The following is a 57671-nucleotide window of genomic DNA, read 5'->3' as shown; positions in this document are numbered from 1 at the left end:
CCTTCCTGGAGGCATTGACCCGGCACAAGGTGCGCATCACCTCCAAGACTTCGAACGCCAACACCATCACGCATTACGTGGACGCTTCGCTGAAGTCCATCAAGCGTGTGGAGCACGATCTGAAGGAGCGCTATCCTTCAGCGGAAATCACCGTGCGCTCCCTGTCGATTGCCTCGGTCATCGGGCGCAATCTCAATGGCCTGCGTGTCCTGTCGCGGGGCCTTGACGCCCTGGAGGCCGCAGGTGTCGACGTCATTGCCGCGCATCAGAACACGCGCAGTGTGGACGTACAGTTCCTGGTTCAGCGCCAGGATCTCAGCAAGGCGATCAAGGGTCTCCACGAGACTTTTTTTACCGGTAGGGTCGAGCCCCTCTGCCAGCAAGCAGCCTGACTCGACCCCGCTACACCGACTGCAAGATCAGCGCCGGTTCCGACAGGAACCGGCGCTTTTTCTTGGAAGATATCCCTGTTCAGCGCCGATCGCTGATTTCATCCAGGGGATAGACCGGACGGCGCACCTTCGAGAAGTTCAGCTGGCTGTAGTCCGAGGTGCACACCCCGATGCCGGCGCACTCGATGATATCCCGAGCAATGTGCTTCAGGCCGGCACGCCAGTGAATACGACTCTTCAGCATGACATAACGCTTTTGCAAGGGGTCGATCCCCAGGCTCAGCAGGACATTGATGTCGTGCGGCTCCACATGGCGCGAGATGACCACGATATCCACCTTGCCGGTATCCAGCACCACGGCCGTGCCCATATCCATGGCCACACCGGCGTACATCGGCCCCTTGTTGCGATAGCGCCCTTCGGAAATGGTCTTCACACGACCGGTTACCTCCAAAGGCTTGTTCTCCGCGGGAATGGCCGGCATGTCCAGCTTGCCGCCGATCTTCAGCGTGACCGTCTCACCAATGCCCGCGGCCACCGCTTGCTGCACGGCCTGGGGATCAAAGATACCGAAGACGGCGACATCCTCCAGCTCCTGTCTCAGGATCTCTGCCAGCACGGCCGTCGTGTCCATGGTCCCGCCGGAGGCCGCATTGTCGTAATGGTCCAGCAGAATCACGGGCCCCTTTTCCATGTCCTTGGGAATGGCCTTGGCCCGGGCCACGGAGTCCGCAAGAGGTTCGGGGTGATAGACGAAGGCTTCACGCGCTTTCCAGGCCATGTCCAGCAACTCGTCCCGCATCTGCTCGGCCAGGCTGGGATCGTTGTCGGTCACCACCACGGCCGAAAGGCCCGCCTCGCGGATGTCGGCATGGGGAAAACCGACGAACAGGCTGGCCGAGAGCACCTCGGGGCGCTGTTCCATCTCGATGCAGCGCGCCTGGATCTCCTTGTTGGGATGGTCATCGGTTCCCTGGCGCATCACATGCGGCAGCATGGGATTGTTGGCCCAGGCTTGCGTTGGCTTGACCGAGCCCTTGATCTGACCGATCAGTGCGCGCCCGGCCCGGCGTCCCGTCTCGTACATGTCGATGTGCGGATAGGTCTGATATCCGGCCACCACATTGGAATTGCTGACGATCTCGTCATAGAGGTTGGCATGCATGTCCAGGCCCACGGCAATGGGAGTGTCGGGGGCCAGTTCCCGGACCCGTCGAACCAGAGCGCCCTCGCCGTCCTCCAGACTCTCGGTCACCATGGCGCCATGCAGGTCCAGCAGAATTCCGTCCCAGCCGCCCTTCTCGACCGCTTCGCAGATGGCATCGGTCATGATGCGGTAGGCTTCGTCCTCCACGGGTCCACTGGGCCAGGCCTCGGCGGCAATCGCCACTTCGATCTCGGCCCCGGCCTGCTCGGCCTCGTCCATGTAGCCGCAGAGCACGGTCCCGGTGTTGCGATAGGCAGCGACGGCGTCCGCACCGCGCAGCGGCGTGTTTCCGCGCCGCGCAAAGCGCTCCAGAGGGGTCGGCACCGGGGAAAAGGTGTTGGTCTCGTGCTTCATCATGGCAAGAAGCAGGCGCATGGCATTTCCTCTTCAGTCTTCTCTCGTTGTGGTTTCTGGCTGTACTTGGCCGAACGGCCGGATGGGAGCTCCCTGGCGGGAGTTCTTGCTTGCAGCGAATCCTGCTCAGACCGACAGGAAAGGTCAACGCAGGAATCCCACACCGCTTTTCCCGACCCAGAGCGATAGACTCAGCCAGGGCGACGGAGTCAGAAGGCGTATTGCAACTGGAAGAAAACCTGGGTTCCCCGATCCTCGATCTCCCGGCTCGACCAGGTAGGCTGCGCAAGCGTAATGCTTGCCAGGTCACGGAAGGCAAGGCCCAAACCGACAGAGCCGAGGTGTGCGGCGCGGAATTCCGTACCAAGCGGATCGTTGTGCAGATAGCCTTGGTCCACGAAGGCAAAGCTGGACAGCCCTTTCACCTCGTCGAGCAGGCTATCCAGGCTGTAGCGCAGGGTCAGAGCACCGGCAAAACCGCTGTCACCCACCACGGAAGTCCGTGAATAGGCCCGTGCAAAGCTGTTGTCGCCCAATGTCAGGCGCATGGTCTGTGGTAGGCGTGTAAAGGCCAATTGACCCGTCGCCGAGGCGGCCAGGCTCCAATCTTCATCAAGGTTCTGATGCCAATGCCCCTCCACTGCCATCAGGCTGAAATCCGGTCGCCCGCCATATCTGGCGACGTCGAAAGCATCCACATCACTGGAGCCCAGGCTTTCCAGGCCTTGTGAAAGGGACACGCGACCCAGGAAAGCCGAGGACTCGAAGTTCTGATCATAGCTGGCACTCAGGGTTGCCCAGCGTTGCCTGTCTGTAATGATGCGTGTCGAACCAGCCCAGATTCGATCGTCCTGTGTCGAGATATCCAGCCGCCCAAGGAGGTTGTAGTCGATGCGGCGCAGGAAAGGATACTCCAACCAGAACGAACTCAAGGTGGTCTTCGCCTCGATATCGAGCTCGGCTGCCTCGCCGCCGGGTCGTGACTCAACATAGCCAAGCGAGTAACCAAAGCGCAGGCCTTCCGTTCCAAGCGGCGCGGATTGCTGCCACTGCCCCATGAAAAATTCCCTGGGTTTGAAGGGGTTGGTCACAACAGTCAGGGCATTACTCTCGAACAGCTGGAAAATATCTCCAACCTCTACATGGCCGATGGCCTGATAGGGGCCGATATCGTCTGATCCGGTATTGTCGAACACCACGCGGCCACCGGGACCCTCGGGATCAACCTGCAGGGTCAATCGGCCGGCCTGAACGTTATCGGGGATCTTTTCCAGCAGAGCATCAATGGAGAACCCTTCAAGGTCTTCGATCAGAAGCAGGTTCCGCTCAAGTCTTGAGACCCTCAAGGGCACCTGTCCCGCAATCCGATCCAGATAGGGCTGCAAACGGCTGGCGACATCCGGGATATCGCTGTTGATACGGATTTCCTCGATATAGGCGTCAAAAACCTGGATATGCAGCACCCCTGCCTCGACATCCCACTCGGTCACCAAGGCGCGCGCGAAGTAATCCCGTTCGTAGTAGTAACGCTCAACCGCAACGACCAGGTCCTCGATCTGGCCTCGGCCGACAGCTTGTCCCTTCAGGTCTTGCCAAAGCGGCCCCAATTCAGGATAGGGGATAACCTTCGTTCCACTGAACGCAATGCGCCTGAGAAGGTAAGGCTTCTCGGGCAAATCAACCAGGGCACGGCGCTCCAGAGGCACGGCCAGGTCCAGGCTGGGTTGCACTTCGAGCGGCTGGCGAAAACGTTCGATCACTCTGTTCTGGTCCACGACCAGATTCTCAATCTCCCGGGACTGACCCCAGGCAGTCTCGGCCGAAAGGAAAACAAGGAGAAGGGCTACAGCAAGCACAGCCCGAACGGGCAGGAAGGAAGGGATTTGAGAGGTCATGAGCCTGGATCGTTCTTGTTCTTGCCTGGGACTCTCTGGCTGTTCGACTTCTTAGCGCGTGAAGTGGCCCAGGCCGTTCTGGTCCAGAAATTCGACGGTCACCGCGCCAGCTTGTCCATTCTGGAAATCCGAGAAGGAAACGCGTGAGACAGAGCCATCGGGCGCGTTTTCACCCAAGGGCCTGTAGATGAAACTGTCCCCGTCCCAGGACTCGAGTCGGTTTTCCTCACGATCCGGGCCCAGAAACAGATAGAGATCCCCTGCTCTCTCGACCACGCTGGCCTCTCCGAAATAGGCGCTGTGATAGCGCCCGGCATAGCTGGAATACGCCCGGGGCGCTGCGGCATCAACAGGCCTGGACCGTCCAACAAGGCTGCCAACCGGTGCCACAATAGGCTCCATCAGGGGTTGGTAGGCTGAAAACCAGTCGCGTGTGATGGACCCGAACTGAGCCAGGTCCATGAAGGATGCGGAAATGGCCTCCCCGGCACCGGTGGGGGCAGCATTGGTAAGTATCGTAATTCCAAGTCCCAGTGACGGGATCATGACATAGTTGCTGCCGACCCCCAGAGCGAAGGCCCCGGAGTGGCTGAGCGACACCCGTCCCGATGCCTCCGTTCCGACACCGAAGCCGAAGCCATAGGTACCGGCCCGTGCATCCATCGCATGAGGATGCGCGGATATGACCTGAGCCGAGGTTGCCGGCAACAGCGCTTCCTGCGTGACGACCTGGCGGTCCTCGAAGCGGCCACCTTGAAGGATCAATGCCATCCACTTCGCCATGTCGCGCACACTGGAACTTACGCCCCCGGCCGGCGTCTGCGCATCGGGCTGTCGCTGATAGCGCGGCTGGTAATTCCCCTTGATGGAAACGTGCCCGTGGGCACGGTTCGATCGCGACTGGTAATCCGAATAGCGTGAACTGGTCATATCCATGCCCAACGGGCGATAGAGCGAGGCCTCGCAAAGACTGGCCCAGTCCTGCCCCGCCGCCTCCGCAACCGCCTCGGCGGCCGCTGTCAGACCGAAATTGGTGTAGGCATAATGCGCACGGAAGGAATGAAGCGGCAGGTAACGCAAGCGCTCTAGAATTGTGCGCCGGTCGTAGCCCAGGTCCTCCAGGTCATCCCCGCCATGATCCGGCAAGCCCGAGCGATGTGCATAGAGGTCACCAAGAGTCACATGCTCAGTTACCCAGGGGTCGGCAAGCTCGAACCACGGCAGCAGCGTCCTGACAGGCATGTCCCACGTCACTAGGCCTGCATCGACCTGGCTGGCAACCACGGTGGCTCCAAGCGACTTGGAACAGGAGGCAATCTGGAACACGGTATCTGCATCGACGCCCTCACCGGCTCCGATGCGGCGCAAACCATAACCTTCCGCGAATACCGTCTCTCCCCCTCGCACAACGGACACCGCCAAGCCGGGTATTTCCGAGCGCTGCAGGATATCGCGACAGATGCCGTCCAGCTGGCTCAACGCCTCATCAACCAGAGATGGAGCACTCAGGACACCGACCGTCTGTGGCGGTGACTGCGTCGCCTCCTGCAGGATTTCAGGCGCCTCCTGCTGGCCCGCTGAAGCTGTGCCTGCAGAAATGGCCGAAACGGCCGTTGCCGCTCCAACCCCCTGCAACAAGCTTCGTCTCGATATGGATGAATAGCCTTGCCCGTCACCGGTGGTGCCTGGATACCTCTGCATGTTCCCCCTACATCCCCCTGCTGCTTGAGTCTGTCTGGGCAGGGCGAATCTTGAGGGCACCGGCACCGTACAGTCCCATGTACTAGCGACACAGCGGCCTCCCCCAGCCGCCGCTCCTGTTTTGCTTCAGTTATACTCCCTTTGCGTCAGGCGGCAATTGAATACTGCCGATCAACATCATGGGGGAAATGCGATGCTCAACGCTTCCGGCGCAGCAGCAGCATAAGGAAAGGCGCACCAACCAGGGCCGATACCAGGCCAGCCGGCAACTGGTAGGGAAAGACCAGGTTGCGTCCGATCCAGTCGGCCAGCACCATCACCGCAGCGCCTGCCAGCAAGGCGCCCGGCAACTGGCTGCGTGCCCGCAGGAGCCCGAGTTCGCGCGCAATATGGGGGGCCATCAGCCCGACGAAGGACAGCGGACCGACGATCATGGTTCCAGCCGCCGTCAGCAATACCGCCTGGGTGAACAGCAGGATACGGGCCCGCCGGACAGCAATGCCGACAGCCTGCGCCGCCGCCCGCCCCAGGGGCAGGACATCCAGCCAGCGCAGCCCCAGACAACACAGCCCCAGCAACAGCAAGGCAGCTGCCAGGGCCGGTAATGCGGTTTCCAGGATCACGCCATAGGTGCTGCCGGCAATCCAGTTCAGCAGCTGAAAGGCGCGCGGATCTCCCGTGGCCGACAGCAGGGCCACCACCGCATCCAGCAGGGCATTGAGGGCAATACCGGCCAGGATGACGCGCTCGGGCGCAAAACCGCTGCGCCAACCGAGCATCAGGATAAGCAGGAGGACCGCCAGTGCTCCCAGAGCCGCGCTACCCATCTGCATGGGCAGCGCGGGGCTTGCAACCAGGAAAATCAGCGCCGCCATGCCCATCGTGGCGCCGGCGCTCACCCCCAGCACCTCGGGGCTGGCCATTTCATTGGCGGTCAGGCGCTGCAGGATCAAACCGGCCCCCGCCAGCATCAGGCCGGCCGCCAAGGCCGCCAGCATGCGTGGCAAGCGCCAGGGCAGGATGTCCCCGAACAATGCACCTGGCAGCACCCCCCAGCTTCCATCCGGCAGGCGGCCGGCAACCACGGCCAGCAGGCACAAAACGATCAGGAGGGCCAGGAGTACAAGGAGAACGAAGGTGGTCCTGGCTTGCCTCGGTGCAATCGCCCTGGGGGACAGGGAAGGCGGCCGGTCCTGGCCGCACAGGCGCGGCAGCAGCAGAAGCAGCAATGGTGTGCCGAACAGCGCGGTCACTGCGCCGGTGGGCAGGAAATCCGCAAGGCTTCCTGCTGCAACCTGAACCGCCTGATCGGTGAGCCACAGCAAGGCCGCCCCCAGCAAGGCAGCCCAGACCAGTCGCTGCCGGAAGCGCCGAGCACCGCACAGGCGGGCAACCGTAGGCGCCAGCAGGCCAATGAATCCGATCACGCCAACCAGCGAGGTCACGACAGCGGTCAGGCAGAGAGCGACAGCCGCCCCACCCCAGCGAATGGTGGCCGTGCGCAGCCCCAGGGCGCGTGCCTGGTCGTCGGGAAGGCTCAGGAGTTCCAGCGGGCGCACCAGCAGGGCAACGACGACGCCCAGGACCAGCAGGCGCGGCAGCATGGTCAGCGGCACGGACCAGTCCTGCTGCTGCAGCGAGCCACCGCCCCAGATGAACAGGCTTTCCAGGTAGCGATCGTTCAGCAGGACCAGCAGAGCGGACAGCGCACCGCAGTAGAGGCTGACGACCAACCCGGCCAGGACCAGGGTGACCGGCGAGAAATCCCGTCTTGCCCCCAGGGCCAGCACGACGAGGCCGGCGGCAAGACTGCCGGCCAGAGCAACGATGTCGTGGCCCAGGACGAAAAGGCCCGGGGCATAGAGCGTGGCGAGCGAGAGCGAGAGCTTGGCGCCGGCAGAGAGCCCCAGAGTGGTGGGTGACGCCAGGGGGTTTCGCAGCACCTGCTGCAGGATGACCCCCGCAACGCCCAGCGCGGCTCCGGCCAGCAATGAGGTAACCAGACGCGGCAAGGACGAATAGAGCAGAACCAGGCGCTGTGCATCGAACCCCTCGACAGTTTCGCGAAGCGCCAGTAGCTCCGGCCCCAGGGACCAGAGCGTCATACCGCCAGCGGGCAGGACCGCCAGCATCAGGACGAAAAGCAGGGAACGGCCGCTTTCCTCAGCCTTCATGCCCGTCCTCTCCGAGATGCGCCGAGAGGATACGGGCGAACCGCAAGGCCGAAGGCAGCATGCCGAACATCAGAACGGCCGGCAGCACGGAGAAACGCCCGGCCTTCACCGCAGGCAGGCGGGTCCACAGAGGACTTTCCTCCAGCGTCGGCCGAACCTCGCCGGGAAGCGGTTCGAATGTGAAGATTCGCGTTTCCGGCCCCGCGGCCTCGGCCAACTGCTCGATCCCCACGGTTTGGAAGCCCCAGGCGTTGGTCGAGCCCTGCCAGGCATTGGCAAGGCCGATCTGCGTCATGATGTCATCGAAAAGACTGCCCTTGCCATAGACCCGCACGTGACGCGCATCCATGAAACGCAGCAACAGCAGAGGCCCCGATGGCCGATTCCGGTCCTGTGTAGCAAGCCGTGCAAAAAAGCTGTCCGTACTGTCGAGAAGCTGTGCGGCGGCCTCCCGGCATTCCAGTTTCCGCCCCAGATCCCGGGTGGCTTCCCGCGCCTTGCGATAGGGCTGCTTGTCCTGGTCGTAGATGCTGTAGGTCAGCACGGGCGCCACTTCTTCCAGACGTCCGCGCAAACCCTGAACATAGGGCGTGGTCAGGATCAGATCGGGGGCCAGCGCGGTCAATCGCTCCATGTTGATCTCGCGATCGGTGCCCAGATCGACGACGCCTTGCGGCAGGGGTGGTTCCACGACCCATTCAGACCAGCTATCCGCTGCCGCCACGGCAATCGGCGGCTGTCCCAGCGACAGCAGGGTGTTGGCCAGCCCGTAGTCCAGCGAGGCAACGCGCCTGGCATCGCCGGAGGCCGCAAGGCAATGTCCCGGCAGCAGACAGCCAGCAGCCAGGCCTGTCAGGAAGCTTCGACGACTTGCGGGCATGGCATTCCTAACCGGCACTGGCCACCGGCGTCCCCAGCACGGGGTGCTCCATGACGGTCATTTCCACACCGTAGATTTCCGCGAGGCACGCCGGCGTCATCACGTGGCGAGGTGGGCCGGAAATCACCAGCTCTCCCCCCTTCAGGGCATGCAGCTCGTCACAGAAGCGGGCCGCCAGGTTCACGTCATGCAGGACCAGGACCACCGTCATGCCGCGGTCGTGTGCAAGCCGCCGCACCAGCGAGAGAACCTCCAACTGGTGCGCCACGTCGAGCGCCGAGATCGGTTCGTCCAGCAGCAGGCAGCGGGTGTCCTGGGCCAGTGTCATGGCGATCCAGGCGCGCTGGCGCTCGCCCCCGGACAGGCTGTCGACCTGGCGCCCGGCCAGGGCCTCCAGCCCGCATTGCTCCAGCGCGGCCTCGACCTTCGCGGCATCTTCCCGCCCGAAGCGCCCCAGGGCGCCATGCCAGGGATAGCGCCCGAAACCCACAAGCTCGCGTACCGTCAGGCCAAGCGTGCCCGGCATGTCTTGTGGCAGGTAGGCCACTTGCCGTGCAAAGGCCCGCTCGCTCCAGCTCCCGACGGGCTGGCCCTCGAACAGGACCTTGCCCGCCGTCGGCGACAACTGACGGGCCATCAGCTTCACCAGCGTCGACTTGCCCGAGCCGTTGTGGCCGATCAGGCCGGTCACGGCACCCGGTTTCACAGTCATCGTCAGGTTCTTCAGGATGGAGACTCGATCCACCCCGTAACCCAACGCCTCGACACTGAAACCGGGGGCGCTCGGGACCGTGACCTTTGCTTGCCCGCTGCTCATGGCTGCCGATCAGAAACGATAACGCAGGCTGGCGATGAACTTGCGGCCTTCATCGCGGTAACAGTAACCCGCGTTGCAGACCTCCTTCTCCTGATTGAGCAGGTTATAACCGTTCACCTGGAAGCGCGCGCCAGCGAGCTTCGGGTCGAAATTCCCAAGATCATAGTGGAGTGAGGCATCGGCAAAAAAGCGCGCATCGTTGGTGATGGTGTTCTGGTCGTTGCCATAACTTTGCCCGGAATAGCGCAGGCCAGCACCGGCTCCCAGTCCGGCCAGACTGCCTTCCTGGAACGTGTAGTCCGCATAAACGGAAAAGGTATGCTTCGGAATACCGTTGAGAGTGTTTCCTTCCGTCCCCTGTGCTCCTTTCTCGATCTCGACATCGGTATAGGCGTAAGAGGCCGTAAGATTGAGACCATTGTCGAGGCTGGCCACACCTTCGATCTCGAAGCCGCGTGAGCGCAGATCGAGCTGGACCTGCTGGTTAACGCCCGAGGAAGCGTCGAACACCACGCCATCCTTCTGATGAATATCGAAGAGCGAGGTGGTGATCAGGGCGTTGTAGCCGGGAATCTCGTACTTGACCCCGACCTCCTTCTGATCCGCGATCGTCGGTTTTGCCGGCGACCCGCTCATCAGGGTGCCAATATTCGGAGTGAAGGACGTCGTATAGCTAATATAAGGCACTATCCCGAGATCGGTCCGGTAAGAGAGTGCAGCACGCCAGGAAAACTCTTCGTCCTCCTGCTCGACCGTACTGCGCCCACTGCCGGAAGGCGTAGTCGTTTCCGCGGATAGCCAGTCATATCGCCCCCCGAGATTCAGGATGAAGTTTTCATACTCCAGGCGATGCGAGCCATAGATACCGAACTGGCGCTGGTCCTGCTTTTCAGTGAATGACAGCTCAGGTGGCGGCCCCTGACCCGGCAAGGCACCAAAACCTTGTTCCTGCTCGTAGTCGACCCAGCTGTAGTTGAAGCCCGCAACCGAGGTATGGAACAGCGAACCTGTCTCATAGTCGGCTTGCACGAAGTTATCGGTTACGAAAGTGGAGAGGTCTTCCGCATTCCGGCCCGCTGCCCGGGAAACCGGATCAGAGTTTGGGTCCGTCACGTAGGCGTATTCGAGATTGTTATCGAGTCCGGCATAGCGAGAAGATGAGTGGAAAGTGAAGTTCTTGTTGAAGCTATGCTCCAGCTCATAGCCCACACGATACTGACGCTGCGTAAAATCGTTGTAATCCGGGTCCCCGGAATAGATGTCCGTAACCCCGTCCTGGTCGTTGTAGTAGGCTGCGGTGCCGCCAACCTTCGAGTCCATGTACTCACCGAGCACGGTTAATGTGGTGTCTTCATCCGGCTTCCAGCTAAAGGAAGGAGCAATATAAACCCGATTGTCGGGAAAGCCGTCTATCTCAGTTCCGCTGTCCCGGACCACACCTGTCAGGCGGTATAGAAAGGTGCCTTTTTCTGTTACTGGTCCTGAGAGATCAAAGTTTGCCTGTTTTCGGTGGTAACTTCCTCCCTGGAGCTCAATCTCGCGGAATGGGTGCTCTGTCGGCTTCTTGGTCACGAGATTGACCAGCCCGCCCGCGGTGGAGGCCCCATAAAGCGACGAGGAAGGGCCCTTCAGGATCTCGATTGCTTCGAGACCATAGGGCTCCGACCTGAACAACCCAGTAGGGCTGGAGAAGCGCCGTAAACCGTCCTGGAACACGCCGTTGTAAGTCGCCGAAAACCCACGCACGAAAAAGGCATCAAAGCGAGGATCCAGGCCGTAGGCCCCGGTGCGCACGCCCGGCGTATAGGCCAATGCGTCCTCCAGGGAGGCCGGATTACGGTCATCCAGCTGGCTCTCGGTGATTACGGAGACCGATTGGGGCACCTCGACGAAGGGGGTTTCAGATTTGGATCCGAGCCGACCCGATACAGGCACATAGCCGTCCTGGACCAGTCCCTGGTCACTTTCCGCTTCGACCTCGATGGCATCGAGCGTAATTTCGTCCTGTTCCTGGGCCAAGGCCGACCCGCTGGCCATCACGGCCAATGGCAGGATGGACCAGAAAATGAGCTGTCTTCCATATATTTTATGATCTGTCATATGAACTCTCGCCTGTGCTGACTGCCCCCGCGAAGCATTCAGGCCAGTGGGGCCCCTCGCGACGGTAACGACTTGATTGAAAGGCTTGAGCGCGAATGCTAGTAACTCTTATTAGCAACGAATAAGTCCCCTGGCTGCGAAGAGTTCACATTGTCGCCCCTCCCGAATATAAGACTCATAATCATTCGCACTTACAATCGTCAAGCATCCAGTTGCAGAGATTTGCACGGAGTCCTGAGGACATGGCGCATCTGAACGAAGCGCTTGATTGGCTAAATCAATGCTTCCCCCAGTTTCCCAGCTCCTGCGGAACTTTGCCTGACGGCGCCCTCAATCTCGTGGAGCTCTGCCATCAGGTTGATTCCCCACTGACAGAACTTCTGTCATGGCAGGCCGAACGCGTGCCCGGCATGGACCTGCGGACCCAGGCTGCTTTCTTGATCGCCAACCTCAGCTATCGCCTGTCCTTGCTCGTGGGCAGCCTTGTTTTAAGGGCGGGCATAGTGCCCTGCCTCTCTTCCAATCGGATCGGCCTGGCACTGTCGTCAACTCCAGCCCTTCAGGATGATCCTGCGGGTAGGTCCAGGCTGCATCTCCATCTCTGCACTGAAGAGGCTTTCGAGTCCCCTGCTTCATCCGAAGAACAGACACCCGAGTTGCTGTCCGTTCAACTTGAAGACAGCTTTGAACCGCTGGTCGAACGCCTGGCGGAAGACACACGCCTGGCCCGCGCGGCGCAGTGGCGCCTGATCGCAGACTCCTTGGCCATGGCTTTCCTATCTGTCGGGCAAGCCCTGGGTGACGAAACGCGCGCGAAAACGCAGGCGCTCGCCATCTTGAAGCGGCAGGGTTCCCGCCTCAACAACAAGCAGTTGGCCTTCGCCACACTGACACTGCCGGACGGCGAAAACGGCAACAACCAGGTGAAGTCTTTCGTCAGCCGTGGCGGCTGCTGTCGCTACTACACCGCTCCCAATGGCCAGATCTGTCCCACCTGCGTTCTGGAACCCTTGGAAATGCAGCGTACACGCATCCGTGACCTGCTGCTTGAGACGGCTACTGAAAGCTGAGTTTCCGTACAGGGGGCTGCGGAACGATCTTGCCCGGATCACGAAGCAGAAAAGGAAAGGCTGGCGAGGGCCTGTTTTCAGTTATTGCCCCGGCAGCCCCTGCGCATCTCCATCTCAGCTGCGCATTCTTTTTCCGTCCGGATCATGCGGAGACGGAGCGATCACGCGCGCCGATCTTTCTTCACCGACGATATGCGTTGTCAGCTCCGTGCCGACTTCCGCCGCCTTGCGATCGACCAGCGCCATAGCCAGGCTCTTGCCGACCGTGTGGCCATAGCCGCCGGAGGTGACAAAACCGACCCGGGTATCACCCTGCCAGACCGGCTCGAAGCCTGAGGCATCGGCATCCTTGGCGTCGACCTCGAGTGTCACGAGCACCTCCTGTGCTCCGCCGGAATCGCGTTCCTTCAGGGCAGATTCCCGACCGATGAAGTCGCCCTTGTCGAAGGCGATCCAGCGGTCCATCCCCGTCATACCTGCGGTGTAGCCTTGGGTGAATTCGCAGGACCAGATGCCGAAGCTCTTTTCCAGGCGCAGGGCGTTGAGTGCCTGGAAGCCGTACTCGATCAGTCCCAGTCCCTCTCCGGCGGCCTTCAGGGTCTCACGCAAGGCAACGTGCTCGGTGGCATCACAATGCAGTTCGTAGCCGAGCTCGCCCGTCACCGAGAGCCGCGCCGCCGCCACGCGGTTGAGGCCGATGTCCAGGGTTCTGCAGGACATGAAAGGAAAGCCCTCGTTGCTGACATCCTCGTGTGTCACGCGCTGCAGGAGTGCCCGGGCGTTGGGGCCGGATATGGAGAAGCCGACCACGCCGTCAGAGATATCGCGAACATTCACACCGTCTTCCAGGTGATCCTCGAACCAGCGCATCTGCCATTCACGCAGGTAATAGGAGGCCAGAATCCACCAGCGCCCGTCGCCACGGTTGAAGACCGTGAGGTCGCCCTTGAGCCGCCCGTCGTGCCCCAGCATCGGGGCCAGCCGGGCGCGCCCCGGAGCCGGCAGGCGGCTTGCGAGCATCCTGTTCAGCCAATCCTCAGCCCGCGGGCCGGTCACCTCATAGCGCGCGAAGGCCGAGATATCGATCAGGCCGACACCGGCGCGCACCCCGCGGCATTCCTTCTCGATGATGTCGAAGGCATTGGAACGGCGCAGGGTGGGCGTCTCCTCGAAATCCTGCTCGGCGAAATAGATCGGCGCCTCCAGGCCCCAGACACAGCCCCAGCGCGCACCGTCCGCCGTCATGGCATCATAGGCCGGCGACTTGCGCAGCGGCCTGCCGGCCGGCAGCTGCTCGTTGGGATAGGTCATCACGAAGCGGCGGGAATAGAACTGGCCCGTGGTCTGGCGGATGTACTCCTTGTTGGAAGCGAATTCGCCATAGCGCGCGATGTCCATGCCGAAGATGTCGCTCTCCGGCTCGCCCTGGATCATCCACTCCGCCAGCGACTTGCCGACACCACCGCCCTGCAGGAAGCCGGCCATGACGCCACAGGCCAGCCAGTAGTTGGGCACGCCGCGCACGGGCCCGACCAGGGGATTGCCATCCGGCGAGAAGGTGAAGGCGCCGTTCACCCAGCGTTTGATGCCCGTCGTCTCCAGGCAGGGATAGCGCTGGAAGCCCAGGGACAGCTCTTCGGAGATGCGGTCGATGTCTTCCTGGATCAGTTCGATACCGTAATCCCAGGGCGCGCCATCCATGTTCCAGTGCTTGTAGTTGAGCTCATAGATGCCCAGCAGCATGCCCTTCTGCTCCTGGCGCATGTAGGTAAAGCCCTCCAGGTCGACGATCAGGGGCAGTTCTCCATCAAGGGCTTCCACCTCGGGAATGGTGTCGGTGACCAGGTAGTGGTGCTCCAGGGGTGTGACCGGCAGCTCCAGGCCCACCATTCGGCCCAACTGCTTGGCCCAGAGCCCGCCGGCATTGACCACATGCTCAGCCTGGATGGTGCCCTTCTCGGTGACCACGTCCCAGCTGAGGTCGGGACGCTGGTTCAGTTCCAGCACGCGGTTGTGCTCGATCACCTCGGCGCCGCGCTGACGCGCGGCCTTGGCATAGGCATGCACAACCCCCGAGGGATCGATGTAGCCTTCGCGCTCGGCCAGCAGGCCACCCAGAATGCCCTCGGTCGAGATGACCGGACAGGCCTTCTTGATCTCATCGGGCCCCACCAGGTGAACATCCTCGATGCCCATGGTCTGGAAGGTGCGATAGGCGGACTGCAGCCATTCCCAGCGCGCCGGCGCCGAAGCCACGGATATGCCCCCTGTCATGTGCATACCGATGTCCAAGCCGGACTCCTCGCCCACTTCGCTCAGAAGATCGATGGTATAGGACTGGAGCGCCGCAATATTGGGATCGGCATTCAGGGCGTGGAATCCGCCAGCGGCGTGCCAACTGGATCCCGCCGTCAACACCTCGCGTTCGATCAGGGCGACGTCTGTCCATCCGAATTTCGAAAGATGATAGAGTACAGATGCACCGACAACACCGCCGCCAACAACAACTACCCGATATTGCGTTTTCATCCCTGTCCCTCTCCAATAGAACGAAGCCTCGTCAGAAGCCTAAGGAGATGCGATGCCGGCGTCTAGACATAAGTGTCCAGAGACCACCTTGCGCATGACCGCCTTTGCCTTGGAAGGTTGCGCACCATGAGAATGGAATCCGACAGGGACTCGCTGCGAACCACGAAGCGGTACTGGCTGAAGGCAGCGGTCGAAATCCTGGTTGCCGAGGGAATCGAGCGCGTCAAGGTTCAGGTGATTGCTCGCAATCTGGGGGTTTCCCGGTCCAGCTTCTACTGGTTCTTCAAGAGCCGCCAGGATCTGCTCGACCAGCTTCTGTCGCACTGGCAGGATGTGAACACACGCTCGCTGCTCGAGCGGGCCGAAAGGCCGGCTGACACGGCCTGCCGCAGCGTACTGAACGTCTTCGAGTGCTGGGTCAACGAAGAGCTCTTCGATCCGCGCCTGGACATAGCCGTGCGCGACTGGGCACGCCGCTCAAGCACGGTCCGCCAGGTGATCGACGAGGGCGATGCCAAGCGCATGACGGCACTAACCAGTATGTTCAAGCGCCATGGCTATCCGGAGGAGGAAGCCTTCATCCGCGCCCGTGTCCTCTATTTCATGCAGATCGGTTACTACTCACTCGAGATTGACGAACCGATGGAGACGCGGCTGTCCTATCTGGCCAGTTACTTGCACTGCTTTACCGGACTCGAACCTACGCAGCAGGAAATCAACGACTTCCACGCCTTTCTGAAGAATGGAGCCAGCGTGCCGGCTCAGTAGAATCCGAAAAGCCTGGGGAAGAACAGGGACAGCGTGGGCCAGAAGGTTGTCACCAGCATGACCGGCAGGGCCACGACGCCCAGCAACATAAGGACCGGTCCGATGGCCTTGTGTATCTGTACCTTGCTGATCCGACAGGACATATAAAGAATTGGTGCGACTGGCGGTGTATTTGCCCCGATCACGACTGAGGTCCCGACAATGGCCGCATAGTGCAATGGTTCGACCCCGACAGAGGTCACCACAGGCATGAACAGCGGCGCGATAACGACTGTGACGGAGACGTCATCCATCAGGGCGCCAGCAATCACCAGTACCGCATTCACAAGCAGCAGGGTCCAGATGGGGTCGACCGCAATGGTCGTGATGGCCTCGGTCAGATCCTGGGGCACGCGCTCGAAAGCCAGGATGCGGCTGATCATGAAGGAAAAAAGCAGGATCAGGATGATCGTGCCTGTTGTTTCCGTCGCTGAAATCACGCTTCGGCCAAGGTTTCTCCAGGTCAGATCCCGATAGATGAAAGCCCCGACGATTAGGGCGGCAACAGCCGCCACGGCTGCAGCTTCCGTCGGCGTGAAAACACCGCCATAGATACCGCCCAGGATGATGACAGGCAGCATCAAGGCCGGCAACGCGCTCAGAACCGCTTTCCTATGTTGTCCCTGCTGAACCTCTTCTGCGCTTTCCTCGGTGAACAATCGGCCGGCAGCAAAGCGGTTGAAAAGGGTAAGTCCGGCGATGAGCAGCAGCGCTGGCCCGATGGTGGCGGCAAAACAGGCCGCAACGGATTGCCGTGTAACGACCGCAAAAAGGATCATCGTGATAGACGGTGGGATGAGAATCCCCAGCAACGACGATACACCAAGCAGAGAAGCCGTATATCCACGCGGATAACCTCGCTTCTCCAGCGGATCGACCATGATCGTCCCGATCGAGGCAACAGCGGCCGTCGCCGTTCCGGCAATGGCACCGAATATGCCCGAACTCAGGACCAGGGACGTCCCGAAACCGCCGCGGCGCTTGCCAACGATGACCTCGATGAAATTGACGATGCGCGCCGCCAATCCACCGGATTGCATCAGATAGCCTGTCAGCACGAAAAGCGGCAGAGCCAGCAAAACAATGGAATTGAGCGAGCGGAAGCCTTGCAGCAGAAGGGTGCTGAGGTTGGCGTCGTAGATATAAACCAGATAAGCCAGCGTACCCGCAAAGGACCAGGCCACGGGAACCCCGATGCTCATCATGACAATGAGCAGACCGATCGCCAGAAATCCTTCCATTCAGGCCTCCGGCGCCCTTGCTTGCAGCACTCCACGAACTCCATGCAGAAGATCGCGTAACGCGTAGGCAAAACAGCCGACGGCTGCGATCACGATGGAGAGTTGCGGTATCCACAGAGGCAACCTGAGGGCAGGTGTGGTCTGCGGACGCTGCAATCCCCAGGCAAGCATCTCGTAGCCCCAATAGACAAACAGGGCGCAGATGATGGTCGTGATAAAGGCAATTACTGTCTTGTGGACAGCCTTCGCCATCCTGCCGGTAAGACGGGACGGCAGGAAATCCACAGTGAGATGTTCCCTGCGCCGGGACGCAATAAGCGCGCCCGTCATGTAAAGAAACATGGCCGCCAGCAGGCTCAGATCATGGGCAGCAGAAAAGTTCCAGCCCAGGACGTACCGTGTCAGGACCAGCAGAAACAGCAGGCCCGTGACCATGAAGCTGCAAAGAATCGCCACGGCGTTCAGAGCCGTGGCGATTCCTCTGTCCAGTCGTTCAAGCACTGCTGCGCACAACTCCTGGATCAAAGCTCGGAAGCATTCTCACGAACGGTATCCATGATGTCGCTTCCAATCTCCTCCTCCATCTGCGGCCAGACCGCGGCGCGAACCGTCTCCGCCAGAGCCTTGATTTCTTGGTCCTCCGGCTCGATGTAGGTCATGCCGGCTTCCTCGGCCTTCTCGACATAGGACTGATCGATTTCCTGGGCCGCTTCGAACTGATCCTCCATCACCGTGACGGCTGCATCCTGAACGACCTTCTGTTGTGCGTCACTCAGGCCGTCCCAACTCTGCAGATTCATCGAGATGATACCCGTATTGAAAGCCTGTTTGGTGCGAACATAATAGTCTAGCGTGTCGCGGAAATACTCGTAATCCCAATAGATAACATTGGCCGCATCGCCATCGACGACACCGGTCTCAATGGCCGTGAAGACTTCGCTCCAGTCGATTGTTGCAGTCTCATAGCCCATGGCCTGCACCGTTTCGGCCATCGGGAAGATTGGCGGCACCCGAACCTTCAGGTCCCCAGCCTCTTCGACGGAGGTGGCGTATTCGCCCTTGGTAGCAATACCGTTGAAGCCCTCGGGCCAGGCACCGAAGAACTTGAGGCCGATGTCCTGATAGATTCCATCCATCATGCCGTTGATCCAGCCACCGGGCCTGTAGGCTTCCTTCGCCTCCTCCCAGGTGAAGACCATGTAAGGCGCATAGACGATGGCAATACGCTGATCATAGGACGTCATGGGCCAGTTGATCATCATGTCGACGTCACCGGCCACGAAGAGGTCAAAAACCTCCTGCTGCCCGCCGAGTTCGTTCTGATAGAAGATGTCGACCTCGAGTTCGCCGTTCGTGCCCTCCTCGATCAGGCTGGCCCACTGTTCCATGGATTTGGCCGTTGGTGATCCCTCGGCACCGGAATCGGTTGCCAGGCGAAGTGTTTCGGCACTTGCGGCACTCATGCTGAACGCTAGGGCCGTTCCAGCCGCCAGCGCAAATGCGGATATACTCTTGATCATGATTTCATGCCTCCCCTTTGATAGCCTCACAGCCTGCAAGCAGGCCGGAAATTTGATCTGGACATTAGTGTCCAGGGTATTGTCTATGTCAATGCTTAGCAAATGAAACGACAGCAGGGAAAGATTCTTGGCCAGCAAATACTCTGCGTTCCAGTTGTTCAAGGAGGGCCTGAAAGGGCATACGGGCTGGGAGCCGGCCTGGCAGGACAAGAGCCCCAGCCCCTCCTATGATGCCCTTGTCATAGGCGGTGGCGGCCACGGACTGGCAACGGCCTACTACCTTGCCCGAAACCACGGTCTCAAGCGCGTCGGCCTGCTTGAAAAGGGTTGGATCGGTGGCGGCAATACCGGTCGCAACACGACGGTGATCCGCTCCAACTACTTCTACCCTGAAAGTGTCGCGCTTTATGACTTCGCGCTGAAGCTCTATGAAGGGCTGTCACGTGAACTGAATTACAACATCATGTTCTCGCAGCGGGGCATTGCTGTGGTGGCCCATTCCGAACTGGAAATGGAAATGGCCGCACGGATCACCAATGCCATGCAGATCAACGGCACAGACGCGGAACTGTTGAATCGCGAGCAGGTTCTGGAACGCGTCCCCCTGCTTAACCAGAACGACGACGCCCGCTTCCCCATCTTTGGTGGCATATGGCAAGGCAGAGCCGGTGTGGCCCGCCATGACGCCGTTGCCTGGGGCTATGCCCGGGCGGCCGATAAGCTGGGCGTCGACATTATCCAGAACTGCGAGGTGACGGGCTTTCTGATCGAAAACGGTCGCTGCGCCGGCGTGAAAACGACGCGCGGCGAAATCCGAGCGGGCACTACCGGCATGGCCGTGGCTGGTAATTCCAGCGTTTTGTCCGCAATGGCGGGCTTTGAACTGCCTGTCCGCTCCTTCGCCCTGCAGGCGATGGTCACCGAACCGGTCAAGCCCTGCCTCGACACGGTGCTGCTCTACATGGGCACCGGCACTTACCTCAGCCAGTCGGACAAGGGCGAACTGGTGATCGGAGGTGGTCTCGACCGCATCCCTTCCTATGGTCAGCGTGGCAACCCGCCGCTTCAGGAAGAGATTCTTTCGGGTCTGCTCGAGATGTTCCCGGCCTTCGGCCAACTGAAACTGCTACGGCAGTGGGCCGGAATCGTGGACGTGGTGCCAGATTCTTCTCCGGTAATCGGCCCTACCCCCCTGCCCGGCCTTTACATCAACGGCGGCTGGGGAACTGGTGGATTCAAGGCGATTCCGGCTGGCGGTTGGCTTCTGGCCCACCTTATGGCCAACGAGGAACACCACGAAATCAGCCGTCCCTTCGACATGGATCGCTTCGCGCGCGGGCGGCTGATCGACGAGGCGGCCGGCGCCGCCATCGCGCACTAGGAGGCAATGATGCAGCGTTTTTCCTGCCCCTTCTGCGGGCCGCGCGACGAAACGGAATTCTTCTACGGTGGCGAGGCCGGCAACGAGCGCCCGGAACCGGCGGAGAACATATCCGCCGATCGCTGGGCCCAGTACCTCCACATGGAGAAGAATGAAAATGGACGCGCCCGGGAAATCTGGGTGCACCTGACATGCGGTGAGTTTTTCGTCATGGAGCGCGATACGGTGACACACGAGATCTACAAGACCGAAGCCTTCCACGGGGAGCAGAAATGACGGCCAGGCGCTTGGACAGCACCTCGGAACACTCCTCAGCCGAGCCCCTTACCTTTACCTTCGATGGACGGTCCCTCAGGGGCCGCGCCGGGGACACTGTCGCCTCTGCCCTGCTGGCCAATGGTGTCCGAATCCTGGGCCGCAGCTTCAAATACCACAGGCCCCGTGGCCTCTGGGGCGCCGGCGCCGAGGAACCCAATGCCATCGTCGACATCACCTGCAATGGTAAACGATTCCCCAACAGTCGAGCCACCACGGTCGCTCTGCAGGACGGCATGGAAGTGCAATCGGTCAACGCTTCGCCGGATGCCGAAAGAGACCGAAACGGACTGCTGGACCACTTCTCGAGATTCCTGCCGGCCGGTTTCTACTACAAGACCTTCCTGTGGCCGGACTGGCATCTCTTTGAGCCTCGCATCCGTGCAATGGCAGGTCTGGGCCATCTGGATCCCGCGACACAGCCCCCGGCCGACTGCCCTCAGCGTTCGGTCCACTGCGACCTGCTTGTCATTGGGTCCGGACCGGCTGGTCTGGCTGCTGCACGCGCGGCAGCGCAGGATGGGCGTGAGGTCCTGCTGGTGGACGAGCAGGATCACCCGGGCGGCAGCCTTCTGCATCGTGGCGGTGAGATCGAGGGACAGCCCGCAGAGAACTGGCTTTCAGAAAGCCTGGATCTGCTGGATACGCACGGAGCCACATGCCTTGTGTCGACCACGGCCTATGGTGTTTACGATCACAACCTCGTCTGTCTGTGGGAAAGACGCCGCGCACAGCCTGACAGACTTTGGCGTGTTCGCCCGCAGCAGGTTGTCATTGCAACCGGCGCCATCGAACGCCCGCTTGTCTTCGACAGCAATGATCGCCCCGGCATCATGTCTGCAGATGCAGCCCTGCATTATCTCAGGCGCCATGACATTCTGGTCGGTCAGAAGATTGTGATCGCAACGAACAACGACACCGCTTATCCCGTTGCGTCCGCGCTCGCGGAAGCTGGCGCGGAAGTGACCCTGGCCGACCTGCGGGCGGATACTAAGGCAACCATACCCGATAACGTCGAAGTCCGAATTCAAACATCTGTGCAGGCTGCCGAGGGCAAGACAAGCATCGAAAGCGTCGTCCTGGATGGCCAGCGTCATGAGGCCGACTGCCTGCTGGTCTCCGGCGGCTTCACACCAAGTGTTCACCTTTATTGCCAGGCCAAGGGACGCCTGCGCTATCAGGAGGACATTCTGTCCTTCGTGCCCGACGCACAGGTGGCTGGCATGACCGTGGCCGGTGCCGCCAACGGAGTCTTCGACCTGGCGAGCGTCCTTGAACAGGGGCACGCAGCCGGCTCGGCGAAAGGGAATGCACCGCGGGCAAGCGAAAGCCTCTCCACCTATGCTATTCAGCCCGCTTGGCCAAATCCCGACGCACAGGGTCGCCAATGGATCGACTTCCAGAACGATGTGACCGTAAAGGACGTAGCCCTGGCCGCCCGCGAGAACTATCGATCCGTCGAGCACCTGAAGCGCTACACCACACTCGGCATGGCCACCGACCAGGGCAAGACCTCGAACATGAACGGGCTCGCCACCATGGCGGCCATAACGGGTCGGACGATTCCTGAAGTGGGCACCACAACCTATCGTCCACCCTATGTGCCGGTTCCCCTGCCCGTTATTGCCGGCCGCAGGCGCGGCGAACTCTTCTCACCCATGCGACGCCTGGTTCTGGAAAACGAGCACAGAGCCGCTGATGCCGCCTTTCGCGAATATGGCCCCTGGCTGAGACCGGCCTTCTATGGCAAGGGCGCACCGGAAGATGAAATCCAGCGCGAAGCCCGCCAGGCGCGACAGACAGTGGGTCTGTTCGATGGGTCACCACTTGGAAAGATTGAAGTCATGGGGCCGGATGCCGCAGCCCTGATGGATTTCAACTCCTACAATACGCTTTCCACCCTGAAACCCGGTCGCGTGCGCTATGGCTTCATGCTGAACGAAGACGGTGTGGTCTATGACGACAGTGTCGTGCTGAGGCTGTCCGAGGATCATTTCATCGTGTCCTGTTCCTCGGGTCACGTCCCTGGGGTTGTCATGCGTCTGGAGGAATGGCGCCAGGACCGTTTCGATCCAGCAAGGGTCGTGATCCACAACGCAACCCCACAGTGGGCCACCCTGACCGCCACAGGGCCGCGGGCAAGGGACCTGATTGAAAGACTGGAGCTTGGATTGGATCTTTCGGACGAGGCCTTGCCGCACATGTCCTTTGCAAGCGCAGAGTTCGAGGGAACTGCTGTCCGGGTTGCTCGGGTCAGCTTTACAGGTGATCGCTCTTATGAAGTCTCCATTCCCGCTTCCCGCGCACAAGCACTCTGGGCACGGATGCGCAAGGAAGGGGACAGTCTGGACGCCACGCTTCTTGGCACCGAAGGCCTGATGATCCTGCGTGCCGAGAAGGGCTTCATTGTCGCTGGCAAGGACACAGACGGATACACCCTGCCGATGGACCTGGGCATGAGCGGACCTCGGAACAAGCGGGCCAGCGAATACGTCGGCAAGCGCTCGCTCTTCACACAAGAAGCCGAACGAAGTGATCGGCCTGCCCTTGTCGGATTAAGTATTGAAGGGGACTCCCCTTTGGCAACCGGTGCCCACACCGTGGAAGACGGGCAAAAGGGACTGCGTTCCCTGGGCTTCGTGACATCCAGTTACTGGAGCCCAACGCTGGATCGTCCCATTGCCTTGGCTCTGGTTGAATCCGGCCGCCAGCGGCTTGGTGAGGAAATCGAGATCTATCACCTGGGCCAGCGTCGTCGCGCAACAGTCACATCCCCCTGTGCCTTCGATCCTGAAGGAGACCGTCTCCATGCGTGATTTTGCGGCAAAATGGACAGCCTTCCCCGATTGGCAAGATGCCCGGATTGCGCGCGAGGGTTGGCAAGCCCATGTCGTAACCGGTCTTTCCCAGGTGATGGTCAGTGGGCACTTGGAGAAGGCCTGGAAAGCCTTGCCTGATAGCGGCAATGAAGTGGGGCTTTGGCAAGTGGCGTCGACAGACAGCAGCTATCGCGTTCGCATTGCCCGGGACCGGGCCCTTCTGGTTTCGCCTGATCCCATTGATTTCGAAGCAGGCTGGCAACCTGAAGGTTGGGCGGCCACACCAGCGCACGACGCACTCTTGGTCATCGAAATCCAGGGCATGCCAGCGGAAGAAATCGTGATGGAGGCAACCTCCGTGAATTTGGATGAAGGCAGTCCCTCCGCCTCGGTACGATTTGCCGGCCTCAACGGCGTCCTGCTCTACCGTACTGCCCCAAACTGCGCGCGCTTGCATGTAGAGGCGTCCTACGGTCCCTATCTCTGGCGTTGGCTGGAGTCACGAAAGGCCTGATCCCAGCGCAGTTCTCTCCGAACGCCGGAATTGGACCATTCTCAACCGAACAATCCGCTGTGCTGGCGCGGCTGGGAACGCAGGTACTGGTTCGGCGCCTTGACGGTCGCACCAAAATGCGCGGCGGCGTGCCAGGGCCAGCGCGGATTGTAGAGCAGTCCGCGGGCCAAGGCGATCAGATCCGCATCTCCCGTACCGACAATGGCTTCAGCCTGTTCGAACTCGGTGATCAGGCCGACCGCCATGACGGGCATGGAGGTGGCCTCCTTCACGCGTCGTGCCAACGGCACCTGATAGCTGGGGCCGCCATTGACCTGCTGCCTTGGCGACAGGCCGCCGCTGGAGACATCAATGGCCGCGCATCCCCGGGCCTCCAGGGCCTGGGCATAGGCGACGGTTTGCTCGATGTCCCAGCCGCCGTCCACCCAATCCGTGCCGGAAACCCGCACCGTGACCGGCCTGTCCGCGGGAAAGGCCTCCCGCACCGCCTCGAAGACCTCCAATGGAAAGCGCAATCTGTTCTCCAGACTGCCCCCATATTCGTCGCTGCGCTGGTTGGACAGTGGCGAGAGGAATTGATGCAACAGATAGCCATGGGCCGAGTGGACCTGGACGCACTCCATGCCCAGGCGCGCGGCACGCTGTGCGGCTTCTGCAAAGGAACGCCGCAGGCGTGCCAGGTCTTCGCGGTCCAGTTCAACCGGCGGATTTTCCCCATCCTGAAAGGGGGTGGGCGACGACGAAACCGTCTGCCATCCGCCCTCCTGGCCGGGTAAAATCTGTTCACGGCCCTTCCAGGGCACCTCTTCGGATGCCTTGCGTCCTGCATGGGCCAGCTGCAGGGCCAGGGGTATATCCGACCAGCGCCGGATGCTCTCCACGACCTGGCCCATGGCCGCTTCACATTCATCCGACCAGATGCCTACATCGCCATAGGTGATACGGCCCTCGGCTTCGACAGCCGAAGCCTCGATCGTCAATAGCCCTGCGCCTGACAAGGCCAGGTGCCCAAGATGCAAGGTATGCCAGTCGGTCATACAGCCGTCCTCGGCCGAATACTGGCACATGGGGGCCACCACGATACGGTTGGGCAATACCAGATTGCCAAGGGAAAAGGACGTGAAGAGGTGCGCCTTGCTCATGAACTGTCTTGCCTCGCTTGCGGTTTTGCTCTTTCCGGTTGGCTCTTGCCTACAGCAAGTGCCCCGGGATCAAAAGGGGCTGCCCAGCAACAGGCAGGGCCAGAAAAACAGGAATTCAGGATTATGCATCCAGGACTTCACGCAACTTCTCAGCAAGTTCCTGGCGGCGATAGGGTTTGGACAAGAGATGCACGCCGGACTCCAGACGCCCGTCCTGCAGGAAGGTGTTTTCTGTATAGCCTGAGGTAAAAAGCACTTTCAGATCGGGATAGTGATCACTGGCCTCACGCGCCAGGTCCGGGCCATTCATGCCCCCCGGCATGATGACATCGGTAAACAGAAGGTCGATATCTTCCTGCTGTTTCAGAATCTGCAGGGCACTGGCCGCGTCGCTGCTATCGGTCACGCGATAATTCAATTCACTCAAAAGTCCCACAAGGTGCTTTCGCACGAGTTCGTCGTCCTCGACCACCAGGATGTGTTCGCGTCCCCCCGGCCTTTCCCTGCCTGCCTGTTCAGGGTTTTCGTCCGGAACAGCCCCTTGTGCCTGCGGAAAATACAGGCGAACGGTGGTCCCCTGCCCAACTTCCGAATAGATGCGTGCATGCCCCCCAGACTGCTTCATGAAACCATAGACCATACTGAGCCCCAGGCCGCTGCCCTTGCCCACGTCCTTGGTCGTGTAAAATGGCTCGAAAGCACGCTCCAGCGTGTCAGCCGGCATACCCTCGCCAGTGTCTGAAACGGAGAGAACGACATAGGAGCCCGGAACAACATCAGGTTGGGTGTTCGTGTAGCTTTCGTCCAACTCGGCCTTCTGGACCTCTACGATCAGATGACCACCTTCGGGCATGGCATCACGCGCATTGACAGCCAGGTTCAACAGCGCCGCTTCCAGCTGGCCCGGATCCACTTCCACTGACGGCACGTTTTCGGCAGGACGAATGGTGACTTCGATCTCCTCGGAAAGCGTGCGCCTCAACAGTCCTTCAATTCCTTCCAGGACCTCGTTCAGATTCACCCACCTGGGCTGCAAGGTTTGCTGGCGCGCAAAGGCCAACAGGCGGTTTGTCAACTCGGCACCGCGTTCGGCCGCGCTGGCCGTCATGTCCGCCAGGGCCTTCAATGAATCGTCACCCGCAAGACTCTCGCTCAATATCTCTGCATTGCCCAGAATAACGGTCAGCAAGTTGTTGAAGTCATGGGCCACCCCTCCGGTCAACTGACCGACCGTCTCCAGTTTCTGGGAATGGCGCATGCGCTCTTCCATGACTCGCCGCTCGGAGACATCCTCCATGCTGCCCAGCATGCGGATCGCCTTTCCGAACTCATCGCGAATGACAAAACCACGGTCCACCACAATATGGACCTGGCTCCTTGCATCGAGGAAACGATATTCCTCAACCCAGTTCGAACTCCGGCCTTCAATCACGTCCTCCAGTGAGGCCACTGTTCGATCACGGTCTTCGGGATGAATTCGCCGCATCCAGGATTCGGGTCCAGGTTCCAGTTCCTTGCGGTCATAGCCGAACTGGTGACTAATGCTCTCGTTCCACCAGACCTCGTTCGTTCGCAGATCCCAGTCCCAGATCACGTCATTGGTGGCTTTCGCAAGCAGACGGAAACGCTCCTCATTGATTCGGATGGCCTCGTCCGCCTTCTTGCGGGCGGTGATATCGCGCTCGACGGAAACCCAGTGGGTGTACCAGCCCTTCTCGTTGGCCAAAGGCACGATGTCCAACTCCAGCCAGATCTCCTCACCCGTCTTGGTATAATTCAGGACCTCTGCCCGCACAGGCTGCCATTTCTCCAATGCCTGGCGTATGCGGTCCAGCTCCTGCCTTTGCGTACCCGGGCCCTGCAGGATTCGCGGCGTTTTCCCGATCACCTCTTCACGGCTATAGCCGGTTCGCCGCGTGAAGGCCTCGTTCACGTAAACGATCCTCGGCCCCTCCGGTCCATCGACCGGCTCCGCATCCGTGATCAGCAGGATGTCGCTTTGACGAGAAACCGCCGTTTCCAGAAGGCGCAAATGGGCACGTTGTGCGCGTTCCTCCGTCACATCACGGAAATAGACGGCAAGTCCATCCGATGACGGATAGGCGTTGACCTCGAACCACTTTTCAAGAGGGGGATAGTATTCCAGGAAACGTACGGTTTCCTGCTCACGGAAAGCCCGGCTGTATTCCTGCTCGAAGGCCGTACCGACCGCAGCGGGGAACTCCGTCCATACATTTTGTCCCAGCAACTCCGCGCGATTGCGCTCCAGCATGCGTTCAGCCTGGCCGTTCAGGTAGGTAAAGTGCCACTCACGATCCAGCGTGAAGAACGCATCGCTCATGCTTTCCAGCATGTCTCCCAATCGCCGGGACAGACCTTCGGAGCGATCGCGCTCCTTCACCTGTTCCGAAATGTCCTGGACAGCCCCTTGCAAGGCCGTGACGTTGCCCTGGCCGTCCATTTCCGCTTCACCAATCACGCGCAGCCAGACTCTGCGATCCTTTGCAGTCACGATCTGCAGGGTTTCGTCAAAGGGCCGTCCGGTCAGAACACACGCCTCGAACAAACGCTGCATACGCTCACGGTCTTCCGCTACATAGAAGGATAGGGCCGTTTCATAAGTTGGCTGAAAGTCGGGCGAAACCTCGTGGATCTCCGCCGTGACCGGTGTCCAGGTAAGTCGGGATGGCTTGAGCTCGACTCGCCAGCCCCCCAGCCGGGCTGTTTGACCCGCCAGATCAACCAGATGACGCACCTGCCCCAATTCCGATTCAGCCTCGACCCGACGGGTAATATCGAGCAAAATTCCATTCAGGATGGAGGCCTTCTGAACCTGTGCCGTTTCACTGACGTAAAGAACGTGAACGACGGTATCGTCACTGGGTCTGATAAATCGCAGTTGGGCCTCAAGATGCTCCTTCCGGCCGGCAATCAGGTTCTCCAGCTCCTGTTGCAGGTAGGCGCGATCCTCCGGATGAACACAGGCCAGCAGGCCCTCTGCCCCTGGTGCCAGGGCGTCCGGCTCGAGTCCCAGGATGTTGTAGAAATTCTCGGATACGGATAGCTGGTCGCGGTCGAGATCCAGCTTCAACGTTGCCATGCCCAAGAGCCGCTGGGCATTGCGCAGCTCCAGGACTTCGTCCTGCAGCGCAATATTCGTACTCTTCAACTCACTCGAGCGCAGAAGAACTTCCAGTTCTGGCAAAGCCTTTTGCCCGCTGGCCATCCCTGAATCCAGAGAAACCCTGCCCTGCGTGTTAATCACTTCGGTAACGTCTTCCACGCGATGAACGATGTAGGCAATCTTTCCATCAGCACCCAGGACGGGTGCATTGACCGGAGTCCAATAGCGATCCTCGAAGCCACCACCCTGGCTTTCCGGTCTGGGAATGGGATAGTGCTGGACACCCATGATATCGGGATGGCCTTGCGCCTTCACCCGCTCGAGTGAAGCCTCGAGACTGCGCGTGCTGCTTGAATCAGGATTATCAGGGTCATCTGGAAACGCCTCGAAGAGCCTCTTGCCGACAAGGTCCGCCCGCTGGGTCATTGTGGCCTTCAAATAGGCATCACTGACGGCAACGATCTCGTAGTCTTCCGGCGCTAAAACCAGGAAATTTCCTGGCACGGATTCAAAAAGGGCCTGGAATCGGTGCGCCACATCCTCCGCCCTGTGGCGCAGTTCCTCTTCGCTTGCCAGAAGCTCGCTGCGCTCACGCTCAAGTTCTATGACCCGCGTGACGTCGCGTGCGGCCGCCAGAATGGCGCGACGATCCTTGAACTCCATGGTCCGCCAGTGAAAGTCCACGAACTTCAAATCGCCCGAAGCCGTATAGATGCGCCAGACACCGGCCTCGTGGGCCCCATCGGAAAATTGTGCGACGGCGGCTTGCAGCAACGGAACGTCCTCGGGAGGACGAATATCGGCAATGGTCATGGAGAGGAATCGCGCCCGGCTATAGCCGAACTTTTCGATAGCAGCCTGGTTCACATCCAGGAATTTCAGGCTCTCGCGGTCATATATCCAGATCGGATCGGGATGCTGGTCAAAGAAGAACTTGTGCCCGGACTCCATAAATCATCCCGCTTGACTGAATCACCTTAGGACCAGATTAGAGCCTTTCGCCTGCCCCTGTGTCGAAGCGAGACTAACGCTGTTCACAGGACCCGCCAACGAACTTTGCGGCCTCAGGGAGCGAGAGCAATTTCGCCATGAGCGCGCGCGTAGCCCTGGCCCAGCTGAAGCAACGCGGCATCTCCACCCCTGGGACCAAACAACTGGAAGCCCATGGGCAAACCCTGCGTCCCAAAACCGGCCGGCAGACTGAGAGCAGGGATCCCCGCCAGGGAAGCCGGCACCACGACCTCCATCCAATGATGATAGCTTTCCATTTGGTGTCCAGCCACCTCGCGTGGCCAATCCCACTCGGACGGAAAGGGGAAGAGCTGTGCAGCCGGCAGGGCCAGAGCATCGTAATACTGGAACAGTGCGGCAAGCTTCCTGTACCAGTCGGAGCGAATCTCGCTGGCCTTCTGTATGTCCTGCCCGCTCAAGGCCAGACCGCGCTCGATTTCCCAGATGGCCTCGGGTTTGAGGTATGCCCTGCGCTCAGGATTTTCGTAAACGGCGCCCAACTTCGCGGCCACGGCCCAGCTGCGCAAGGTTGTCCAACTCTGCCAGATTGCAGAGGGATCGAAATCAGGTTGGACTGTCACAACCTCGACGTCCAAGTCAGAGAAGGTCGCAAGAGCCTCCGAACAAAGCGAAAGCACGCCCTCTTCCATGGGGTAATGACCACCCCAATCGCCAATCCAGCCGATACGGCGCCCTCGCACCTCGGCTTCGAGTTGTCCCGAGAAAGCGGACTGCGCCGGGAGGCTGTGCGGCAAGCGGGAGTCGGGGCCGGCCATCATATCCAGCAACAGGGCCAGGTCGCGAACGGACCGCGCCATTGGCCCGTTGGTGGCAAGTTGATGCAGGAACATTTCACCGGTCGGATTATCAGGCACAAGACCATAGCTGGGTCGAAACCCGTAGACATTGTTCCAGGCCGCCGGATTGCGCAGGGAGCCCATCATGTCCGACCCATCGGCCAGGGCCAGCATGCCGGTTGCCAGTGCAACGGCTGCCCCGCCACTGGAGCCCCCTGCTGAAACGTCAGGATTCCAGGCGTTCACAGTCCGGCCATGAACGGGATTGTAGCTATGAGATCCCAGCCCGAACTCCGGTGTGTTGGTCTTTCCGATCACGATGGCCCCGGCCGCCCTCAGGCGGGCGACGAAGGGATCATCCTGATCGGGAATGAAATCGGCCAGAAGGGGCGACCCCCAGGTGGTCCGCAAGCCCTTCGTCTGTGCCAAGTCCTTGATCGCAATTGGCAAGCCATGGAGCGGGCCGCCGCCCCTTTCGGCATCCTTGCCCCGGGCCTCGGCCAGCAATTCCGAAGCTGGCCTGAGGGAGACCACGGCGTTTACACGCGGATTGACCGCCTCAATCCTGGCAAGCGTGGATTCCATCAACTCTTCCGCCGTCAGCTCTCCAGCCGCGAGGCCCGACAGAAGCATTGTGGCGGACAGCCTGTACAACTTACCGAAAGCCGCCATGGTATTGCCTTTCGCTCGGACTACTGGGCAGCGGGAAGACGGCGCTCGACAATGCGTGAAAAGACCGAGGCTCCGATGGGCAGGATACCGTCATCCAGAACATACTCGGGATTGTGCAAGGGAACCGATCCGGCGTGCCCAACGCGGCAATAGGCGCCCGGCACCACGCGCAGCATGTCAGCGAAGTCCTCGCTGCCCGTGGCGAACTTTTCGGTTTCGATGGCGTTGTCGGCACCGACGACATCTGCGGCTGCTTTCAGGTATTCCTGGCCCAGTTCCGGGTCATTCATCAGCACATGGAAGATGTTCCGCAGGTCGGGCTTGATGCTAACGCCGTAGGCCTTCTCAAGTCCGGCACAGAGTTCCTGGATGCGCTCGTGCGTCAAGTCACGCAGCTCTTCCGAGAAATAGCGAATCGTGCCGGAAATGCTGGCCGTTCCCGGGACGACGTTATAAGCCGATCCGGCATGGATCTGCGTGACCGACAGAACAAGTGGCTCGGCCGGCGGGCGATTGCGGCTGACCACCGACTGCAGCTGCTGTACCAGGGCTGTCGCCACAATGATGGGATCGCGTGACTGGTGCGGCATGGCGGCGTGGCTGCCCACCCCTTCTATGGTTATGTCGAAGAAGGTCGCACCCGACATGGCCGGGCCAGGCTTGACCGTAACCTGTCCTTCCGGTGCATTGGGATCGTTGTGCATGCCGTAGATTTCGTCGCAGGGAAAGCGGTCGAACAGTCCTTCCTCAAGCATGCGGCGGGCACCGCCAAGCCCTTCCTCGGCCGGCTGGAAGATCAGGTGCACCTTGCCGGAGAAATCCCGGGTTTCGGCAAGATAACGCGCCGCACCCAAAAGCATGGTCGTATGGCTGTCGTGACCACAGGCATGCATCTTGCCCTGATTGCGTGATTCATAGGGCAACCCCGTAGACTCGTGGATCGGCAGGGCATCCATGTCTGCCCTCAGGCCGATGGTGCGATTGCCCGGGGTCTTCCCATGCAGGACACCCACGATGCCCGTACCGCCTATACCGGTGTGGACTTCATCCACACCCCAGGCCTTCAACTTTTCCTCGACGAGTCCGGCCGTCCGGGTTTCCTCGAACCCCAACTCCGGATGGGCATGGATGTCATGCCGGATCTCGCTCAGTTCCTCGGCAAATTCCTGGATGCGTGGCAATACGGACATGATGCTCTCCTAGTTCGAGTCCCTTCTGTTCGACGGGCTCAGGCTGTTCTTTTCAATTCACGGAAATTGGCGAAATCCCATTCACGCCCCGGCGCGGCTTCGGTCAGGGCGCGCGTGTACTCATGCTGTGGATTGGCCAGGACCTCGCTGGCCGAGTTGTACTCCACGATATTCCCGTTCTGCATGACGACAATGTCGTCGCAAATCTGGGCCGCCACACGCAGGTCATGGGTGATGAACAGGATGGCTACACCCAGCTTGTCCTGGATATCGGCCAACAGTTCCAGCACCTGGGCCTGGATCGACACGTCCAGGGCAGACACGGCCTCGTCGGCCACCAGGACATCCGGCTTCATGGCCACGGCTCGCGCAATGGCAATACGCTGGCGCTGGCCACCCGAGAACTGGTGCGGATAGCGATCCAGGACATCGCGCGGCAGTCCCACAAGCTCCATCAGATCCCCGGCCTGCTTCATGGCCTCTTCGCGCGAGGTGCCATAGTTGAGCGGGCCTTCGATCAGGCTCTCCCCGACTTTCCAGCGGGGATTGAGCGAGCGGAAAGGATCCTGGAAGACGATCTGAATGTAACGGCGATAGGGGCGCAGTTGGCGCCGGTTCAGACGGGCAATCTCATGCCCGTCCACGCGTACCTCGCCCTCGGTGGGGTCGATCAAGCGCATGACACAGCGCGCCACGGTCGACTTGCCCGAGCCGCTTTCGCCGACAATGCCCAAGGTCCGTCCGCGGGCGATGGTAAAACTGACATCCTGGGCCGCCAGGGTTCCTTCCTTCTTTACGAAGAAACCACTCCCGCCATAGACCTTCTTCATGTCCTGGACCTGCAGGACCTGATCGTCGGACTTGGGCGGACGCACCTTGCGCGGGACCAGGCTGGGCACGGCCTTCAAAAGCTTGCGCGTGTAGTCTTCACGCGGCTCGCGAAGCAGTCGCTCCACAGGAGCCTGTTCGACGATCTGGCCTTCCTTCATCACATGGACAGTGTCCGCGATCTCGGCCACCACACCCATGTCATGGGTGATGAAAAGCACGGCCGTGCCTTGCAATTCCTGAAGTTCCGAAATCAGGTTCAGGATCTGCTCCTGTGTGGTCACGTCCAGTGCCGTGGTCGGTTCGTCGGCAATCAGAAGTTTCGGCTGAAGCACCAGGGCCATGGCGATCATGATGCGCTGGCGTTGCCCACCCGACAGCTGGTGAGGATACGAGCCATAGATGCGCTTCACATCCGGCAGGTGCACCTGTTCCATGATGTCGAGTACCCGGGCCTTGCGGTCGGAAGCCGACATGTCGGCATGGATCTGCAGAACCTCGTCGATCTGGTCCCCGACGCGCATGACCGGGTTCAGGGCCGTCATCGGCTCCTGGAAGATCATCGCCATACGACGGGCGCGCATATGCCTCAGCTCGTTGTGGGACAGGCCGAGCAGTTCGCGGTCCTCAAGCGTGATCTTCCCGCCTGTGACCTCGAGTGCCCCCTTGGGCAGCAGCCCCATGACAGCCAGCGAGGTAACCGACTTTCCCGAACCACTTTCGCCGACCAGGCAAGCGGTCTCGCCGGCACGAATGTTGAGGCTGATGCGATCCAGGATCGGGGCCACAGTGTCCTGATTGGGCAGGTTGACCGACAGATCCTTGATCTCCAGGACGGTTTCGGCCCCTTCGAAGTTGCGTGACTTGAACTTCATCTATCAGGCTTCCCGTTTCTTCAGGCGCGGATCCAACAGATCGCGCGCTGTATCGCCAATGAGATTGATCGAGAGGATGCAGAGCGACAGCATCAGACCCGGCCAGAAGATCAGCCCGGGATTGATCTGGAAGTAGTCCCGCCCCTCGGCCATGATATTGCCCCATGTAGGCGTCTCGGTACTGACCCCCGCGCCCAGGAAGGACAGGATGGCCTCGATCAGAATTGCGGAGGCACAGATATAGGTCCCCTGAACAATCAGGGGGGCCATGGTGTTGGGCATCAGGTGCTTTGTCAGAATCTTGGGCATGCTGGACCCCAAGGCCGTTGCCGCTTCCACGTATGGTTCCTCACGCGCGCTCAAGACGACGGAACGCACCAGACGCACCACGCGGGGAATTTCCGGAATGGTAATTGCAATGATCACCGATCCGATGCTGGCGCCGCTCAGGGAAACCAGGGCAATCGCCAGAAGGATGGCCGGAATGGACATCAGGCTGTCCATGATCCGCATGATGATGGCATCGGCCATGCGGAAGAAGCCGGCCACCAGCCCGATCAGAAGTCCAAAGAAGACACTGATGACCGCAGCACCAATACCGATCAGAAGGGATACACGACCGCCGGAGACCACACGGCTGAACATGTCACGACCGAACGGGTCTGTGCCAAGGATATATTCGCCGCCAGGTGGCTGTAGCCGCTTGGTGGCCTCCATGTGCATGGGGTCAAAGGGAACGTAATAGGGCGCGAACACCGCCGAAAGAACGATCATCGTAAGCACAATGGCGGCAATGATGGGCCCCGGGCCGATCCGCCACTTGCGCGGCAGCGACAAGGCACCGAGAAACCATTGTGAAGCAGAAACGGGTTGTGCAGTTTTTGCCATCAGTAACGGATCCTCGGGTCAAGCAGGGTATAGGACAGGTCGATCAGCAGGTTGATCAGCACATAGATGCCCGCCGTCAGAAGGATGATGGCCTGAATCACGGGGTAGTCCCGCGCCAGGATCGCATCGACCGTCAGACGTCCAATCCCTGGAATGTTGAACACGCTTTCGGTTACGACCACGCCCCCGATCAGCAGTGCGAAGCCGATTCCGATGATGGTCATGATTGGGACGGCCGCATTCCGCAAGGCATGGCGGAAAAGCACGGAATTCTCTTTCACGCCTTTGGCACGCGCCGTTCTTATGTAGTCTTCGCCCAGGACCTCAAGCATGCTGGCGCGGGTCATGCGCGCAATCAGGGCTACATAGATTGTCGCCAGGGTCAGTGAGGGCAGGATGGCCCGCAACAGAAACCCGAAGAAATCCTCCGTCGGTGCACGATAGCCCTGAACCGGAAACCAACCGAGGCCCAGCGAGAAAATGGACATGAAGATATAGCCGATCACGAAAACCGGGATCGAGAAGCCCAGGACCGAAAAGCTCATGACCAGATAGTCGACCCATGTGCGATGCCTCCAGGCGGCCGCCACGCCCATGGGAACAGCCAACAGAACCGAGATGATGATCGTCATGAGGGCCAGGTTGATGGTCGGGTTGATTCGGTTTGCAATCATGTCGACCACACCCGTCTTCGAAATCAGGGAGGTACCGAGATCTCCCTGAAGCAACTGCCCCATCCAGGTAATGAACTGGATGTGAAGTGGATCGTTCAGGCCAAGTTCCGTTCGAATCTTCTCGATCTGCGCCGCGGTCGCGGAATCGCCGGCCAGGATGGCCGCAGGATCGCCCGGAGAAAGACGGAGCATCAGGAAGACGAAGATTGCAACAATCAGCATGACGGGAATGACCGCCAGGATGCGCCGAATAATGTAGCCAAGCATCTTGGGCTCTTTCTCTGTAATGTGCCTGGTTCAAACGAAATCGGACGGGTGATGCAGTCACTGGCATCACCCGTCCGAAACGAAGCTAGGCAGTTACTCCTTGTCGATGTTCCAGAAGACCGGAACCGGCGAAGGAATCATGTCCACAACATTGTTGCGGCGAGCCTGCGGCATGAAGTACTGCCCCAGCGGGATATAGTTCACCGTTTCCAGGGCATAGGCCTGGATTTCGCTCGCGATTTCCTTGCGCTCTTCCTCGCTCTTGGCATCGACATACTGAGAGCGCAGATCCTCCATGTGCTCATCGTCCGGCCAGCCGAACCAGGCGGAATCACCGCGGGAGTTCAGCATGGGGTTGATCAGCGGATCGGCAACCTCTGGCAGCTGCCAGTTGGTGAAGAAGATGTTCCAGCCACCTTCATCCGGCGGGTCCATGCTGGCACGACGGCTGACAACGCTCTGCCAGTCCATTGGCTGCATGTCGACCTCGAAGCCAGCCTCGCGGAAGGCCTGAGCCGCAACCACCGGCTGGTCATCCAGGCTGGCAACGTCCGTCGGCTGCATCAGCACGATCGGCGTGCCGTCATAACCGGCTTCGTCCAGAAGGGCCTGAGCCGCTTCGGGATCTCCACCTTCCAACAGGCTCTCGGCCCCGGTTTCGTCCTCAAGCGGCGTTCCACAACCGAAGACGGACCCACAGAGCTCATAGTAGTCGGGGTTGCCGATCATGGTGCCCAGGACATCTTCCTGACTGAGCGCCAGCAGGGCAGCCTGACGGATCTTCTGGTTATCGAACGGTGGATGCTTGAAGTTCATACGTCCGATGGTCTGGTAACCAAGCGGATCGCGGCGTTCGACGGTCACATTCTCGTTCGCATCAAGGATCGGCAGAAGATCGACTTCGACCTGCTCGATATAGTCGATCTCGCCTTCGGCAAGCGCGTTCACCGATGTCATCATGTCGGACATGCTGACCCACTCGACCCGGTCGACGTTGACCTCCTTGCCGCCAGCCATCCAGTTCGCTTCTTCATCGCGCGGGACATAATCCTCGAACTTGTCGTAAACGACCTTCTGTCCTGGATCGAACTCTTCCTCGTTGAAGACGAAAGGACCGGAACCGACATACTCGTCAATGGAGGTGTCTGCCGGCGTTTCGGCAACACGCTTCGGCATGATGAAGGCCGGACGTGCCGACTGCTTCGAGAGCACCTGAAGCATGGGCGGGAAGGGCTCGCTGAGCGTCCAGGTCACCGTCTTCTCGTCCGTGGCCTCCAGGCTGTCGGTTACGTCGAAGATCTGCTGGCCACCGGAATCGACCTCGCCCCAACGCTCAAGCGATGCAACAACGTCCTCGGCTGTCACAGGCTCACCGTCGTGGAATTTCAGGCCATCCCGCAGGGTAAAGGTGTAAACCAGGTTGTCATCCGAGACTTCCCAGTCGGCCATCTGCGGATGCGGCTGGAAGTCCTCGTCCTGAGCCAGCAGGACGTCATAGATCATGTAACCATGGTTGCGGGTGATGTGGGCCGTGGTGATGATCGGGTCCAGCACACGCAGGCCGGAGTGCATGACACCGGTAATGGTCTCCTGCTCGTCCTGAGCGACGGAGCTCGCCGGCGTCAGCATGGTCATGGCCATCAGCGCCGCGGCTGCAACGCCGCCGCGCCGGGCCATGCGCCCGCTCCTGGCTTTGAAATGTTCTGTCATAATGTACCTCTCTGCTGGTTTTCAGGTTAAATCTACTCTTGTTGGAGACAAATCGTCTCGACGGTACAGGGACGGCCGGGTATCACCCCACGCCTTCAGCACCCTGCATTCTGTATTCCGGGCCCATGGGCGAAAGCCGAAGCCCCGGCGTCAATCGCCGCCACGGCAACGATGCCGGATCGATGGCCATGGGGCCAGGCGCGACGCAAACAAGAATTTGCCCCGCTATCGGCGCGAAATCGGCCCGGAAGTGTGTTGAACTCTTGACCACGAGGATATCCGTTTCCTCGGGGGCGATGCCGGCGAAGCGGAACATCTCCCGATCCGCCATCTGTGCCTTGTGTGTGGAAACCACGACGCGGACCCCACCGATCCTGAGACAGGCCGAAGGCCCCAGATCCATCTGTGCTCCGCCATAGAAGGGGCCCGGCGCTGTAAAACGGCCGTCGGAGAGCTTCTCAACGACGAAGCGCGCAGTATAGGGGCTGTCGCCCGGAACGTTCGACTGCCCACCCAGTGCCAGTTCGATTTCTCGCCCCTCACCGGCTGCATGGGCCTGGGCCGCCGATTCCGGATCGACGATCAGGCCGACGGCGGCATCCGGCACGGCAGCCTCGACCAGGGCCCGCAGCATACCCGTCGTGTTGGAATCGCCGCCGGCACCCGGATTGTCCTGAGTATCGGCCAGAACGATCGGGCGCGGAACGCCCTGTGCCAGCAACTCACGGGCCTTTGCCACACCGTCCGCCGCTTCATAAGATGTGCCCGCATATTCCGGCTCGGCCTGCCTGTAGGCCTCGGCAATACGATCAACTGCCTCATCCGCAGCCTGCTGGCTATCGGCAAAGGCCAGCGCCGTGGGGCCGCATTCCGGAAAGTCGGCGGCGGGGAACCCCATGAACAGCGATGTGCTGGAAACATCTCCCTGCTCAAGCTCATCCACCAGACCATAAAGGCGCGCGCCAGGCTGAAGATCCGTGCACTGCCAGGGAATCGGCACCAGATAAGGCAACCGCCGCATGGCCTTTGCCGGACGACGGCCCTCGGACATGATCTTTGTCAGTTGCTGGGCGGCGCGCTCACCGGTCCTGGCCATGTCGATGTGGGGATATGTGCGAAAGCCGACCAGGACGTCGGCCGCCGACATCATCTTTTCCGTGATGTTTCCGTGGAGGTCCAGACTGGCTGCAATGGGTACGGCATCTCCAACCACATTGCGGACGCGCTGGAGCAATTCGCCCTCACCATCGTCCAGATGCTCACAGACCATGGCGCCATGCAGGTCCAGGTAGACACCATCTAGTTCGCCCGCAGCGGCAATGCCTTCGACGATCTCGGAAACAATGGCTTCATAGGCATCACGCGTGACATGTGCCGAAGGAATCGCACCGGCCCAGAGGGTTGGGATCATGTCCCAGCCGGCCTCACGGCCATGCGCCATGGCCCCGGACACACCCAGATTGATGCCCTTCGCCACATCAAACAGACGCATGCCCCTCGTCATCGGGATATAGCCACCCCCTTGCTCGAAGGCCGCATAATCCGCTTTAGTGGGAGCAAAAGTGTTCGTTTCGTGTAATAGCCCGCCTATGGCGACCCGGCTTCCCATGGTCTTACCATCTCCCTGTCTGCCTCTATTTGATTCAGGGATTTGTTCCAAAAATCAAACGAAAATTATTCTTCTGTATCGCTGAACGATACTCTTGCATTGCCTGTCACGTTAAATTCATCATTCACTTATTGTCAACAGCGCGAGCGAACGAATGGTGCGCAGTGTATTGAGGCCAGGTTCGGGAACATCGAGTGGCCAGAAGGACCATCTGGAAGACCCCCTTTTCACGCGCTCCATCGGCCGCGCGCTCGATGTACTCTCGGCCTTTCACGAGAGCGAACAGCCGCTGAGTTTATCAGAAATTGCCCAGTCCGCTCAAATCGACCGCTCGGCGGCACAGCGGATCGTACACACCTTGCGAAGGCTTGGATATATCCGGCGCGATGAACATGGACGAGGCTTCCTGCCGGACATCCGCATCCTGGATCATACGCTGGATTACCTGCGCCTGAACCCGCTCGTGCGCAGGGCGACGCCGGTGCTGCTTGAACTGCGGCGCAACGTTCGCGAGCGGGTGGATCTCAGCCTTTTCGACGACCTGCGTGTTGTCTATGCCGCCCGCATGCAGAGCAAACGCGAGACCTTTCACGCTACCTTGGTGGGACACAGCGTTCCCACCTACTGCTCCTCCGGTGGACGCGCAATACTCTCACAACTCGACAGTGCAGAAGCGGACGATATCATCGAACGCTCGGACAGAACCCCCTTTACGCCCAGAACTCTGACAGATCCCGCCGCTATCAGGGACAAGCTGGCTGAGGCGCGGGACAAGGGCTATGCCCTAACCTTGGAGGAAATCCTGATCGGTGAAATTGCCATTGGAGTCGCTCTGCCCGGTCCTGACGGCCGACCTGCAGGCGCAATCCACCTGGCCGGCTCCCTGAGTGACTGGAAACCGGAGGATTTCGTGACCCGCTTCGCCCCCCTCATTTCGGAAGCCGCCATGGACATTGCGCGCTGATCCGGATCATCAAAGCGAACTCTAATGAACTCCAGAATAACAGGCTAAGAGGAACCAGAATCTTGAGCATCAACCTTTCCACCACACAGCAGGTCCGCAAAACCGTAATCAAAACCAAGGGTGGTGTTGTCTCGGCTCAGCACAGCCACGCCGCACGCGTTGGTGCAGAGATTCTGGCAGAAGGCGGTGATGCCGTGGACGCAGCGGTTGCCACATCCTTCGCGCTGGGCGTCCTGGAACCCTGGATGAGCGGTCCGGCTGGTGGTGGTGCCATGATGCTCTGGCGCGCAAATGAAGAGCAGGCGCACTCCCTCAACTATGGCATGCGCTCCCCGGGCGCTCTTGATCCGGCCGACTACCCGCTTTCCGGTACCGGCAAGGCCAGTGATCTCTTCCCCTGGGAAGCGGTCGTGGAGGACCGTAACATTCAAGGTGCGACAGCCGTCGCCGTGCCGGGCCTGATCGATGGTGTCGGCAAGGCGCACGAACGCTTCGGCCGCATGCCTTGGCGCAACCTCATTGCGCCCTCCGTGGATCTGGCGCGCAAAGGCCTGCAGGTGGACTGGTATGCAGCCCTGATCATCGCTTCGGCCACACGCAGTCTGGCACAGGATCCTGATGCGGCCGCTCTGTTCCTCGAGGATGGTCAATGGCCCACCATCGCCGGATGGACCAGCCTTGAAGACAAGCGCATCCCCAACCCGAAGATGGCGGATACCCTGTCCCAACTGGCCGAGAAAGGTGCCCGTGAATTCTACGAGGGCGACATTGCGGCCGCCATGGTTGCAGATTTGCAGGCTAAGGGCGGCTGCCTGTCCATGGAAGACCTGCGCAACTATCGCGCATCCTTCGAAGCCCCGCTGAGCTTCGCGTACAGGGACTCCCACTTTCATGTCACCCCTTACATGACAGCCGGACCCACGTTCCGTGACGCATTCGAAGTGCTCTCCCAGCGGCTTGAAACGGACGGAGCTCCGACAGCGGACAGCTTTGCAGCCTATGCCGAAGCGCTCAAACAGGCCTACGAGAAACGCTTCAACACCATGGGCGACCATGAGGAGCCCAAGGATGCGCCGGGCTGCACCACCCATTTCTCCGTCGTCGACCGGCACGGCAACATGGTGGCCCAGACCCAGACGCTCCTTTCCATCTTCGGGGCGCGTACAGTGTCGGGCTCGACCGGCTTGCTAATGAACAATGGCATCATGTGGTTCGATCCCGAACAGGGCCGCCCGAATTCCCTGGGGCCGGACAAGCGCTGCCTGATGAACATCTGCCCGGTGATCGGCGAACAGGGAAACCGGCGTTTTGCCATTGGCGCGTCGGGAGGACGCAAGATCGTATCGGCCGTCGCCCAGCTTTCCTCCCTGATGGTGGACCATGGCCTGTCCCTGGAAGACAGCTTCCACCATCCGCGGATCGATGTTTCCGGACAGGACCTGTTGGTGGCGGACGAGCAACTGGACCCCTCCTGGATCGAGGCCCTGCGCCAGGAGCACAAGGTTATCACGGCACCACGTACGGCCTTCCCCTTTGCCTATGCCTGTCCGGTTGCCGTTCTGCGCGAAGGCGATCAGAACATGGGCTGCACCGAAATCATGTCCGCCTGGGGCGACAGCATTGCGGAAGCACAGTTACGGCCCCACTAGACCGCGCTGTAGGCTTTGGGCAATCTGCGCCTGCACACCCGGGTTATTAAGGAAGCGGAACCAACCCTCCATGACAAAGCGATTGTTTTCGAAAGAACTGCTGTCCCGACAGTTGACCCTGCTACTGGCCGGCGCTGCCCTGTCCCTGACGGCCGCCTGTGCCAGTCTGTCCGAAAGCGAGCCTATGCATGAAACGGAAGATGCGGCCCTGACCGCCCGCGTCTTCGAACAACTGCGGGAACATCCCGTGGATCTGCGAATGTTCCTGCAGGCCATGCCCAAGGGCGGGGACCTGCACAATCACTTGAGCGGCGCTGTCTATGCAGAGAGCTATGTTGACTGGGCCCTGGAAGACGGCCTCTGCATCATTGTGGAGCGTGCCCAGCTAGCCGAACCGCCCTGCTCTGCCGAACAGCCACGGCTGCAGACCGCCCTGGCCGAAGGCCAAATCACACGCGATCAGCTCATCAATGCCTGGTCCCTGCGCAACTTCGTGGCGGCGCCGGCGGGCAGCGACTCTCCGCTGGCCGAGGTATCCGGTCATGACCAGTTCTTCGCGACTTTCTTCCGCTTCGATGCGGCCACCAACGCACGCAAGGCGGACATGCTTGCGGAAGTGGCGGCCCGCAATGCCCGGCAGAACATCGGATACCTGGAACTGATGCAATCCTTCCGGGCCGGCGAGGCACGCACTCTTGCACAGGACCTGGACCTGAAGGACGCAAGCCGTGAGAGCGAGCGCCGCTTGCGAAAAGCCGGCATTCAGCAGCTTGCCGAGAAATCCATTGCCGATCTGGATGCCATGGAGCGTGAGGCCGGTGCCAGCTTGGGCTGCCAGTTGGGCGATGAGGGCGACTGCCCTGTCACCCTGCGCTACGTGGCCCAGGTCCTGCGCACGGTCCCGCCCGCCGAGGTTCTCGCCCAGAGCATGGTGGCCTTCGAGATGGCCCGGCAGGATCCGCGTGTGGTCGCGGTCAATCTCGTCGCGCCTGAAGACAACGATCTGGTCCTGAAAACCTATGATCAACAGATGCAGATCATCGGGCGTCTTGCCGAACAATACCCGGATGTGGGCGTGACCCTTCACTCGGGCGAACTGACCCTGGGCTTGGTACCGCCCAGGGATCTGTCCGACCACATCCGACAAGCCATCGAGACGGCCAGGGCAACGCGGATCGGCCACGGCATCGATATCGCCTATGAAAACAATCCGGAACGACTGCTGCGCCAAATGGCAAATGAAGAAATCACCGTCGAGGTCAACCTGTCCAGCAATGCCGAAATCCTGGGCGTCGAGGGGCGCGACCACCCCTTTCAGACCTATCGCCGCTATGGCGTTCCGGTTGTCCTCTCCACGGATGATGAAGGCGTATCGCGCAATGACCTGACACACGAGTACATGCGCGCGGTGGAAACCTACGATCTGGACTATTCCGATCTGAAGCAGTTTGCCCGCCGTGCACTGGAATCTGCCTTTCTTCCCGGAGAAAGCCTGTGGCAGGATTTCGACGAACAGTTGCGCGTTTCTTCCTGTGCCAGCATGAGCGATAGCTGTCGCGCATTCCTTGATGCCAACGAGCGCGCCCGTCGACAGTGGGCGCTCGAAGAGTCGTTCAAGGAATTCGAGGCCGAGCGAGCCGAATTGCTGCGCAAGGGCATCATGCCGCCATTGTCAGCCTATGCTGAAGATTGAGCAGAACGCGTTGACTCAGCCGCGCGGCGGTTCGTCCTCGTCATAGAGAATCCGCTCCGCCGCACCGTTCAGGTCGTCGTACTGGCCGCTCTTGAGGGACCAGAAAAACGCGGCCAGGGCAATCCCGCCCAGCAGCAGGGATATGGGGATCAGGTAGAACAGGACATTCATTCTGCCGCCTCCAACTGCCCAGCAGGGTGGTGCTTGAGAGCATCACCTTCAAGAGGGACCGGGTCCAATCGCCTGTCCGCCGCTCCAAGCCTCAGGGCATTGGCCACCACCAGAAGCGAGGAAGACGACATGGCGACCGCTGCAAAGAGCGGTGTGACATACCCCAGCATGGCAAAGGGCAACGCCAGGGCGTTGTAGCCAATCGCAAGGGCGAAATTCTGGCGCACCAGCCTCTGCGCACGGCGCGCCAGGTCGGTGGCCGCCGGAACGGCCAGCAGGCTGTCGCCCAGGAACACCAGGTCGGCTGCATTGCGCCCCACGTCGGCACCGCTGCCCGGCGCCATGGACACCTCGGCCGTTGCAAGGGCCGGCGCATCGTTCAGGCCGTCGCCGACCATCAAGACCCGCTGCCCCTGGCCCGCCAACTCTGCCAATCGGTCCACCTTATCCGACGGTTTTGCTGCACTGCGCCACTCTTCAATTCCCAGCTCTGCCGCGATCCGGCTGGCCGTCTCGGGTCTGTCGCCAGACAGGATCTCAACCGCCATGCCCTGTCGCTTCAGCGCCTCGACGGCCTGCCTGGCACCGGGCCGCAGGGAATCGGAGAAGGAAAAGGCCTCCAGCAGGCGATTATTACAGGAGAGCACTGCGCCCGCTTTGGCATCGGGAGCGAGACCATCCAGTGAGTCCGTGCCAGCTTCCAGGGCCCAGTCGGCACGCCCCAAACGAAAACGATCGTTACCGATGATGGCCTCAACGCCATGTCCGGGTATTTCACGCACCTGATCAAAAGATCTGCGCTGCCTTTCGTCCTGAGGTGTCCCACGCGCCGCCAGAGCCTGCGAACAGGGATGCGCGGACATCGCTCCCATCGCGGCGGCCAAATCCAGATTGTCCGGAGTCAGCTTGTCCGGCTCCAGCAACTCTAGCTCGCCGCGCGTCAGGGTCCCCGTCTTGTCGAACACCACACGGTCGATTTCGGCCAGGCGCTCCAGGGCGGCCCCATCCTTCATCATGACCCGCTGTTCGAAAAGCCGCCGGGCTGCCATGACCTGGACCATCGGAACCGCCAAACCCAGAGCACAGGGACAGGTTATGATCAGGACGGCCACGGCAATGGTCACGGCCTGATGCAGGTCGCCTGCCGCCATCATCCAGCCCAGGAACCCCAGGGCTGCGGCGAGATGGACAACCGGTGCATAGAGCCGCGAGGCGCGGTCGGCCAGGCGGCGATAACGGGAACGACCGGCCTCGGCCGCTTCCATCAGCGCCACCATCTTGGCCAGGAAGGAATCGTCGGCTCCGGCCGTGACCTTGACACGCAAAGGGCCGGTCAGGTTGAGCGTTCCCGCCTGAAGCGCGGACCCGGGCTGGACAGCGCAGGGCGCGCTCTCCCCCGTGACCAGCGAAACATCCAGGTCCGAGCTGCCCGTCAGGACCTGCCCATCCAGGGGAATGCGCTGACCGGCCTGTATCTGCAGTACATCACCCGGGTGAATCTCCTCAACCGCCCTGTAGGTCAGTTGCCCATCGGTTTGCTCGACCTGTGCACCTCGGGCCGCCAATCGCGCCAGTCCCTGGACTGCCGAACGAGCCCGGGCGCGCATGACATGGTCCAGGGTCCGCCCCACCAACAGGAAGAACAGTAGCATCGTCGCGGCATCGAAATAGGCGTGCTGGGCATGCTGCAAGGTGTCATAGAGACTCATCCCGAAGGCCAGCAGTACCCCAAGCGTAATGGGCACATCCATGTTGGTCTGGCCATGACGCAGAGCACGCCAGGCAGAGACATAGAAGATACGCCCGGAATAGATCAGAACCGGCAGGGCAATCGCAGCGGATATCCAGTGAAAGATGTCGCGCGTCGTACCCTCGGCCCCCGACCAGACCGCCACGGACAGGAACATGATGTTGCCGGCCCCGAAGCCGGCTACGGCGAGCGCGCGGATCAAGGGTCCAAGGCTCGGATCCTTGTCGCTTTCGGCAGAAGCCTGATGCAGATGTGCTGGATACCCCAGAGCCTCCAGACTTGCGAGGAAGGGTGGCGGTCCATCGCCTTCCTCCTTCCAGCGCACGGTAACCCTGCGCGCCGTCAGGTTCACACGCACATGGGTGATGCCAGGTAGATCGCCAAGAGTCTTCTCGATGGCACGGATACAGCCACCGCAATGGATATCCGGGACGGACAGTTCGACCGCGCGCTCGTCTTCACCCACCGGGCGACTGGCCAGTCGCAGTTCCTCGTTCTGTTGCAACCGGTTGCTTCCGGCCTGATGGTCCCCAGTCCAATTGTTTCCGGCCCGATTATCCCCAGTCGGCCTTTCCCCCTCTTGGTTGCCCCCCTCCTTCGAGGTGCAACAACTCATGAGACGGCTCCGTCGTACCCCTCTTCCAGGTTGCCTTGCGGTGCTTCACTTGTGCGGCGACCTGGCTGTCGTATCGCCAGGTAGGCATGCCATGTCGCATGCCCCAGGACAGGGAAGGCCACGATAAGTCCCAGAAAGGCCGTTAGGACACTAACTCCGAACAGCACGACGACAATTGCCCCCCAGACCAGCATGATCGGCAGGTTGTTCCAGACCAGGGCCATGCTGGTTCCCATGGCAGTCAAGGCATCCGTCCGCTCATTCAGCAGCATGGGCACTGCGAAGACACTGATCGCGAAGGCAAAGGCAGCAAACAGGCCACCCACCAGGCTGCCCACGATCAGCAGCCACCATCCGGTTGCCGTGGTGAACAGCATACCGGCAACATCATCCAGCCCCGGAAAGGGCGTCAGGCCGAAAAACAGAGCATAGATCAGGACGGCTGCGCGCATCCAAAGCAGCATCAGAAGACAAAGCAGAACACCCGTGAAAAGCATCTGCCCGCCGGACTCCCCACGCACCAGGATCATCTCGCCCAAGGTAACGGGACGGCCTTCCTGAATTCGTCTACTCTTTTCATACAGCCCAATGGCAAGGAAAGGGCCGACGACCATGAAACCGGCAATCGCCGGAAAGAGAATATAGTCCAGGGACAGTGCAAAAAGCCCGCCGACCAATACAAAGGACAGCACGAAGGCCAGGATGCCGTAAGCCAGACTCTGCGATGACTCTTTCCTGAAATCCGCCCAGCCCGCTTTCAGCCAATCAAAGGCAGCCATGGCAGGCAGGTCGCGTTGAAAACCGTAATCACGCGGCAGAGGCGGAACAGGATCGGGAAGCTTGGCCATGATGTCACTCGCTCTGCTTGCTGTTCACTCTAATCATATCACAAGACCTCAACAGGCGGATTTTGCCGCACGGTACTTGCCATCACTTTCCTCGGGCGCCTTGCTGTGCGGAACACAGTCCGGTTGGGAGGTGAAGGCCACGTGAAGCAGATGGGCATTGGCGCCAAGAAAAAGCGCCACCCCCGCCGCCACGGAAAGCAGAACAAGCAGTCGTGTACGCTTTTTCCTACGCCACTCTACTGTTGCCTGCTCCTGCGCCATCCTAATCTTCCCCTGCACTCATGTCCGCGACATAGAGGGACAGGATCTTGAGTTCCAATGGGCTGAGGCGCGCCTCCCAATGCGGCATGACGCCCTGGCGTCCATGAAAGATAGTGTCATAGATCGACTGGCGGTCGCTGCCGTAAATCCAGGAATTGTCGGTCAGGTCCGGCGCGCCCAGTTCAGTCATGCCACTGCCGTCTTCAGCATGACAGCTGGCGCAATTCGCGGTGAAGATCTCCTCGCCGTTTGCAAGCGCCTCTTGCGGACGATCGGCAACGGCCTCGGGATCGGACAAGGATTGGACATATGTGACGACATCGCGAATCTCGTCGCGTCCCAGCATGTTGTTCTCACCGAAAGCCAGCATCTCGGCTATCCTGCTTTCGGGATGATCGGAGTTAATTCCGACCCGAAGGGTTTGCTGGATTTCTTCCGGGGCACCGCCCCACAACCAGGCCTGATCGCTCAGATTCGGATAACCGGGTCCGCCTCGTCCATTCGTCCCGTGGCAGACGGCGCAGTTGTCACCGAACAATGTGCTGCCGGTATCGCGAACCGTATCCATCAACTGGGTGTCCTGGCGGATCTCGTCGAAGCTCAATTCCTCGATCTGGCTGGCCCAGGCGGACTGCCGCTCCGCCCCTTCCTCGAGCTGGGCCTGCAGCGTATCCGTCTGGTCAAGACCCAGCAGACCGCGCGTGTAGGTCACCCCCAGGGGCCAGGCCGGCATCAGGATCCAGTAGACCACCGAGAAGATGAACGTGGCAATCAGGAACAGCCAGATGATCTTGGGGACCGGTCGGTTCAGCTCCTTGATGCCGTTCCAGTCATGCCCCGTGGTCATGTGCCCGCTGTGCGGGTCGCGCTCTCCTACCGACATGGCCCGTCCTCGTCATTGAGAATACTCTTCTTTGCCCGGTCAAAACGGTCCCGGTTCGAGGGCCAGCAGGCATAGACCAGCACCACTGCGAAGAAAATCATCAGGTAGAAAAGTCCGAAGGATTTGGCGAAGGCCACCAGGGTTCCGTGATCGATTTCCATGCGCCTCACTCCTCTTCCACAAGTTCGGACTCATCAAGCGCAGGCTGGTCCTGAGCCGCATCGGTCAGACGGCCAAGGATCTGCAGATAGGCAACAAGGGCATCCATCTCGGTGACCCGCTCGGGATCGCCGTCAAAACTGCGGATGTTCGTGTCATCGCCATAACGCTCGGCCACGCCCTCGGCACGGCTGCTGTCCGGGTTGGCCTGGCCATAGGCATCCTCAGGCGCATTCTCGATCATCGCGTCGCTGTAGGGCACGCCAACCTTCCGCATGGCCGACAGGTGTTTGTCCAGGTCTTCCCGTTCCAGCTCGTTGCGGCTGAGCCAGGCATAGGACGGCATGACCGATTCCGGGACCACGTCCCTCGGATCTTCCAGGTGCGCCACATGCCAGGCATCGGAATACTTGCCACCGACGCGTGCCAGGTCCGGCCCTGTGCGTTTCGAGCCCCAGAGCATCGGATGGTCGTATTGCGATTCCACCGCCAGCGAATAGGGACCGTAGCGTTCCACTTCGTCCCGCAGGGTCCGGACCATCTGCGAGTGGCAGGCATAGCAGCCCTCGCTGATGTAGATGTTGCGCCCGGCCAATTCCAGCGGCGTATACACACGCATGTCCGGATCTTCTTCCACCGTCTCGTCGATGGTGAACAGTGGCGCGATTTCCACCAGGCCACCGATACTGGCCACAATGATGATGGCAACGGCCAGCCCGATGGAACGACGTTCAAGGTTATAGTGCAGACCGAACATCTTACTCCCCCGCACTGACAGATGATGGCGCCGCACCCGCTGTGACCGGTTCGTCCTGCCGGGTCTCGCTGGCTTCCAGCCCCGGCGCTCGGCGTATGGTCATCCATATGTTGTAGGAACCGACGACGATACCGGCCAGGAACAGCAGGCCGCCGATGGTGCGGGCGATGTAATAGGGATGCATGGCCACCAGGGAATCGATGAAGGAATAGGTCAGCGTCCCGCTTTCATTGTAGGTCCGCCACATCAGCCCCTGAATGATGCCGGAATTCCACATGGCAAAGACGTAGACCAGGGTACCGGCCAGTGCGAGCCAGAAATGGACCTCCACCAACGCCGGGGAGTACATACGCTGGCGCTTCCAGAGGATCGGCGCCAGGGTATAGATCGCCCCGAAGGTGATCAGGGCCACCCAGCCCAGGGCGCCGGCATGCACGTGCCCCACGGTCCAGTCGGTATAGTGCGACAGAGAGTTCACCGGCCGGATGGCCAGGAAGGAGCCTTCGAAGGTGGAAATGCCGTAGAAGACGGCCGCCACCATCATGAAGCGCAGGGTCGCATCGTCACGCACCTTGTGCCAGGCACCGTTCAGCGTCAGCAGGGCATTGGCCGCCGAGGCCCAGGAGGGCACCAGCAGCATGACCGAGAAGGTCATGCCCAGGGTCTGCACCCAGTGCGGCAAGGCCGTGTAGTGCAGGTGGTGCGAACCGGCCCACATGTAGAGGAAGGTGATGCCCCAGAAGCTGACGATGGACAGGCGGTACGAGAAGATCGGCCGCTCAGCCCGCTTGGGCAGATAGTAGTACATCATCCCCAGGAAACCGGCTGTCAGGAAGAAGGCCACGGCATTGTGCCCGTACCACCACTGGGTCATGGCATCCTGGACGCCCGAGAAGGCCGAATAGCTCTTGGCCGCCGTCAGTGAAATGGGCATGGCCAGGTTATTGACGATATGCAGCATCGCCACCACCAGGATGAAGGCCAGGTAATACCAGTTGGCAACATAGATGTGCGGCTCCTGCCGGCGGGCCAGGGTGCGCAGGTAGAGCACCAGGTAGGTCACCCAGACGACAACGAGCCAGATATCGGCGTACCACTCCGGCTCGGCATACTCCTTGGACTGGGTTACGCCGATGAAATAGCCGGTGACCGCCAGCAGGCAGAAGAGGTTGTAGCCCAGCAATACAAACCAGGGGCTGAACTGATCGGGCATCCTGGCCCGCGAGGTGCGCTGCATGACGTGGAAGGAGGTGGCGATCAGGGCGTTGCCACCGAAGCCGAAAATCACGCCGGTCGTGTGAACGGGCCGCAAGCGCCCGAAGCTGGCCCAGGCAGCATCGAAGGTCATCTCGGGCCAGGCCAGCAGCGCAGCCACCCAGACTCCCATGAACATGCCGATGACCCCCCAGACAAGGGACAGGATGACGCCCACCTTGATGGGGTCGTCATAGTATTGCTTCAGTCGCTCTGGGCTTGGTTCCGCAGCGAAATAACCGGACAGGACCAGGAAGGTTACGCCCAGTGCGAAAAGCAGGACGATGAAGCCGTGGAACCCCAGTGGATTGCCGAAGCCGGCACCAGCCATGGCCAGGCCCAGGAACGCCACCGCAATGGAGATGAAAAGCGCGAGCTGTCGCTCGCCTTTCGTCAGCTGGGAAATCATGGTGCCGCCACCGCCGCTATCTGTCGTGAGAAATCGTCAAAGGAAAAACTGGAATACAAGACCGCCCCCTGAAACGGATCTGCAAGCCCTCGGCAAACGAGGAGTCCTGCTGTCCGCGATCATGAACATCAACCATCTCTTTGGCTTGTCTATAGTCGCATCTTTTTTCGCTGCAATCGAGAAAGGATCCATGAGACCTTTTGCCTCAGACCACAGCCGCTCGATGTGAATTTAGCCCTTCACTCCTGAAGAGGAGTCTCCAGGCGCGCTGTCCAATCCTCCACCTCCGCCTTTTCCAGACGGCGATGCACCAGGTTACGCCAGGAGTCCGCCAGAACCGAAAGTTCCGCCAGTTCGCTCAAGGCTTCACGATTGAGTGTATCGCGATAGAGAACGTGCAGGACGCGCTGCAGGCTCCAGTTCCTGGCCGGCCGTTCCAGCAGGTCCAGGCTGTCACCGGGGGCCACCTTCCCGCTTTCCAGGACACGATAGTACCAGCCCGTGCGCGCCGACTCCTGAACCCGACGGGCCATGGTCTTCTCGTTGAAACGGGCATTCAGGCGCCAGCAGGGCTGGCGCCCCTGCGACACCTGGACCACGGCCGTGCCCAGGCGAACGATGTCACCGATACAGACTGCCGATTCATCAAGTCCCCTGGTGGATATGTTCTCGCCAAACCGTCCGGGACGGTCCAGCGGCAGCGCCAGATCGGGATAGTGCGCAAGCCACCAGTCGTAGTGATCGCGAGGATAGTGATGAATGGCCTTCTCCGGCCCGCCATGGTTTTTTCGGTCGCCCTGATGATCGCCCAGCAGGCCCTCGAGCCCGACCTCGACGCTTGTCGCGACCGGTTGCTTGTCGATTCCACTGGGCACCCCCTGGCGTCCCAAAGGCTTCAGATCCCCCAGCAGGACCGCCTCCACCTGCAGCTTCATTCGCCGACCTCGACGCCTTCCGGCCGTGAGGTCTCCGGCAGGTGGACTTCACTATCCGGGCGTTGCAGCCGTTCCCCCTTCATCAGGACATGACCGTGAAAGCCCGCAATGCCCAGCTCCAGGCTTTCGGCAATCCGTTCGGCCCGCTCCACGAAGTGATGCGCTGCGGCAGGCGGACAGACCTCGTTCGCCGTTTCCCGGAACAAGGCCAACCAGTGATCGAAGTGACGATGGTCCACAGGCAGGTTCAGATGCTTTTCCATGGGACGACCATGATAGCGCCCGGTCAGAAGCGCAACCGAAGACCAGAAAGCGCACATGCGCTGCAGGTGCAGGTCCCAGTCCTTAACCTGGGCCTCGAAGACCGGGCCCAGAACAGGATCCTGGCGTACCTTGCCATAGAAGGCCTGGACCAGGCGTTCGATCATCGCCTCATCGATGCCGGTTTCCTCGATGATGCGATTGGTGACGGCTTCCCGCCGCTCGGCAGCTGTCATATCGACTCCGAAAACAGTATTCCAAATACTTGTTTATCATTTCCCTTCCTGCAAGGCCAGCGGGATAAGAAACAGCCGAGCGCAGACAAAGCACTGGACTTTCCTTCCGGGCAGAAACTACCTTTGCACCGGAACAGGACAAACAAGAAATGGCTTGCCCGAATGAACCCATCCGACAAGGGACCAACGCTCCGTAGACGCGACTTCCTGGCCACCGGTACGGCCTTCATGGCCGGCCTGCCCCTCCTTCCCAAGGCCAGCGTGGCCGCCCTGCCTTCGCTCGAACCTGCGCCCGAAGGGGCCAGGATCGCTCGCCTGGGGGTCTATCCAGCGATCGGCATTTCCAGGGTCGGAGGCAGTCCGGAGTGGTATCTGGCACCTGAAGTACCCGGCCTTCCGCCCCAACCCGAAGGCGGCTTCAAGGACGGCACACGCCTCATCAAGAAACAGGTCCAGCGCTTCCGTATCTATGCCTTCGACGACAAGGGCCGCGTCATCGGCGAGGTAACCGAAGGCAAGGCATCGATCCGCTGGAATGTTCATGTCGCCAACACCAAGGCGGCCTGGTACGGCTTCAGCAACCCCCTGGACAATGACGACCTGGCCCCGGGTTTGCCCGGAGAGAAACGCAATTCCCATTTCGTCAGCGCCGAAGAGCGCGCCCGCATGCTGGTGATTGATGGCGGCCCGACCACCATTTCCGGCAAGGATACCAACGCCGAAGGCAGCGACCCTGACTTCGCCATGTGGGGACGCTTTCACGACCGGACGAATGTGGGCTTCGGCCAGCTCAGGACCGATGCCGAGGGCCGGCTTCTGGTCTTGCCGCCCGATGGCATCTCGGACAGCCCGGTCGGCAGTCCCATCACCAGCTTCGCCGATAACGACGGCTCGTATGACGACTGGTGCGACGGGCCCGTGCGTGCCGAGGTGACCCTGGCGGATGGAAGAACGCTCAACGCCGACCCCGGGTGGGTTGCCTGTGTCGGGCCCAACTTCGCCCCCGAGATCCCGCCCATCACGACCCTGCATGACGTGATCAGCGACCTGAACGTGTCAGAAGGCTGGCAGGAAGCACCGGTTCTGCCGCTGTCGTTTCGCAAGCATATCTATCCCATCTTCCGACGCCTGGCGCTGATGGAGTGGGTTTCGGAAGCGGCCTTCCTGAGGCAGGGCTGGCTGGAAATCGGGGACTTTTCCGACCCCGCCTATATCGAAAGGCTGGCTGACCCAGGGCCTTACAACGAGTCCTTCCGCCGTGAGGTCTTCGCGAAATTCAGGGATCCGAACAACGACAGCGACACCGCCTACCGGGACGAGCGCCTGAAGCTGCCCTTCATGCTGGGGGACGGGATCAACTACAATGGTAGCCCCCTGCAGTGGTTCCGCTTTCCCAAACTGCAGTACGCCTTCCTGGAGCACTGGGCCGCCGGCGACTTCACGAACGATCTGGAGGACGCCACAGCGGATGCGATCGACAGCCTGAACCAGGTTCCCCTGACCCAACAGCCGGCAGCGCTGAGCGAGGCCGCACTCGAGAACTGTTCGGGCGGCGCCTTCCATCCCGGCGTGGAGCTGACATATTACCTGCGTTTGGCACCACTCTACGCCCGCGCGCACGACCCGAAGGCCGAGCCCTTCCGGCTCGCTCTGGGGCAACGCGACAGCCTGCTGCAGGATGTCGGCCGGCTGCTCACGCCTGAAGCTGCCTTTCAGGGCGGCAACGGTGCACCCGCACCCATCGGCCCGCAGATGCCTGGCGACCTGACCCGCTGGATGGGTCTGCCCTGGCAGTGCGATGCCTTCAGTTGCCAGGACGTCCTGATGCAGGACGACTTCCCGACGGCCGTCTGGTGGCCCGCCCTTCTGCCGGTCGATGTCCTGCCGGAAGACCATTACGACGCCCTGATGCGCGCGGACCTGCCCGCCGACCAGCGTCGGCGCTTCTATGAAAACCGGGTGCCCTGGTCGCGGGGTGTGGCGGGTATCGGCTATCACGCCAATGCCAGCTACTGGGACGGCATCACCAACATGATCGCGCTCTGGCAACGCATGGGCTTCATCGTGAAGCGGCCAGGCCCCAGCGACCCTGAACGCCCCGATGCCATCCCGCAGGACCTTTTTGTCGAGGTCGGGCGCGACAACATGGAGATCCGTTTCGACTGGACAGAGGACAAGGGGCCCCTGCCCCGTTGAGAACAGGCCTTTGAGCACTGACAGTGTTGCCGTCATCGGCAGCGGGCCTGCCGGCGCGGCTGCCTGCCTGGCCTTGGGCCAATTGGCGCGCGCCGTCCTGTGGATCACTCCGCCGGACACCAAGGAGGCGCGGATCGGCGAATCTCTCTCACCGTCGGCGCGGCCTCTGCTCGCGGCGCTCGGACTTGAAGAGCTGTTCACCGGGCCGGCGCACCGACCCGCCAACGCCCTTTTCTCCTGCTGGGGCAGCGATCACCTGACCGAGCGCAGCGATGCTCTTCGGCTGCAGGGACCGGGGCTTGTCCTCGACAGGCCAGCCTTCGAAGCGCAACTGCGCAGCGCTGCCTTGGCAACCGGCCTGGAAAGACAGGAGACCACCCTGGAGAGTCTGCAGGCGGCAGATGGTCACTGGCGCCTGCGCCTGGGCAGTGGCCAGGAGGTATCAGCCGGCTTCGTCATTGATTGCAGTGGACGCAAGGCCGTGGCTGGGCGCCACTTCGCGCGCCAGCACCAGGACGACCAACTGCTTGCCGCCTATGCGTTCCTGGACCAGCAGGATACCGACATCGAGCCCACAGCCGCCACCATGATCGAGGCCGTGGCGGATGGCTGGTGGTACGCCAGCCTCCTGCCACAGCGCCGGTCACAAGCCCGGCGCATGGTCGTGGCCCGTTTCAGCGATCCCGACCTGCAGCCGCGCGGCCTGACACGTGACAGGGTGGCCTGGCAGGCCCTTGTCGAGGACACACTCTATATTCAGCGCTGGATCGACAGCGCCGGCTTCAAGGCAGGCAATTCGCCAAAGCTCACCTCGGCTGCAACCGCCTGGCTGGAACCGGCTGCCGGAATTCTTGACGGTGCCGGCTGGGCCGCCGCCGGAGATGCAGCCGCCGCCTTCGATCCCCTGTCATCCCACGGCCTAACCACGGCTCTCTGGTCGGGACAGCACGCAGCCGCCGCTGCGGACTCATTCCTGAGAGGCGATCGCGCACCCGTGGCAGACTACGCCCATACAATCGCTAAAGGGGTGGACCAGTTCCGCCAGGAAAGACATCAGGTCTACGCCCGCGAAAAACGCTTCCACAACCAGCCTTTCTGGCGGCGCAAAAGCGGATAGGTCCCTTCAGTTCCTGAAGAAGATCAGGGCCTCAGCGCACTCCAGACACAACTGGATGAAGCTTTGGGGTCAGATCAAAACCTGTCCGGAGTCTGGAAGGGAGTTCACGCCACGTTAGTGAACCCCTCGTAACAGATTGATTTTGCTAGGAAAAATGGTGGGCGCACAAGGACTCGAACCTTGGACCCGCTGATTAAGAGTCTGTTCGGAATACAGCAAAATCAATGCGCCGTCCAACTTTCCCCTGCATTTTCAAGGCGTTTTGCGGGTAAAGTTGGACAGTCTCAGCGGCCAATTTGACACACGCTTGTCGCGATTTTTGCGGTGACCAGAATTAACCAGCCCTACTCCTCACGGATCCGCGCGCGCAGCTCGCCATAGTCTTCGGCGAAGACCCGCAGCACCGAGCACCCCTCATAGGGCCCGGCGATCGGACAGGGCGGCGGCAGAGCCTGCAGCTCCTCTGCCGCCTTCAGCTGCATGTCCCCTGGATAGGCGCGCAGCTCCGGCCTGGCGATGGATCCGCTAGTACCGCTTGCGCTGCAGGCGCCTAACAGCACCGCCGTCGCGGCGATAGCGATCGGCGGCAGCTTTCTGCTTTTCCCGGCTTTCATCTTCCCGTTCCTTCTGTTCCAGGCGTTCCCTGGTGCGCCCGGCCCGCCAGACGCGATAGGCCACCAGCAGGCCGGCCGCGACCAGTCCCAGGACCTGGCCGGCACCGGAGGTCACCCAGGCGAACGCCGTTCGTGCGGCCGACCACAGTGCTCCCATCACGGCCATCACCTGCGGCCCTGCTCGCGATCATCCATGCGCGCCCAGATCTGCCAGGCGGCCAGGCCGATGATCGCCAGGCCGGCAATGGTCAGCAGCAGGCCGCGGCCATCCATCAGGCTGGCGCCCTGCTCGATCGCGTCGGTCATTTCGGAGGCACCCTGCGCCAGGCTGCCGCCCCCGACCACCGTCTGTCCGGCGGCGGCCCGCATCGAGCGCGTTTCTTTCAGCGGCCGGGCCTGGTCGAGGGCTTCCTTCGCATCGCGCGGCGCCGGCGTGTCGATGTCGTTGTAGAAAAGGTGCGTGACCTCCAGCCCATCGGTCTCAAAGACCGGGGTCTTGCCCCTGGCCCAGCGGGGTTCCGGCGCATAGGTGGCATAGTAGTGCGTCGCCCCGTTGGTCGGATCCGGCTCTGCCTCATCGCGGATCAGACGGCCGGCCAGCTCATAGAGATACTCGGTCCACTCGGATTTCTCCGGCCGGGCCCGCGAAAGATACCCCTTGCGCGGATTGTCATCGTTCCAGCAGCTGAACTGCTTGGGCTGGAAACAGACGTCGACGATGTTGTCCGGCCAGTTCTTCCAGCCCACCCGGTTCAGGATCACGTGGCCAATGGCCAGGGCGTCCTGCTTGTCCCAGGGTTCGGCTTCTCCATAGAGGGTGCGCCACAGCGCTTCACGATCGTTCATGGCGGGCTCCTTTTCTTCTGACCCGTGTGACGCCCTGTCCTGTCTCCTTGCTTCTCTGCGCCCCCTCTCTGCCGCGTTACGAGCCCAGCCAGCGCTGGACGGCGGCGCCGATCGCGCCCGACGATGCGGTCAGGCCAGCCAGGCCGCCCAGCACGCGCAGCTTTGTCTTGCGGTAATCCTGCAGGCCGCCTTCCACGTCCTCCAGGCGCTTCTCCATTGTCGGCAGCTTGCTCAGCTGGTCGATCATCTTCTCCTGCAGGGTGGCCAGGCGATCCAGGGCATCCTTCTGATGCGCGCGGCTGCGCTCGGCCGTGGCCAGCTTCTCCGTCACCACCGCCAGGGATTTCGCGGCTTCCGTCAGGGCCTGATTGGTATCGGCCTGCGCCTTCCGGATCGTTTCCAGTTCCCGCCAGAGTCTGTCCATTTCACGATTTTCCGACATGCGGCCTCCTGCTCTGTCGGGGTTTGGACTTACGTGACGGTCACCGCCACCAGGATGATCAGCAGCCAGTGGATCACAGAGCGATACCACTTCTGGGACCTCTGGCTGTCCAGCCGGGCCCATTCGGTGCTCAGGTTCTCGATCGAATGCGGCAGGTCCATCAGCCGCGACGGCCGCCACAGCCCCTTGAGGTTCCGCCAGACCCGCGCCCAGTGTGGATCCATGCGCGGATCCAGCCACCCGAAGACATGGCGCAGCCGGTCGCGATCGACCGGCTCGATGCGCCCGATTGCCCAGAGTATGAGCCACCACAGGATATACATCAGGCCGCCTCCTTCCGTCGCACCACCTGGTGCAGCGGCTGCCCCAGGGTCTCTTCCACTTCGGCCAGGATCGAGGCCGTGGACCGCGCGCCGTCGCAGTGCTTGGTGTAGCCCTCGAAGCTGGCCAGCGAGGCCTCCAGGCGCTCCGGCCCGATCTCGCCCGCCGCATGCCTTTGTGCCAGCCGCCGCAGACGCTTGCGCGCCGCGACCAGGTTGCGCTTGCGTGGCAGGGCGTGACTGGCCCAGGAGCGATAGCCACAGAAGTCCACGCCCTGGCTGGCCGGATAGACCTGGCTCTTGGGGTGCAGCTGCAGCCGGTCTTCATTCGCCAGGCGCTGCGCGATCGCCGTGCGCAGATCCTGCAGGCGCCCCTTGTCCGGGCCCAGGATGATGAAGTCGTCCATATAGCGGGCATAGTACGGACAGCCCAGATCGTCCTTGATCCAGTGATCCAGCGGGTCGAGGTACACATTCCCGCTCATCTGGCTGGTCAACGCGCCGATGGGCAGGCCCGTCGCCTGGTCGTCGCGCAGGATGGCGCGGCGCCAGACCTGCAGGACGCGCTCATCCTGGACGATGCGGGCGATCCGGCGCAGTAGCGTCTCGTGGTCTATGCTGGGAAAGAACTGCCGCACGTCGCATTGCAGCACATAGACCCGGCCCCAGCGCCGTTGCGCCTGGCGCAGCATGGCCATCACGTGCGAGCGTGCGGCATGCGTGCCCATGCCCTTCCGGCAGGCGAAGCTGTGCGCCACGAAGCGCCGCTCGAACAGCGGCTCGCAGG

48 protein-coding genes (2 of these 48 running past the window's edge) are annotated in these 57671 nt (G+C 61.0%); 12 read left to right on the top strand and 36 right to left on the bottom strand.

Going from position 1 to position 57671, the window contains the following annotated elements:
- Positions 1-392, top strand: partial view of an aspartate kinase gene (locus G502_RS0116715; RefSeq protein ID WP_022729831.1) — the end only. Its footprint begins 1072 nt before the window's first position; only the last 392 of its 1464 coding nucleotides appear in the window; the start codon falls outside the window, past its left edge; it ends in the stop codon at positions 390-392.
- Between the two features lie 79 nt (positions 393-471).
- Here the strand turns inward: G502_RS0116715 and G502_RS0116710 are convergent, their stop codons facing one another.
- The 7 genes from G502_RS0116710 to G502_RS0116680 all read right to left on the bottom strand — a co-directional run bounded on the left by G502_RS0116710 (position 472) and on the right by G502_RS0116680 (position 11520).
- Entirely contained in the window at positions 472-1974 is a 1503-nt protein-coding gene (locus G502_RS0116710; protein WP_022729830.1) for a M81 family metallopeptidase, read from the bottom strand.
- 188 nt (positions 1975-2162) lie between these two features.
- Positions 2163-3848 carry a ShlB/FhaC/HecB family hemolysin secretion/activation protein gene (locus tag G502_RS0116705; protein WP_022729829.1) on the bottom strand — a complete coding sequence of 562 codons (1686 nt, stop codon included), beginning with the start codon at positions 3846-3848 and terminating at the stop codon, positions 2163-2165.
- Positions 3849-3899: 51 nt separating this feature from the next.
- Positions 3900-5549 carry a serine hydrolase gene (locus G502_RS0116700; RefSeq protein ID WP_081649860.1) on the bottom strand — a complete coding sequence of 550 codons (1650 nt, stop codon included), beginning with the start codon at positions 5547-5549 and terminating at the stop codon, positions 3900-3902.
- A 197-nt stretch (positions 5550-5746) separates the two neighbouring features.
- A complete protein-coding gene (gene fhuB / locus G502_RS0116695) occupies positions 5747-7723 on the bottom strand; it encodes a Fe(3+)-hydroxamate ABC transporter permease FhuB (protein WP_022729827.1) in 1977 nt (658 codons plus the stop codon).
- Positions 7713-8603, bottom strand: coding sequence for an ABC transporter substrate-binding protein (locus G502_RS0116690; RefSeq protein WP_022729826.1), 891 nt, complete (start codon positions 8601-8603; stop codon positions 7713-7715). The genes fhuB and G502_RS0116690 overlap by 11 nt, the downstream gene beginning before the upstream one ends.
- Before the next feature lie 7 nt (positions 8604-8610).
- Complete coding sequence (locus tag G502_RS0116685; RefSeq protein ID WP_022729825.1) at positions 8611-9420, bottom strand: ABC transporter ATP-binding protein; 810 nt, start codon at positions 9418-9420, stop codon at positions 8611-8613.
- A 9-nt stretch (positions 9421-9429) separates the two neighbouring features.
- Complete coding sequence (locus tag G502_RS0116680) at positions 9430-11520, bottom strand: TonB-dependent siderophore receptor (RefSeq protein ID WP_022729824.1); 2091 nt, start codon at positions 11518-11520, stop codon at positions 9430-9432.
- 242 nt (positions 11521-11762) lie between these two features.
- Here G502_RS0116680 and G502_RS0116675 point away from each other — a divergent pair, with 242 nt between their 5' ends.
- Positions 11763-12590, top strand: a complete 828-nt coding sequence (locus G502_RS0116675; protein WP_022729823.1) for a (2Fe-2S)-binding protein — start codon at positions 11763-11765, stop codon at positions 12588-12590.
- A 114-nt stretch (positions 12591-12704) separates the two neighbouring features.
- On the opposite strand, the gene G502_RS0116670 is transcribed toward G502_RS0116675, so the two are convergent.
- Complete coding sequence (locus tag G502_RS0116670; RefSeq protein ID WP_022729822.1) at positions 12705-15119, bottom strand: GcvT family protein; 2415 nt, start codon at positions 15117-15119, stop codon at positions 12705-12707.
- 126 nt (positions 15120-15245) lie between these two features.
- Between G502_RS0116670 and G502_RS0116665 the strand changes: the two genes are divergently transcribed.
- Positions 15246-15887 (top strand): TetR/AcrR family transcriptional regulator, encoded by a 642-nt coding sequence (locus G502_RS0116665; protein WP_026989601.1) that lies wholly within the window; start codon positions 15246-15248, stop codon positions 15885-15887.
- On the opposite strand, the gene G502_RS0116660 is transcribed toward G502_RS0116665, so the two are convergent.
- Genes G502_RS0116660 through dctP form a run of 3 tightly spaced genes read right to left on the bottom strand, consistent with a single transcriptional unit; the run spans position 15881 to position 18687 of the window.
- On the bottom strand, positions 15881-17167 hold the full coding sequence (locus G502_RS0116660; RefSeq protein ID WP_022729820.1) for a TRAP transporter large permease: 1287 nt from the start codon (positions 17165-17167) through the stop codon (positions 15881-15883). The genes G502_RS0116665 and G502_RS0116660 overlap by 7 nt on opposite strands.
- On the bottom strand, positions 17168-17668 hold the full coding sequence (locus G502_RS0116655) for a TRAP transporter small permease (RefSeq protein ID WP_211217853.1): 501 nt from the start codon (positions 17666-17668) through the stop codon (positions 17168-17170).
- 20 nt (positions 17669-17688) lie between these two features.
- Positions 17689-18687, bottom strand: a complete 999-nt coding sequence (gene dctP / locus G502_RS0116650; protein ID WP_022729818.1) for a TRAP transporter substrate-binding protein DctP — start codon at positions 18685-18687, stop codon at positions 17689-17691.
- 127 nt (positions 18688-18814) lie between these two features.
- Here dctP and G502_RS0116645 point away from each other — a divergent pair, with 127 nt between their 5' ends.
- The 4 genes from G502_RS0116645 to G502_RS0116630 are packed head-to-tail and all read left to right on the top strand — an operon-like array spanning position 18815 to position 23716.
- Positions 18815-20068 (top strand): sarcosine oxidase subunit beta family protein, encoded by a 1254-nt coding sequence (locus G502_RS0116645; protein ID WP_022729817.1) that lies wholly within the window; start codon positions 18815-18817, stop codon positions 20066-20068.
- Positions 20069-20074: 6 nt separating this feature from the next.
- On the top strand, positions 20075-20344 hold the full coding sequence (locus G502_RS0116640; protein WP_211217852.1) for a sarcosine oxidase subunit delta: 270 nt from the start codon (positions 20075-20077) through the stop codon (positions 20342-20344).
- Positions 20341-23199: a sarcosine oxidase subunit alpha family protein gene (locus tag G502_RS0116635; protein WP_022729816.1), complete on the top strand. Its 2859-nt coding sequence runs from the start codon at positions 20341-20343 to the stop codon at positions 23197-23199. The genes G502_RS0116640 and G502_RS0116635 overlap by 4 nt, the downstream gene beginning before the upstream one ends.
- Complete coding sequence (locus G502_RS0116630) at positions 23192-23716, top strand: aminomethyltransferase family protein (RefSeq protein WP_022729815.1); 525 nt, start codon at positions 23192-23194, stop codon at positions 23714-23716. Before G502_RS0116635 ends, G502_RS0116630 begins: the two co-directional genes overlap by 8 nt.
- 41 nt (positions 23717-23757) lie before the next feature.
- Here G502_RS0116630 and G502_RS0116625 read toward each other — a convergent pair whose 3' ends face one another.
- The 9 genes from G502_RS0116625 to G502_RS0116585 form a co-directional block, all read right to left on the bottom strand.
- Complete coding sequence (locus G502_RS0116625) at positions 23758-24858, bottom strand: NADH:flavin oxidoreductase/NADH oxidase (protein WP_022729814.1); 1101 nt, start codon at positions 24856-24858, stop codon at positions 23758-23760.
- 121 nt (positions 24859-24979) lie between these two features.
- Positions 24980-28933, bottom strand: coding sequence for a PAS domain S-box protein (locus tag G502_RS21700; RefSeq protein ID WP_022729813.1), 3954 nt, complete (start codon positions 28931-28933; stop codon positions 24980-24982).
- A gap of 113 nt (positions 28934-29046) precedes the next feature.
- Positions 29047-30462, bottom strand: coding sequence for an amidase (locus tag G502_RS0116615; RefSeq protein WP_051152339.1), 1416 nt, complete (start codon positions 30460-30462; stop codon positions 29047-29049).
- Between the two features lie 20 nt (positions 30463-30482).
- Positions 30483-31652, bottom strand: coding sequence for a M20 aminoacylase family protein (locus tag G502_RS0116610; RefSeq protein ID WP_022729811.1), 1170 nt, complete (start codon positions 31650-31652; stop codon positions 30483-30485).
- A 38-nt stretch (positions 31653-31690) separates the two neighbouring features.
- Complete coding sequence (locus G502_RS0116605; protein ID WP_022729810.1) at positions 31691-33355, bottom strand: ABC transporter ATP-binding protein; 1665 nt, start codon at positions 33353-33355, stop codon at positions 31691-31693.
- A 3-nt stretch (positions 33356-33358) separates the two neighbouring features.
- Positions 33359-34243 carry an ABC transporter permease gene (locus tag G502_RS0116600; RefSeq protein WP_022729809.1) on the bottom strand — a complete coding sequence of 295 codons (885 nt, stop codon included), beginning with the start codon at positions 34241-34243 and terminating at the stop codon, positions 33359-33361.
- A complete protein-coding gene (locus G502_RS0116595) occupies positions 34243-35184 on the bottom strand; it encodes an ABC transporter permease (RefSeq protein ID WP_022729808.1) in 942 nt (313 codons plus the stop codon). Before G502_RS0116595 ends, G502_RS0116600 begins: the two co-directional genes overlap by 1 nt.
- A gap of 93 nt (positions 35185-35277) precedes the next feature.
- Complete coding sequence (locus tag G502_RS0116590; protein WP_022729807.1) at positions 35278-36894, bottom strand: ABC transporter substrate-binding protein; 1617 nt, start codon at positions 36892-36894, stop codon at positions 35278-35280.
- Positions 36895-36976: 82 nt separating this feature from the next.
- On the bottom strand, positions 36977-38503 hold the full coding sequence (locus G502_RS0116585; RefSeq protein ID WP_022729806.1) for a M81 family metallopeptidase: 1527 nt from the start codon (positions 38501-38503) through the stop codon (positions 36977-36979).
- Positions 38504-38657: 154 nt separating this feature from the next.
- Between G502_RS0116585 and G502_RS0116580 the strand changes: the two genes are divergently transcribed.
- From G502_RS0116580 to G502_RS20900, 3 genes are all read left to right on the top strand, one after another.
- The gene (locus G502_RS0116580) at positions 38658-39467 is read left to right on the top strand and encodes an IclR family transcriptional regulator (protein ID WP_022729805.1); all 810 of its coding nucleotides are present in this window, start codon (positions 38658-38660) and stop codon (positions 39465-39467) included.
- A 62-nt stretch (positions 39468-39529) separates the two neighbouring features.
- Positions 39530-41116 carry a gamma-glutamyltransferase family protein gene (locus tag G502_RS0116575; protein WP_022729804.1) on the top strand — a complete coding sequence of 529 codons (1587 nt, stop codon included), beginning with the start codon at positions 39530-39532 and terminating at the stop codon, positions 41114-41116.
- Between the two features lie 70 nt (positions 41117-41186).
- Positions 41187-42809, top strand: a complete 1623-nt coding sequence (locus G502_RS20900) for an adenosine deaminase family protein (RefSeq protein ID WP_022729803.1) — start codon at positions 41187-41189, stop codon at positions 42807-42809.
- A 15-nt stretch (positions 42810-42824) separates the two neighbouring features.
- Here G502_RS20900 and ccoS read toward each other — a convergent pair whose 3' ends face one another.
- The 10 genes from ccoS to G502_RS20880 form a co-directional block, all read right to left on the bottom strand.
- Positions 42825-42980, bottom strand: a complete 156-nt coding sequence (gene ccoS / locus G502_RS22115) for a cbb3-type cytochrome oxidase assembly protein CcoS (protein ID WP_022729802.1) — start codon at positions 42978-42980, stop codon at positions 42825-42827.
- Positions 42977-45235, bottom strand: a complete 2259-nt coding sequence (locus G502_RS20895; protein WP_022729801.1) for a cation-translocating P-type ATPase — start codon at positions 45233-45235, stop codon at positions 42977-42979. The genes ccoS and G502_RS20895 overlap by 4 nt, the downstream gene beginning before the upstream one ends.
- Positions 45236-45342: 107 nt before the next feature.
- On the bottom strand, positions 45343-46194 hold the full coding sequence (locus G502_RS20890) for a DUF2189 domain-containing protein (RefSeq protein WP_022729800.1): 852 nt from the start codon (positions 46192-46194) through the stop codon (positions 45343-45345).
- Positions 46195-46242: 48 nt separating this feature from the next.
- A complete protein-coding gene (locus G502_RS20885; protein ID WP_022729799.1) occupies positions 46243-46455 on the bottom strand; it encodes a hypothetical protein in 213 nt (70 codons plus the stop codon).
- A 1-nt stretch (position 46456) separates the two neighbouring features.
- On the bottom strand, positions 46457-47338 hold the full coding sequence (ccoP, locus tag G502_RS0116545; protein ID WP_022729798.1) for a cytochrome-c oxidase, cbb3-type subunit III: 882 nt from the start codon (positions 47336-47338) through the stop codon (positions 46457-46459).
- Complete coding sequence (locus G502_RS22110) at positions 47329-47499, bottom strand: cbb3-type cytochrome c oxidase subunit 3 (RefSeq protein WP_022729797.1); 171 nt, start codon at positions 47497-47499, stop codon at positions 47329-47331. Before G502_RS22110 ends, ccoP begins: the two co-directional genes overlap by 10 nt.
- 5 nt (positions 47500-47504) lie before the next feature.
- Positions 47505-48254 carry a cytochrome-c oxidase, cbb3-type subunit II gene (gene ccoO, locus G502_RS0116535; RefSeq protein WP_022729796.1) on the bottom strand — a complete coding sequence of 250 codons (750 nt, stop codon included), beginning with the start codon at positions 48252-48254 and terminating at the stop codon, positions 47505-47507.
- Position 48255: 1 nt separating this feature from the next.
- A complete protein-coding gene (gene ccoN, locus G502_RS0116530; RefSeq protein WP_022729795.1) occupies positions 48256-49917 on the bottom strand; it encodes a cytochrome-c oxidase, cbb3-type subunit I in 1662 nt (553 codons plus the stop codon).
- Between the two features lie 239 nt (positions 49918-50156).
- Positions 50157-50852: an MOSC domain-containing protein gene (locus G502_RS0116525; RefSeq protein WP_022729794.1), complete on the bottom strand. Its 696-nt coding sequence runs from the start codon at positions 50850-50852 to the stop codon at positions 50157-50159.
- Complete coding sequence (locus tag G502_RS20880; protein ID WP_022729793.1) at positions 50849-51349, bottom strand: group III truncated hemoglobin; 501 nt, start codon at positions 51347-51349, stop codon at positions 50849-50851. The genes G502_RS0116525 and G502_RS20880 overlap by 4 nt, the downstream gene beginning before the upstream one ends.
- A gap of 162 nt (positions 51350-51511) precedes the next feature.
- Here G502_RS20880 and goxA point away from each other — a divergent pair, with 162 nt between their 5' ends.
- The gene (gene goxA / locus G502_RS0116515) at positions 51512-53545 is read left to right on the top strand and encodes a CTQ-dependent glycine oxidase GoxA (protein ID WP_022729792.1); all 2034 of its coding nucleotides are present in this window, start codon (positions 51512-51514) and stop codon (positions 53543-53545) included.
- 10 nt (positions 53546-53555) lie between these two features.
- Entirely contained in the window at positions 53556-54662 is a 1107-nt protein-coding gene (goxB, locus tag G502_RS0116510; protein ID WP_022729791.1) for a glycine oxidase maturase GoxB, read from the top strand.
- A 344-nt stretch (positions 54663-55006) separates the two neighbouring features.
- Here the strand turns inward: goxB and G502_RS22335 are convergent, their stop codons facing one another.
- From G502_RS22335 to G502_RS20870, 6 genes are all read right to left on the bottom strand, one after another.
- Positions 55007-55144 (bottom strand): hypothetical protein, encoded by a 138-nt coding sequence (locus G502_RS22335; RefSeq protein WP_022729790.1) that lies wholly within the window; start codon positions 55142-55144, stop codon positions 55007-55009.
- Between the two features lie 43 nt (positions 55145-55187).
- Positions 55188-55436: a hypothetical protein gene (locus tag G502_RS0116495; RefSeq protein WP_155957886.1), complete on the bottom strand. Its 249-nt coding sequence runs from the start codon at positions 55434-55436 to the stop codon at positions 55188-55190.
- A gap of 5 nt (positions 55437-55441) precedes the next feature.
- A complete protein-coding gene (locus tag G502_RS21695; protein ID WP_022729788.1) occupies positions 55442-56122 on the bottom strand; it encodes a cell wall hydrolase in 681 nt (226 codons plus the stop codon).
- A 76-nt stretch (positions 56123-56198) separates the two neighbouring features.
- Complete coding sequence (locus G502_RS0116485) at positions 56199-56564, bottom strand: hypothetical protein (protein WP_022729787.1); 366 nt, start codon at positions 56562-56564, stop codon at positions 56199-56201.
- A 29-nt stretch (positions 56565-56593) separates the two neighbouring features.
- Positions 56594-56887 (bottom strand): hypothetical protein, encoded by a 294-nt coding sequence (locus tag G502_RS0116480; protein WP_022729786.1) that lies wholly within the window; start codon positions 56885-56887, stop codon positions 56594-56596.
- Positions 56887-57671, bottom strand: partial view of a reverse transcriptase/maturase family protein gene (locus G502_RS20870; protein ID WP_022729785.1) — the 3' portion only. The gene runs 262 nt beyond the window's last position; only the last 785 of its 1047 coding nucleotides appear in the window; its start codon lies beyond the right edge, outside the window; it ends in the stop codon at positions 56887-56889. The genes G502_RS0116480 and G502_RS20870 overlap by 1 nt, the downstream gene beginning before the upstream one ends.

It is taken from the genome of Fodinicurvata sediminis DSM 21159, assembly GCF_000420625.1.
GTDB classification, from domain to species: Bacteria; Pseudomonadota; Alphaproteobacteria; order Kiloniellales; family DSM-21159; genus Fodinicurvata; species Fodinicurvata sediminis.
This window is presented reverse-complemented; position numbering and strand designations above follow the sequence as displayed.

What these genes read in the sequence shown, in the direction of transcription:
- G502_RS0116710 (WP_022729830.1), bottom strand. Translation starts at nt 1,974, where the DNA reads ATGCGCCTGCTTCTTGCCATGATGAAGCACGAGACCAACACCTTTTCC.
- G502_RS0116705 (WP_022729829.1), bottom strand. Translation starts at nt 3,848, where the DNA reads ATGACCTCTCAAATCCCTTCCTTCCTGCCCGTTCGGGCTGTGCTTGCT.
- G502_RS0116700 (WP_081649860.1), bottom strand. Translation starts at nt 5,549, where the DNA reads ATGCAGAGGTATCCAGGCACCACCGGTGACGGGCAAGGCTATTCATCC.
- fhuB (WP_022729827.1), bottom strand. Translation starts at nt 7,723, where the DNA reads ATGAAGGCTGAGGAAAGCGGCCGTTCCCTGCTTTTCGTCCTGATGCTG.
- G502_RS0116690 (WP_022729826.1), bottom strand. Translation starts at nt 8,603, where the DNA reads ATGCCCGCAAGTCGTCGAAGCTTCCTGACAGGCCTGGCTGCTGGCTGT.
- G502_RS0116685 (WP_022729825.1), bottom strand. Translation starts at nt 9,420, where the DNA reads ATGAGCAGCGGGCAAGCAAAGGTCACGGTCCCGAGCGCCCCCGGTTTC.
- G502_RS0116680 (WP_022729824.1), bottom strand. Translation starts at nt 11,520, where the DNA reads ATGACAGATCATAAAATATATGGAAGACAGCTCATTTTCTGGTCCATC.
- G502_RS0116675 (WP_022729823.1), top strand. Translation starts at nt 11,763, where the DNA reads ATGGCGCATCTGAACGAAGCGCTTGATTGGCTAAATCAATGCTTCCCC.
- G502_RS0116670 (WP_022729822.1), bottom strand. Translation starts at nt 15,119, where the DNA reads ATGAAAACGCAATATCGGGTAGTTGTTGTTGGCGGCGGTGTTGTCGGT.
- G502_RS0116665 (WP_026989601.1), top strand. Translation starts at nt 15,246, where the DNA reads ATGAGAATGGAATCCGACAGGGACTCGCTGCGAACCACGAAGCGGTAC.
- G502_RS0116660 (WP_022729820.1), bottom strand. Translation starts at nt 17,167, where the DNA reads ATGGAAGGATTTCTGGCGATCGGTCTGCTCATTGTCATGATGAGCATC.
- dctP (WP_022729818.1), bottom strand. Translation starts at nt 18,687, where the DNA reads ATGATCAAGAGTATATCCGCATTTGCGCTGGCGGCTGGAACGGCCCTA.
- G502_RS0116640 (WP_211217852.1), top strand. Translation starts at nt 20,075, where the DNA reads ATGATGCAGCGTTTTTCCTGCCCCTTCTGCGGGCCGCGCGACGAAACG.
- G502_RS0116635 (WP_022729816.1), top strand. Translation starts at nt 20,341, where the DNA reads ATGACGGCCAGGCGCTTGGACAGCACCTCGGAACACTCCTCAGCCGAG.
- G502_RS0116630 (WP_022729815.1), top strand. Translation starts at nt 23,192, where the DNA reads ATGCGTGATTTTGCGGCAAAATGGACAGCCTTCCCCGATTGGCAAGAT.
- G502_RS0116625 (WP_022729814.1), bottom strand. Translation starts at nt 24,858, where the DNA reads ATGAGCAAGGCGCACCTCTTCACGTCCTTTTCCCTTGGCAATCTGGTA.
- G502_RS21700 (WP_022729813.1), bottom strand. Translation starts at nt 28,933, where the DNA reads ATGGAGTCCGGGCACAAGTTCTTCTTTGACCAGCATCCCGATCCGATC.
- G502_RS0116615 (WP_051152339.1), bottom strand. Translation starts at nt 30,462, where the DNA reads ATGGCGGCTTTCGGTAAGTTGTACAGGCTGTCCGCCACAATGCTTCTG.
- G502_RS0116610 (WP_022729811.1), bottom strand. Translation starts at nt 31,652, where the DNA reads ATGTCCGTATTGCCACGCATCCAGGAATTTGCCGAGGAACTGAGCGAG.
- G502_RS0116605 (WP_022729810.1), bottom strand. Translation starts at nt 33,355, where the DNA reads ATGAAGTTCAAGTCACGCAACTTCGAAGGGGCCGAAACCGTCCTGGAG.
- G502_RS0116600 (WP_022729809.1), bottom strand. Translation starts at nt 34,243, where the DNA reads ATGGCAAAAACTGCACAACCCGTTTCTGCTTCACAATGGTTTCTCGGT.
- G502_RS0116595 (WP_022729808.1), bottom strand. Translation starts at nt 35,184, where the DNA reads ATGCTTGGCTACATTATTCGGCGCATCCTGGCGGTCATTCCCGTCATG.
- G502_RS0116590 (WP_022729807.1), bottom strand. Translation starts at nt 36,894, where the DNA reads ATGACAGAACATTTCAAAGCCAGGAGCGGGCGCATGGCCCGGCGCGGC.
- G502_RS0116585 (WP_022729806.1), bottom strand. Translation starts at nt 38,503, where the DNA reads ATGGGAAGCCGGGTCGCCATAGGCGGGCTATTACACGAAACGAACACT.
- G502_RS0116580 (WP_022729805.1), top strand. Translation starts at nt 38,658, where the DNA reads ATGGTGCGCAGTGTATTGAGGCCAGGTTCGGGAACATCGAGTGGCCAG.
- G502_RS20900 (WP_022729803.1), top strand. Translation starts at nt 41,187, where the DNA reads ATGACAAAGCGATTGTTTTCGAAAGAACTGCTGTCCCGACAGTTGACC.
- ccoS (WP_022729802.1), bottom strand. Translation starts at nt 42,980, where the DNA reads ATGAATGTCCTGTTCTACCTGATCCCCATATCCCTGCTGCTGGGCGGG.
- G502_RS20890 (WP_022729800.1), bottom strand. Translation starts at nt 46,194, where the DNA reads ATGGCCAAGCTTCCCGATCCTGTTCCGCCTCTGCCGCGTGATTACGGT.
- G502_RS20885 (WP_022729799.1), bottom strand. Translation starts at nt 46,455, where the DNA reads ATGGCGCAGGAGCAGGCAACAGTAGAGTGGCGTAGGAAAAAGCGTACA.
- ccoP (WP_022729798.1), bottom strand. Translation starts at nt 47,338, where the DNA reads ATGTCGGTAGGAGAGCGCGACCCGCACAGCGGGCACATGACCACGGGG.
- G502_RS22110 (WP_022729797.1), bottom strand. Translation starts at nt 47,499, where the DNA reads ATGGAAATCGATCACGGAACCCTGGTGGCCTTCGCCAAATCCTTCGGA.
- ccoO (WP_022729796.1), bottom strand. Translation starts at nt 48,254, where the DNA reads ATGTTCGGTCTGCACTATAACCTTGAACGTCGTTCCATCGGGCTGGCC.
- ccoN (WP_022729795.1), bottom strand. Translation starts at nt 49,917, where the DNA reads ATGATTTCCCAGCTGACGAAAGGCGAGCGACAGCTCGCGCTTTTCATC.
- G502_RS0116525 (WP_022729794.1), bottom strand. Translation starts at nt 50,852, where the DNA reads ATGAAGCTGCAGGTGGAGGCGGTCCTGCTGGGGGATCTGAAGCCTTTG.
- G502_RS20880 (WP_022729793.1), bottom strand. Translation starts at nt 51,349, where the DNA reads ATGACAGCTGCCGAGCGGCGGGAAGCCGTCACCAATCGCATCATCGAG.
- goxA (WP_022729792.1), top strand. Translation starts at nt 51,512, where the DNA reads ATGAACCCATCCGACAAGGGACCAACGCTCCGTAGACGCGACTTCCTG.
- G502_RS22335 (WP_022729790.1), bottom strand. Translation starts at nt 55,144, where the DNA reads ATGCAGCTGAAGGCGGCAGAGGAGCTGCAGGCTCTGCCGCCGCCCTGT.
- G502_RS21695 (WP_022729788.1), bottom strand. Translation starts at nt 56,122, where the DNA reads ATGAACGATCGTGAAGCGCTGTGGCGCACCCTCTATGGAGAAGCCGAA.
- G502_RS0116485 (WP_022729787.1), bottom strand. Translation starts at nt 56,564, where the DNA reads ATGTCGGAAAATCGTGAAATGGACAGACTCTGGCGGGAACTGGAAACG.
- G502_RS0116480 (WP_022729786.1), bottom strand. Translation starts at nt 56,887, where the DNA reads ATGTATATCCTGTGGTGGCTCATACTCTGGGCAATCGGGCGCATCGAG.